A 44,845-nucleotide genomic window follows, 5' to 3' on the forward strand; every position below is an offset into this window, starting at 1 on the left:
ATTTACACAATGGGTATTGACGGCAACAATATGAGGCAGGTTACCACAAGCAACTTTAAAGAAAGCAGACCTGTTTTTTCACCTGACAGTAAATATCTGATGGTTGGAAGCAATTACCGCCAGAGTTCCATTATGGGGTATTCATGGGATATGAAAATTATCCCGAATGACGGTAAGGAATACAACGTGGGTCCTGTGGAAACAAATTCTCCGGGTGTTCTTCCGATATTGTGGAAGGGTGATGATAAGATTGTTACCGGCAGTGGTGACGTTGTTTGGAAATAATGTTCTTGGTGTGGTTTTATGATGAGTCTTTTGACTTTTAGAATGAGCCACGCCAGGATTTCAGATTATTGTTACTGATACCTGTTACTGTATTGTTTCCTTTTTTATTTTAAAATTCAAAGAACGTATTGTTAGTAATTTTTTTTATTCAATAATTAAATAATATTCCTTTTGGTCTTAATGATTAAACACTGTTTTTGATTTGTTGTTTTAAAATGTAAACAAGCCAACCTGTTAATCTGTCGTTTTTAAAATAGCCATAACATAAAGCCCACGCCAAGATTTGATTTTTAGTGTTCGTAATTGATAAATCTATTTCAGTCAAAAATCGAATAGTGAAGTCCCTTCTGTCATGCTGCACTTGATGCAGCATCGCATCCGAATGTACGTCCAGTTTGTCATCTTGTACGGCATGAAATGGAGTGAAAGATCTTTTTCGATAATCCTCATTCTAATTCCTTTTCTTTTGTCGCGCAAAAGAAACAAAACGCCTCGGCTCCACTGCTCGTGGTCAGTATACGTTTTGACAACTAAATCAAAAAAACTCGAACAAGTTCTCAAACAGCTTTTGATTTTACGTTGTCTGCAACTTACTGACGCTCACTCCGCCGTGAATGCCAGTTTTTAAATACTCCTGAGTAGTCTGTTGCGTTTTCAATCAAAATCCTATTGTTTAACAAATCCAGATTTAAAAGCGACATTATTTTTTCAGCGAGTGTCAAATAGGCGAAATTTCCGTGAAAAGAAATGCTGTTTATTCGAGCATATCTATTTTGCTCTTGTTCTCATGAATGCTGCACTTACGTTTGCATTTGAGACGCAGCGAGTTTATTTCTTTTAGGAAATAAGACTTAATTTGACCGTTGAAAAAATAGAGTCTTGATTTTTTGGTTCGTTTTTGCATCAAGGCAAAATGAACAAGATCATTAATCAAAAAACAAATTTTATCTATGGTATAAAAAGCATTTTTGCAAACGGCGTTTTTACCGTTTGTTTTTAATTTGCTATATTTAACTGTTTTTACATCTTAAAACACCAATTTTTCCTTTTTTGAATTTTCTGTTTTTTTGGACTAAATTGAAAAATTTAGAATAATCTTCTGTTTTCGAATATTTTTTCCGAAAATGTGTTTCATGCACTATCCATGCTTTATCCATACAGTATCTACCTAGTATCCTCCCACCTGCTATTTCCGAAAATTTTTCGGTTTGGCTTTTTGGCGAAATTGTTCATAATTGACCTCTTTTTTCTAGTACTTTTTAGACAAAAAGTACCAAAAGTCTTTTTTTGCGGTCAAGCTTTTAACGGTCAAAATTTGGTTTGTTGTCTAGCCCATCGGAACGTTCGCTTTGCGACCCGATATGCTTAACGACAACTTCACCCTTTTGACACTCGCCAAAACCTTAATACCGCTTGTTTATAGAGCATCTATGTTATTGAATCAAAATTTTTGATTTAACGACATTAATTGCATAGGCGCATTCGTTTTTTACACCAGACTTTATCTTACAGCTTGGAGGCTGTGAACTTTGCGGTTTGATGTACCAATACGCAAAACGAGGTTTGAAATTTTAGTTTAAAGGTTAAACGACCACAAAAAATAACATTGTTTAAATATTAGTGCGTGTACTTGGCACTATAACCATCGGCGGTTGAGTAAAAAGCATAAAAAAAGCCGTGGTACTCAACATTATCCGACTTGAGGTACTGGTATACCGTGCAACAGATAAGTGAGCCCACGACCTAGGACGTGTGAGCTTATCTACTTATCATCTCGTTGCTTTTAAATTACCAGTTTTCAAGTCGAGAATCAAAGCAATAGCTTTAATATCTTCTATTTAAAGTATTGCAAAATTACATTTTATCATGTAATTCAGAACAAACATACAAAATTATTTTCAATTGGAGTCTTTCGACTCCAAAAAAATATTAAAAAATATGCTATTTTGAGAAAACATAACTCATGAATAGCAAAAAATTAAATACTAAAGTTGAAAATAAAGACCTATTTCTCCATTCTAATAAACTAATTTGTAATTTTATTTCTCAAAAATTTATATACAAATACACTACTGAAGAAGAAAATAAAAAAGTTTCTCTCAGAAAGTATGAAGACAAAACAGGAATAACACACACAACTTTACAAAAATTAGTAAGTGAAAATGGATACAATATACCAACTGCTGTAATTTTTGTTATCTTACATTACGAAAACGTTGCTTTATCAACTTTTTTCAAGGAGTTTGAACAATTCTGTAAAACACAATATCCTTTAGACGAATTATTATCAAAATAAATTGAACAACTAAAATATTTCACAGTATATTAAAAATTAAAAAACACTTATAAAAGTTCACTTAAAATTAGTTAATTGAATTTATTTTAAATGCCTATAAAACGTAGTTGTTCTAATTATTAATTAACACTTTTTATTATATTTACATTTCATAATTATTTTGAAATTAATGGCAAAAACCGACAATTCCACTTTTGAACAAAAACTCTTTAAATCAGCCGATAAACTAAGAAAAAATATTGATGCAGCCGAGTACAAGCACGTTGTATTAGGCTTAATATTCTTAAAATACATTTCAGAATCCTTCGCAGAAAAATACGACGAACTAAAAGCAGACGAATATTCAGACCCGGAAGACCACGACGAATACTTAGCAGCTAATATTTTCTTCGTTCCCAAAGAAGCACGCTGGAGTCATATTCACGCCAACGCCAAACTTTCATCAATAGGTCAGACTATAGACCAGGCAATGGAAGCAATTGAAAGTGAAAACAAAGAACTAAAAAATGTATTGCCGCAGGTTTACGGTAAAGCCAATTTGGATAAAACCGCTTTAGGCGAATTAATTGATTTAATTTCCAATACCGACCTTCAAGCAGAACATCACAATTCCAAAGACCTTTTCGGTCGTGTGTACGAATACTTTTTAGGAGAATTCGCCAATGCCGAAGGTAAAAAGGGAGGACAGTTCTACACCCCAAAAGCCATTGTAAAACTAATGGTGGAAATGATAGAACCCTACAAAGGCCGTGTCTATGACCCTGCTTGTGGTTCGGGCGGTATGTTTGTGATGAGCGAAAAATTCGTAGTAGAACACCAGGGACGTATTAACGACATTACAGTGTACGGACAAGAAAGCAACCAAACCACTTGGAAATTATCCAAAATGAACTTGGCTATTCGCAATATCAACTCCAAGTTTGTAGCTTGGAACAGCGAAGGTTCTTTCTTAAAAGATGCACATCCCGATTTAAAAGCAGACTATATCCTAGCAAATCCACCATTCAACCAGTCCGAATGGGGAATTGATATACTACAAGAAGACGCCCGTTGGAAACACGGAGTTCCGCCCAACGGTAACGCCAACTACGGTTGGTTACAACATATGTTATACCATTTATCGCCTCGTGGGGTAATGGCTACCGTTTTGAGTAATGGTTCGTTGAGCTCCAATACTTCTGGCGAAGGCGACATCCGTAAAAACATGGTCTTGGCCGATTTAGTCGAATGCATCGTAGCTTTGCCGAAACAGTTATTCTACAATACCGGTATTCCTGCTTGTATCTGGATTATGCGCCGTGACAAAAACCACCATAACAAAGAAGTATTATTTATTGATGCCTCTGAAATGGGCTACATGAAAGACCGTGTACACCGTGAGCTGTCTGATTCAGATTTAGAAAACAAAGTTGGTAATTTTCACGAAAATGGTTTAGGTGATGTTCAAAAAATAGCTAAAACTTATCACGATTGGCGTGCCGTCACATCGAGTGATAATGCGTTAGCAGCATCGTATCAAGATGTAAAAGGCTACTGTAAAAGTGCCACCCTTACAGAAATCGAAAAACACGATTTTGTATTGACTCCTGGTCGTTACGTAGGCATTGCAGATGTGGAAGACGACGGCATCCCTTTTGAAGAAAAAATGCAGTCTTTAACCACGACCTTAAAACAGCAAATGGATAAGGAAGTTGCATTAAATGATGAAATCGCTACACAATTGGTTAAAATTGGTTTTACGTTATGAGTGAAGGAGTAAATATTCCAAATGGCTGGGTAGAAACTACATTAGGTAAATCAATTAATCTAATTGGAGGTGGCACTCCCAATACTAAAATTGAAGAATATTGGAATGGTGAAATTCCTTGGCTATCGGTAGTTGATTTTAATAATGATAATCGTTGGGTAAGTTCTGCAGAAAAATCAATCACAGAATTAGGTTTAAAAAATAGTTCAACAAAGTTATTAGATGTTGGAGATATTATTATTTCAGCACGTGGTACTGTTGGTGCATTAGCTCAATTAAAAAAGTCAATGGCTTTTAACCAATCTTGTTATGGAATTAAAGAAAAATTAGATGTTACAGATAAGAATTATCTCTTTTATTTACTTAAATATTCAATTATTCAAATAAACCGAAATACATATGGAGCTGTTTTTGATACAATTACAACTAAAACATTTGATTTTATAAATGTAATAATCCCAAAAAACATTGAAGAACAAAAATCCATAGCAGCAATCCTAACCGCTTTTGATGACAAAATAGAACTTCTACAAGCCCAAAATAAAACCCTCGAAGAACTCGCACAAACTATTTTCAAAGAATGGTTTGGAAAATATTCCGTAGAGGATGAATTGCCAGAGGGTTGGAGAATTGGAAAGTTATCTGAAATTGCAAATTTAAAATCTGGTTTTGCATTTAAAGCAGAAGATTTTATTGAAGAATCAAATTTTAAAGCAATAAAAATAAAAGATTTAAAAGGAAATGGAAATATTAGTTTAAGTGATATTTCAGCAATTACAGAAGATATTACAAAATTGGGCAGAGTTCAATATTTTAAGTTAGATGAAGGAGATATTTTGTTAGCAATGTCTGGAAACACCACAGGAAAAATTGGTGTTTTACCTTCATCAGAGAATGAAATTTATTTAAACCAACGTGTTGGTAAGTTCTTTTTAAAGAATAATATTTATAAAAGTTATTTATATAATTTTTTGATGTCAAATGATTATGAGAATAAAATTTTAGCAATGGGTTATGGTAGTGCTCAGCCAAATATAAATCCTACTCAAATTGAGAATATTGATATTTGTTATCCAGATGAAAGAAAATTAAATGCTTATTTAGGTATCTCAAATCCTATTTTCGAAAAAGTTTTAAAAAACAATACCCAAATCCATACCCTCACTCAAACCCGTGATGCCTTATTACCAAAATTAATGAGTGGAGAAATACGTGTAAAAATGTAAAATTATGATGCGAAAAATTGGTTTATTTATCTTATCACTTTGGTTATTTTTTATTCTAACAATAATTATAACGATTCAGATTCCTGTCTATTTCGCAGAAGATTATGTATTTATTGGTTGGTATGAATTTTTATCAACCAACATTATTCCTATATTTTGCTTATTAGGTATTATTGGTGGTTTTGCTTCCTTTTTCGATTTTAAATATGTTTTAAAAGATGCAACAAATATGCCTTTCAGTATCAATAAAATTGAAAATATAAATTATGAGCATTTAACATTTCTTACTACCTATATTGTGCCTTTAGTCTGTTTCAATTTTGTTGAGATACGATATCAAATTGTATTAATGATAGTAATAATTGTTATTTGTGCTATATATGTTAAAACTGATTTATTTTATGCAAATCCAACATTAGCACTACTTGGATTTAAAATCTATAAAATTGATGGCAATTTTGAAGATGGTATTAGAGAAGGAATAATTCTTATTTCTAAGGATAATTTAATAAAAAATCAAAGGTGCGATTACTTAAAGTTAGACGATAGAATATATTACGCCAAAATAAAATAAAATGACAAGAAATGAATTAATTGAAGGTTTAAATAATGTTTTGAATCAGCAAGAGCAACTTTCTACTGTGGTTTTTGCAGTTATGAAGGAAACATTAATAATTAAAAAGCTTAATATTCATAATGATGAAATTAACCACATTCAAAATATGTTTATTGGTAGTATCAATGATAAAATTATTAATGTAGAAGAACAAACTATTATAAAAGTTTCTGAAGCTGATAATAGAGCAAATACAGTTTTTGAGTATGATTTAGATTTACCAGAAGGACTAAATTTTTATGATGCAGCATTGAATGACCAAGCTGAAATTTTTTCTTTTCAAAATGACGACTTGGGTGACATTGATTCGTTAATAATAAAAATAGGCACTGAAGAACACCAAATAAAATTATTTAAAAAATTATCAACGGTTGAAGTTTTTGGTCGCGGAGGTTTCTCACTTTGGCCATCAAATAATAGATTAGAGAGGTTTAATGATAAAGTTTTACGTTTAACTCCTAATTTTAATTCAGTATTAGTGGATGATACTTATGTTTTTTTAGATTTAAAATTACTAGAAAGAAGCCATGGTTTCCATGACGTAATTGTACGGGAAGCTAATAATAGTTTACTAATGGTTGAAGTTTTAGGCATTTTAGATTCTACTCAAGGAATTGTTGATTTACTTGGTAAAACAAGTTTCGCTCGAAAAGTTGTTAAAATCCGATATTCCCCAGTGTTGGTACGAAATATTCCAAATGCTCAAATTATTAATTTCACTAGGAATCATCCAGCATTAGCAAATAAAATGCGATACAGTGAAGACGGAGAACAAATTATTTTGCATACTAAAATTGCTAAAGAATTATTTATAAAAATGCTCGATGATGCTTACTTAACATCGGAGCTGACAACCCAATATTACGAAAGTACTGCCAAGGATGTTGTCGAAGCTCAAGAATTAGAAGAAGTTGTAAACGCTTAATGTATGAAAGAAAAAGTAATATTCGATACCAATACATTACGTAATACGGAGATTAATTTTTTTCTGGGTAATAGAAAAGAATTGGAGCGTTTTGCTCAAGATGCAGATATAGTAGTACCTCATGTTGTAATTGAAGAAATAAAACGTCAAAAACGAGCTGTATTAAAAGGCAAAAAAGATAGCTTTATTGGTAATCCATTTCATAATCTACTAGGCATAAATGAAGCCTATACTAAAGCTTTTGATATTGATAATTATATTGAAAATTTACAACTAGATGAAACTATTGAGTTTGACATTATTGATTTAAAAAGCAATGATGTTTTACCTATTATGAAAGAATTGGCTTTACTTAAAAAAGCACCTTTCGAAAATGCAGATAATACTGATAAAGGGTTTAAAGATGCCTTGATTTACTTCTCTGTATTAGAATACCTTCAGGAAGTTGAAAATAAATATGTCTTTGTATGTGCTAAAGATAATCTGTTAAAAGAAGCCTTTAAGAATGAGCCTAATGTAATAGTTGTTAAAGATTACGAAGAATTTAAGAAACAAAGCGTTACACAATTTATTGGAGATTATTTCATCGAAAAAGTGAATGCTGAATTAGATATAACCATCACAGCTACTGATATAAAAAATTATTGGAATAATATTTCTGATAACAAAGTCGTGTTAGTGGAAACCAATGGTGAACAATTTGTCATTGAATCTGATTCAGGTGAAATTATTAATCATTGCAATGTAGCAGAATATCAGCCTAATATTGAGAGATTAATATCTTCTCCAAATTTTGCTAAAACTCATGATTACATAGCAGATTTAAGTCCTTATATAACTTACTTTTCTGAAAATGAAATTTTAAATCTTTTAGAAAAAGCATTAGAAAACGAACAGGTAAAATGGATTCTAGGAGATTCTGATGTAAAAGAATTTTTCGGTCAATTATTTGAAGCAAAAAAAGAGCAAATTCAGGATACTGAAATAGTAACTTATTATAATAATTTTTTAAACGAAACAATTACATGGCAATAGAAGTTACAGGCAAACAAATAGCCAGCGATAAAATAACCATTAAGGATGTCTTCGGAGAAGACATGTGGTTTACCATTCCCGACTATCAAAGACCTTACGTTTGGGGTGAAGACCAAATCAGTACTTTACTAGACGATGTGTCTCACGCGGCTGTAAATACTCCCGAAAGTCAGTATTTTTTAGGTTCTTTGGTTTTACATTGTGAATCAAAAACACTAAAAGGAACTTCCTATACCGAGAATAGTGTTTTAGATGGCCAACAACGATTAACAACGCTTTATATTCTTCAAGCTGTATTACGTGACATTACTATTTCTGAGACACGAAAAGCTACTTGTGCCAAAGCTATCTTTCAACAAGGTAATCCTGATGATGGGATTCCTGAACGTTTACGAATTGAATTTGCCATTCGAGAAGAAGTAGAAGAATTCATCAATCGATTTATAAAGGAAAAAGGTGGTACCTTAAAAACAGAAGAAATACAACAAATTGCAAATAATTCGAAAGAGGTTTCCATTAGAAATATGGCAAATGCCATTTTAATAATCAATAAATGGTTTTCGAATGAGGATAACTTAGATATTGATACATTTTTTCCTTATCTAAGGCAGTATGTAATCCTAGTATATGTGGCTAGTAGTGAATTAGAAGATGCTTTCCGTTTGTTTACAGTACTAAATGATAGGGGGATTAAACTTCGTAATAGTGATATTCTTAAAGCACAGAATCTAAAAGAAGTAAGTACCCAGGAAAAGCAAACCAAATATGCCAAATTCTGGGAAGAACTTGAAGGTGAATTAGGTGAAGATTTTGACTTATTCCTCTCATACATCAGAACTATTTTGGTGAAAGAAAAAGCACGCCACAATTTACTTAAAGAATTTGAAGACAATATTTATAATCCTACCAAATTTAATTACAGTACTAAAAAACAGGAAATTGCGACGCCTCTTTTGAAAAAAGGTGATGAAACTTTTGATTTAATAAAAGCGTATAAAGTGCACTACGATGCCATTTTTAGTGGAAATAATCATCACATCACTAACAATTGGGCTTTTGATAATTTGATAAGCATTTTAAATGATACGGCTTTGTCTGATATTTGGATTCCACCTTTGTTAGTATACAGACACAAATTTGGCGAAGAAAAAATATTCGACTTCTTAAAAGCTTTAGATAATAAGTTTTCAGGCGATTGGATTGGTCGCGAAACACCAACAACCAGAATTGAAGCGATGAATGCTATAATCAAAAAAATTGAGGAAGTAGTAAATCAAAAAGAAATTTCAAAAGAAGAGCAAATCAACGATTTACTTTCAGATATCGTCTTAAAATTTGACACGAGTTATTTCTTGTTCGACCTGGAAAGCAGTCCTATTTACGGTAGAAGATACGCACGTTATAAATTAAGAAAAATTGATTTTTTATTAGATGCACCTAATTACTCTGAAAAGAGAAATTCGTATAAAGAAATGACTGTGGAACATATTTTACCGCAAACTCCTGCAGTAGATAGTCAATGGACTAAAGATTTTACACAATCGCAACGGGAAGAATGGACGCATAAATTGGGTAATTTGGTACTGATAAGTCGTCGTAAAAATGCAGGACAAGGTCGTTTAGACTTTGAAGATAAAAAGAAAAAGTATTTTACTTCAAGCATTGAAACTTTCCCTAATTCCATTCGTATTATGCAAAAACCACAATGGACTATCCAAGAATTGGAAAAAAATCATAAAGATTTAATGACAAAAATAAAATCACATTACAATATTTGATATGATTTCAGAAAACACCATTGAACTATGTCTAATAGAACAGCTAATCAATCAAGGCTATACCTATCACTATGGTCCAGACATAGCGCCTTATTCGGATAACCCACAACGAGAGAATTTTGCTTCGGTAATCCTGGAACAGCACTGTAAAGAAGCTTTAAAAAAGCTGAATCCTAACTTGCCGGAATCCGCTCGTGTGGAAGCCTTTCAAAAAATAATTAATTTAGGAACAGAGGATATTATGGAAAACAACGAACGTTTCCATAACTACCTCGCCAATGGTGTAGAAGTAGAATATACAAAAGACGGCAATACAATCGGTGTTCCGGTTACCCTCTTAGATGCAGTCAATCCCGAAAACAATAGCTTTTGGGTGGTGAATCAATTGGTGGTCAAAGAAAACAACAACGAAAAACGCTTTGATGTTGTTATTTTCATCAACGGTTTGCCTTTGGTGTTTATCGAACTCAAAAATGCAGCAGATGAAAAAGCGACCGTTCAAAAAGCCTTTCAGCAAATCCAAAACTATAAGGTGGCTACACCTAGCATCTTTTACTACAACGCTATTTGTGTAATTTCAGATGGTATCGATGCTACAGCTTCAAGTGTGTCAGCTCCGCTATCACGTTATTTGGCTTGGAAAGCTCCAGAGACTTTGGTGCAAACTACCATTCTAGACAAGCAATTAGAAATAGCTGCCGAACCTAGCGCTTCTTACGGCATGACTGATTTGCAAGTGCTAACCCAATACATGTTTAACAAAGAAACATTGGTAAAGCTCATTCGCTATTGTACCGTTTTCGAACAGGAAGAAGTTAAGAATAAAGAAACAGGTTTAATCTCTCAAGTCAAAATTAAAAAAGTAGCCGCCTACCACCAATACTATGCGGTGCAAAAAGCGGTTAATGAAACCATTCGGGCGACCCATTCCACAGACGGCGACCGTAAAATCGGTGTAGTTTGGCACACCCAAGGAAGCGGAAAATCACTATCAATGGTGTTCTATAGCGGGCAAATCATAACGCATCCACAAATGGAAAACCCAACCTTGGTGATCCTAACCGACCGTAACGACTTAGACGACCAATTATTCGGAACTTTCGGAAATTGCATCGGACTATTACGTCAAAAACCGGTACAGGCCGAAAGCCGTGAACACATTAAAGAACTTTTAAAAGTTTCGGGTGGTGGGGTAATTTTTACCACCATTCAAAAATTCGCACCTGAAAAGGGAAATATTTACGATACCCTTTCAGAACGTACCAATATTGTAGTCGTTGCCGATGAAGCCCACCGCAGTCAATACGGTTTTTCGGGTCGCGAAGTAGAAACCAAAGAAGGTTCCGAAATTCGTTACGGTAATGCAAAATACTTGCGTGATGCTTTGCCGAATGCTTCTTATATCGGTTTTACAGGTACACCAATTGAAAAAGAAGACAAATCAACACCTGCCGTTTTCGGCGATTACATTGATGTATACGACATCAAACAAGCCGTAGATGATGGTGCGACAGTACCAATCAGTTACGAGTCGCGTCTAATCAAAATTAAATTAGACGAAGCCACTGCAGCAGGTATTGACGAAGAAATAAATGAAATAGCAGATGCTACAGAAGAGCAAATAGAAAAAGCCAAGAAAAAAGTAGCCACTATTGATGCAGTTGTAGGTCATCCCGACCGTTTAAAAGACATCGCGAAAGACATTGTCAACCACTTTGAAGCACGGCAAAAAGTATTTGAAGGAAAAGCCATGATTGTATGTATGACACGCACTATTTGTGCCAAATTATACAACGAAATCATTGCACTTAGACCCGAATGGCATCATAACGATTTAGACAAAGGAATCTTAAAGGTAATCATGACCAGTTCCTCAGATGATGCAGCTATTTTACAAGCGCATCATACCACCAAAAACCAAAGAAAAGCATTGGCAAGTCGCATGAAAGACACCAACGATGAATTAAAATTAGTAATCGTTCGTGATATGTGGTTAACCGGTTTTGATGCACCTAGCATGCATACGATGTATGTCGATAAAAAAATGCAGGGAGCCAATTTAATGCAGGCCATTGCTCGTGTAAACCGAGTGTACAAAGACAAACCGGGCGGACTAATTGTCGATTATATCGGTATAGGACAAGACCTTCGTAATGCTATGGCAACCTATTTACAAAGTGGTGGTGAAGGAACACCAATTGTCGATATTAAAGAAGCCATTGCAGGTATGCAGGAAAAAAACGAAGTCATCGACCAAATGTTCAATGGCTACGATTACAAAGCCTATTTCCAAGCCGATACAGCGCAAAAACTTCAGATTATATTAGCAGCGCAAAATTTCATCTTGGCAAATGATAAACTAAAAGAACGTTTTTTAAAGGAAATTACAATACTCTCTAAATTGTTCGCCATGTCCATTCCGAGTAAGGAAGCCGACATCATAAAAGATGAGGTAGCCTTTTTTCAAGCCGTTAAAGCACGTATTAATAAGTTTTCAGCCAATGGTACAAAATCCGATTTTGAAGTAGAAACCGCCATCAAACAAATTGTCGATGAAGCTTTATCCAGTGATGGAGTTATCGATATTTTTCAAGCGGCGGGTATCAAAACACCTTCTGTCGGAATTCTATCAGACGAGTTTTTGTTAGAAGTCAAAAACATGCAACAAAAAAACGTAGCATTTGAATTATTGAAAAAGTTATTGAGTGATGAGGTAAAAGTGCGCAAAACCAAAAACATAGCACAAGGCAAGAAATTTTCCGAAATGTTAGAATCAGTCGTAAAACGCTACCACAACAACCAAATCGATTCGGCTCAGGTAATCAAAGAATTATCCGAGATAGCCAAAGAAATGCGCCTCGAAGACCTAAAATCTGACCAATTAGGACTTACATCCGAAGAATATGCGTTTTACAGCGTCCTTAAAGAAAACGATTCCACCTCTTTCTTAGCAGACGACAAAATGAAAGAGCTCATTCATACCATTGTGGATGTCATCCGTAAAAACGCCACTGTCGACTGGAGTAAAAGAGATGACGTCCGTGCGCAATTACGCCTAACAGTAAAGAAAATCCTAATGCGTTATGGTTACCCTCCAGACCTTGCCAAAATGGAAGCCGACCGTGTCATCGCCCAAAGCGAAAACCTAGCCGATGTGTTTTCAAAAGAAGAAATAAACTAATATCATACCAGCCAAAATGACTAATAAACCAATTGAAGAAATTAAACTTAAAACAAAGAAATATCTCGAACTAGAAAACGTAAGTTTTTTGTTTGGTGCAGGTTCTAGTTTTCACCTGGGGGCTCCCGTAATTCGTACAATACCTAAGGAATTAAAAGATAAATGTCTAACTGAAATAACAAATTATTTTGGGCAAAATGCCGATCCTTCTTTTGAAGATTTATTCAATTGTTTACAAGCAGATCGCTATTTGCAGGAAATGAAAGGTCAAGATGTTTCAGGTATTAACGATTCAATGGTGAAAATGCAAAAATGGTTATTTGAGCAATGTGATACCAACAAAACAACCATTCACAGTATTTATACATCTGATACCAAATTAGAAAAAAACAGATACCATTATCATGAAGTACTCGTTAAAAAATTATTGCAAAGACCCATACATCTAAAAAGAGCCAATCTTTTTACAACCAATTACGACATGGCGTTTGATTATGCATTGGATAATTTAGGCGTTCATTATGTAAATGGTTTTATGGGAGTGCATAACAGATGTTTCAGACCCGAGGTGTATGATTATGATTTATACTATCCAGGACAAAGTGTAGTAGGTAAAGTCCATAGAGCCGAGAAAGTCTTGAGATATTATAAAATGCACGGTTCCTTGTCATGGGTAGCAACTCCGCCGTCCGTATCGAACACCTATGGGATAAAAGAAATTCCTTTAAATGGTGACTTTACACCCGATGAAAATAACGAAATAATGATTTATCCTTGTGTAAGTAAAAAATCATTTACGCTAGATTTACCGTATTCTGAGTTATTTAGACAGTTTGCTCAGGCAATAAATCAGCCACAATCAGTTTTAATTTGTGTGGGCTATTCTTTTTATGACGAACACATCAATGATATTATTAAACAAGCGTTGTCTATCCCCTCGTTTACTTTAATCATCGCTAATTTTTCGCCTTCAATAGATCCGAATTCAGAAATTGAAAAACTACGTGCTTTAGAGGATAAGCGCATTATCATTCTAGACCAAACAGATGCTAGCCAATCAACCTTCGTCAGTTTCGTGGATAAGATAATGCCTGATTTATACGAACAGGAAGAATTGGCTTATGTTACGGAAACCTTAGAAAAGCTATATCCGTCTGATGAATCAACAAACTCAAATGCTGATACTGATGAGTAACGATAATAGACTGATAGGACGTGTATTATCGGTGGATAATTTCCGCGTTTTTATAAAAATTGAAGATGATTTAAGAGGAACCTATAAAAGCGGGGTCTTAGACATTTATGAAGTGGCACGAATTAATTCTTATTTGATAATTCCTGTAGGGGCCGACCGTGTGGTAGCTTTAATTACGCGTGTTACAATGAAAGAAGAAGTAGAATTTGGAAAATCTTCTACTTCAATTTCGTTACCTACCTCTTCAAGGTATATTTCTGCAACCATGTTAGGTACTATCGCTAGCAACAATGGTACAGAAAAATTTATTCAAGGAGTTTATAATTTTCCCACTTTAGACAATCCGGTTTGGTATGTAACCGAAAAAGATTTACGCCATATTTTTGACGATAAATTAGATGAATCTAAAATCCAATGGGACAAAGATTATTATTTACCTGTTGGTACATCTCCGGCATTTTCCAATTACAAAGTCAAAATCTCTCCCGACCAGTTTTTTGTAAAACATGCTGCAATTTTAGGTAATACAGGTTCTGGTAAATCATGTACACTAACGTCAATTCTAAGAAACCTTTTCAATTACGATTATAAGGGCAGCAAGCTTTCAAATGCCCATATCGTTATTTTTGATACTAATGGAGAATACAAAGATGCCTTCATCCCTGAAAAAGACGTATTTGATGCTTTAGATTCAGATACCCAATCTGATTTAGCATTAATCAATGCCAATTATTACGGAGGTGAAGATAAAGTTCAAGTTCCTTATTGGTTAATGAATTGGACAGATTTTCGTGCTTTATTAAATCCATCAGAAGCAACCCAAGCACCATTATTGAATTCAGCTATTGGCTTAGCAAAAAACAATGTTCAAAGTACTAGTGTTTCAGTGCTTCCAACTCATCTAAAAGCAGATATTGAAAGTATTTTAAATTGTTCTACAGACGACCTTAAAAAACGTACATGGGACGCTGGCGGTAATTGGAAATGGAAAAGTAATAATGAGATTACAAATATTGCAGAAGCCATACTTCCTTTTGATGGTACTCTAGCTGATTTGATTTCGGATTTAGGATCTGAAGCCAATTTCAATAATGCCGCACTTCAAACTCCAATAAGGGAAAATATTCAAAATAGACTAACTGAATTATTAACTCAAGTAAGTGAAATAAACATTACAAGTGCACAAAATATTGACCTTCCAATTTACTTTAATTATCAGGAGCTTTGCACCAAATTTTTAGACGCAGCCATAAAAAATGAAGGTTCTGGCAATGCACGATTAAATGAGTTTATTTCAACCTTACGTTTGCGTATGAATAGCTTCCTAAATGATAAAAGAATGGCGGTTCCACTAATGCTTAAAAATACGGAAGAAATTAATAAAGCGGTGCTACCGCAATTTTTAGCATTCCTTTTAGGAGATTATAACAAAGTTTTTTCTGCTGAAACGGATGAACATTTTATCAAACTATATAATGATTCAAATCCAGTAATAGATAAAAAAAGAAACCATCAAATAAATATTTTGGACGTTTCGCAATTGCCTTTTGAAGTATTAGAAACGGTTACCGCTTTATTAGGGCGAATCATTTTAGAATTTGTTTCTTATTTCGTTCCAACAGACAGAGGGAAATACCCAATTGTAATTGTTTTAGAAGAAGCTCAAAATTATATCGCTGAAAATAAATATTCGGTTGCTAAAACGGTATTTGAAAGAATTGCTCGTGAAGGCAGAAAATACGGTATTTCGCTAATAGTAAGTAGCCAAAGACCATCCGAATTATCTAAAACTGTTTTGTCGCAATGCAATTCATTTATTATTCATCGTTTACAAAACCCCGAAGACCAAAAATACATTCGTGGCTTAGTATCCAGTGCCAATGTTGATATTTTAGACCAATTACCCGTAATTCCGCAACAACACGCGATTATTACAGGCGACTGCGTTCGTGCTCCTATACAAGTACGCATTGATGATGTAAATCCTACTCCAAACAGCCATAACCCTAAATATATTGAAAATTGGTTACAGGATAGTACAATCCCATATAAAGATACAGTTGATAGGTGGTTAGGCCTGTAAATCATCAGCAAAAAGTAGGCTAATTTAGAACTAACTCTATAGATTTAGCCTTCCCTTCAATTGTTTTATTAAGTGACATATGGCATAAAAAAGAGCATGCGGTATTAAATATTATTCACTACGAATCAAAAAAAGTAAATTTTTGGAAAAAATTTCTTCATTTTATTTCAAATGATATAGTTAATGAGAAAATTGATTTTGGTTTTGACAATAGAAAAATTATATATCCATTACAAATTAACATATACTTGAATTTCTAATCTATTGGAAATGAACAATAATACAAAGGATTTTTCATCCGAGATATTTGAAATATTGAAGATTGAAAATTTAAGATCACAAAGTATATCTATAAAAGATATGCCCGGAAATGCAACAATCAATAAACTAAAAAAAGAATTTCAACTTTCTTTCAATGGAATTTTTAAATATCCAGCTAAGGGTAAATTGGAAATAGATATGAGTGGAGTAAAATATAAAATTGGTTCATCAGATTTTCGCTACCCTACTAGCTGGCATAGAAAATTCGATAATATTGAGTGGAATCATACATTCGATATCGATTCAATTGAACGAGGAAACCTTAAGAAATGTACAAGTTTTAGAATGTTTTTCTTTGATACTTCTAAGAGAAGCTATTTATTTCACTATAAATTAGAATCTCCTAAATACGATGGAGTGATTCCTTGGGCATTTAATTGTGTACGTATTATATTAAATGGTAATAGATACGACATTGTGCAATACAAAAAGGATGGCGCATCATACATTGTCATAGAAAACCATGATCCGGTAAGTTATAAAGATTTTAAAAAAGATTCATACGCTATTCAGAAAGGTATTGGTTATCTTATAGGATACATGCCTGGGGGTGAACATTATATTTTTTCGGGATCGGATTTTGAATATCAGAGATTAGCTAGAGGGGCCTTAAAATCGATCTATTATCCTGTTACAAAAGATCCGTACTCTTTTGTTGACTTACATGATGATAAAGAAACAATAAATATTTACAAAGATAAACTTAGCGTCATACCTCTTTCCGTTATCTCTAAATTTGTACAGGAAATCAAAGATAATGAAGACTTTTCTGTAACCATATTGTATTTGATGGAAGTATTACATTTAAAATCTTTAGTATCAATGCCAGGTGCATTTTCAGTAGTATTAGAATCGTTAGCCAACATAATTATTAATCCTTCAAGAATAAAAACAAAGCTGATTTCTGATAACGAACTTGCTGATGAAATTATCGAGGAACTTAATTTGGTTATTGATAAATATTCTTCTCAGTTGGATAATGAAAGTATAATAAAACTAAAGAGGAAACTCAACGCAGTAAACAGCCCTATTAACCCAAGAAGAATTACAAATGCGATGAAATTGCGTGAACCTTTTGACCAACTTGGGATAAAACTGTCTCTAAATGATGAACACGCAATTGAATACCGTAATTATTTACTTCACGGTAATATTTTAATGAACGATGGAAATGTAAGAAGCAGTAATGAGATAGATGACCATATGATGTATATTAGTGCTAAACTTTATACTTTAATAAGCAAGCTGCTTCTTAAATACTGTGGTTTTAGCGGATACGTTGTAAATCATGCAAAATTTCACGCTTCAGAGAAAAGTCCGAAGGAACTCAACCATTTTGAGAAAGTATAAATACAATTTTTATTTAGCCAAATATACATTGATATGACAGAAATTTATCAAAACTTATTTGTCGGAAGTTTAATTGATTATGAGCAAAATCAATTTAATGAAGATTTTTATTTTGTGCAAGCTTGTAAAGAACCTTGCCATAGAAAAGCCTTAGGTTACAGTGGGAGATCTGCTGATGAAAATCACCCCGAGTATTTAATTGCTTACAGGGAAAGACGAATTATTTTAAATATGATTGATCCACCAACTTCAAAATATTTTGAAAATGTACTTTTTGAGAAATCTTTAAATTTTATAGATGAACATCTTAAAAGCGGTAAAAAAGTATTGATACATTGTAATCAAGGATTTTCGAGATCCCCAAGTATTGTACTACTTTATTTAGCGACTATAAAAAAGATAGATAGCAGTTCTTTTGAAAATGCAGAAAGCGATTTTTTAAAACTATATCCAAACTATAAGCCTAGCGGAATAAAAGAGTTTTTAATTTTGAATTGGAAACATTATTGTGGTTGATTACGTTAATTTAAGAAGCATTAAACACGACATTTTACGACGTGTTGTAATATTATATTTGGAATAACTTAAAATATTTAACCACGATCATGTATATTTTTCAAACAGAATTTTACAAATACAGCCCCGCTTACTTTGATGAAATTTCTATTTTAGAAAATGAAGTATTAAACAATTCTTATTTAATTAAAACTAAAGAACTATTAAAGGATACAAACTACTACGGACAGCTTGTTTTAGGTTTTTACAGAAACAATTGGTATCCGTTAATTTTGCCTTTGAATGTAAAAGATGAAAAAGAATTGATAAAATTTGTAGAAATTGTAGGCAAGTATTACCAATCTAAAGCATTGGTGATTTCTGATATATTTAAACATCTATCAATTGAAGATGAATTGGAAAGATTAGATAATGAACAAACTATTCAACTCAATATTTTTTTAGAAACTTTTAAAAAGATCTCTTAGTTAACCATTTATTATTCATTTAAACCTCTTTTAAAATTGAGATATGCTTTAGACGATAACGGTGCTAAAATAGAACCTTCTCACTCAGGACAGAAGGCAAAGTGTATATTGTGTAAAGGAACTGTTATTGGGAAATGTGGTGAAATATATGTTTGGCATTGGCAACATCAAAATGACAGAGTATGTGATCCGTGGAAAGAACATGAAACAGAATGGCATCGCAATTGGAAGGCAAAATTTCCAATTGACTGGCAAGAAGTTATAATTGAAAATTATTATGAAAAACACATTGCTGATATCAAAACGGCTGATGGAACTGTAATTGAATTTCAGAACTCTTCCATTTCAAATGATACAATCAGAGTACGAGAAAATTTTTATAGGGATATGATCTGGGTTGTTAATGCAATAACATTTAAAGATAACTTTAAAAAATTAAGTTTGGTACAACTATCATTAAAAACTATTGAGCGTGAATATTATAAAGAGTTAAAATATTTAGAAGACTCTTATAAAGCAGATTTAAAGAGAATTACGGAAATAAATAAGAAAAGTGAACAAGAAATAAGTAGAAAAATTGGAATTATTAAAATTAAAACTAATTCTGTTGACAAGCTGCAAGAAATTTTAAAAGATCATGAGAATTTTACTAATGAAGTAATTAAAAAATGGAGTGAAGAAGGTGTTTATTGGGGAGATGAGACATATGATGTAGCAAACAAAATAAACCCAGAAAGCAAAAGACAACTTGTAAGTATTCCTGAGAAGAAAAAAGAATTACACGACGAAATCAAATCACTTGAAATTGGTTTGCAAAAGATCAATAACCTTGATGATTTTGAAATTGAAGGTCAATTATTTAAAATTCTTCCTTATTCTAATTTACCTGCTGAGAGTTTTCCTAGGGCTAGAGCAATTTTGAAGAAAAGCAGAACCTCATTATTTCAAGAAATAGTTAGTTTTAAAACAGAGTCTGAATTTAAAAGTTACAAATATCGTCAAGATCAATTTGATTTTGCAGTTGATCCTACTAATGGAATTAGCAACTATCATAAAAAGATAGAAGGTGTAAAAATATCAATACATAATTTAGATATGCAGTTACAAGGGTTAAAAAATTCCATTGCAGAAAATCTTGTGATACATTTAAAAAGTAAAATTCAAGACTTAGAATCTCAGATACACTCTCTTAATGTTGAATTGGATGATTTGATTGAAGAAAAAGTTGGAAAGCAGCAAACAAGACAATTTATTTTGACTTAGGACAGTCATATCTTTATGAGCTTATAAATGATGATTTATTAAAAAGGATTGATAAAAGGGCTTTTATTGAACGATATCTTTAATTCTATATTTTATTATTTGAATTGGAATTTTAAAAAGCAGAGCTATATTATGAAAACTCTTGATTGGAAAATATACGAAAGTGTTATCAAGTATATCTATGAAACTTTAGGTAAAGAATATGGAGTTACAATTGTTGGTTATGGCTCAAACTTCAAAGTAACTGGAAGTTCAGGTGTTAAACATCAGATAGACGTGTTAACTTCGCAAACAAATGGAATTCATATAACACGAACTGCTGTAGAATGTAAGTGTCTGAATAAAAAAATTACTAAAGATGTTGTGTTTAAATTATCAGGGATTATAAATGATGCTGAAATTGAAAAGGGAATAATAGTTTCAAGATGTGGCTTTACGCGAGATGCAGTAGCTCAAGCGAAAGCATGCAATATAGGACTGGTAGAATTACGAGAGATTGAAGATAAAGATTTTGCTGAGAATCCCAAACAAATTGAAATAGCAGATTTGGATATTCATGTAGGTATTTTAAGGAAGCGAGCGGAAATTATAAAGATTGATATTGGCGAGAACCGAACAATAGAAATTAAAGATGAAATCGATTATTTAGATTATTATGATTTCTATATAATAAATGAAGAAGGAAGTTCTTTACCATTTATAAAGTACCTAAATGATTTTCGAATAGAAGTAAGCCTGCAAAATAGAATGTATGAAATAATTACAAAGAAGCATGATACTTTTAACAGTACTTTATTAAACAGAAGAACAAAAGAATCTTTTAAGATTGATGAAATAATTTTTACAGGAAGATTAACTGAAAAAGATTTAAGTAAAAGTTTAAAGCTTACTCTAGTTGATGAAGTTTGGCTAATCATGAAATCAATCTTTGATGAGAGAACATTTAGTTTTTCTGAAAATGGAGTAATAAAAGAGAATATGAAATAAAAACGGAAGATGTAAAAATCATCCCGTACATACTAAAGCCATGTTCCTACTCGTTCAAATAGTTAATGGGTAAAAAGGGAATATAAAATTGATTAATGATATGAAATTAAAATTTTTGTACTGTATTTTAAGTTTAATATTTATAATAATTGGATGCAATAGAAAAGAACCCTATTCTACAATTGAGATAAAAAAAACAGCACAAAATAAACCAAATAAAACTAACACGGAACGAATCAAATTTATTTCTAAATACAATTTTGAGCAATTTCCCTCAAACACTATTGAAAATAAAAATTCTAAAATAAAACTGAATACGAACCAAAATGATTTTTCAATAAGATATAAAACAATGATAAATCAAACATATGAAAAAGAGCCAATTAATTTTGCAGGAAAATATGTTTTAAATTATTGGGGTTGTGGTTCACCTTGTCAAGTTGGAATAGCAATAAATGCAGAAAATGGAAGATTGATTGAAATTCCGTCTGCAAATGTGGGTTACAAATTTCAAAAAAATAGTCGTTTACTAGTTATAAATCCTCCAGATAGTTTAGATTATTATATTCAAGATTGTTCTTATTGTAAGCCTGAATTCTATTTATTGGATACTCTTAAATACAAATTTGTAAAATTAGAGGAATAAAAAACTTGCTTACGAAAAATATCGCTTGGGATAAAAACCAGCTTCATTTTAACTAGCTAAAATCAACCCGTGCAAACTACCATGCTTCGGCAAGCTCAGCAACCATGCTTCGACACTTCGGCGGGCTCAGTGACCACGGGCTCAGCAACCATGCTTCGATGAACTCAGCAACCGCCGCCCTACTATTTGTTTCAATGGGAAATGGGAACAGTTCGACAGGCTCACTGACCAGGGAAATGGGGAAAAGTTATTATATTCGTGAATTAAAAAGTTAGCAGTAATTCTATAAAACACTATTTGTAAAATGAAATATATTTTTCAAGTCATATTTATTTCATTGCTATATGGCTGTAAACAGTATCAACAATCAAAAGAAAATGAAGTTTTTTTTGCTGGACCAAATGAAAGTGGTTTCGGAGCAACTTTTTTCACTTTATATGATGACAATTCATATAAATTTTGTGACGGTGATTTTTTTAATCCAAATTGTTATTCCGGAATATACGAAATTAATGGAGACACATTAATTTTGGAAAATCTAAAAGTGAATGACCATGTAAAAAATAATAGATTTATTATTTATCGAATGAGTGAGCAAGATAGCAATTATTGGAAAAATAAATATCCAAAATCCAATGACTGGAAGTATTCAAGAGAAAGTGATTCATTGAGAGGATTTCAAGGTGATGTTTATGAACTTGACAAAAATAATGTTCCAATAACAAAGGTTAATTATTACTATGTAATTAGGCTTGATAAATTAACGAAATAAAAAAAATCAGCTAACGAGAGTTTGCATAAAGCGAGCTGAAGTTCTTGGATTGAGCATTTCTCCCAAAGACAGGACAAGTCATTTAAGTTCAAAAGCAGTAATTCTATTGAACTTTTGTGCTCCCCCTTTCGGCAAGCTATGAAACGTTATAAAGCATTATGAATAACGTGACACTAAAAGAATTAATCAAAAAATATCCATCTGAAATACTGTTTGATGAAATTGTTGATTTCGGGAGTTTCGACGAAAGATTACCAATTGTAGATTGTATTGTAGCAAATACTATTGGAGTTACTGAAAGATCTATTGAATTTATTCCTGATAATAATCCACCATCAAAAGATGAAATACTTTGTTGGATTTGGGCTTTTAGACCAGACTTGTCAATAGAAATTCTTGAAATAACTGAAAATGAAAATATGAAATTTGCATTAAGTTATTATTTAAATGATACAATGGATAAATTTTGGGATTATATTAGTTAAGCTATGAGTGAAAATTATATACAGTATCTTGGCGGATACAGTAAAGAGAATATTGATTTTTCTGATATTGAAAAAGCAATATTAGAAATTCAAGAAACTGATGATGAACACAGTGTATTTTGGGTTTCCGTTATTACAGATGATGAAAATGTAATTGAAACAGACAAATTTTTAAATTTAGCAATTGTGTTTGATGGAAATGAAATTAGCTACGAAGCGAAAGATTGGTCAGAAGTAAAAGAATTCTATAAATTACTTTTAGAAGAAAACTTTGAAGCTATAAAACAGAAAATTAAATAACGCCTGCTTAGATGAAGTCTTTAAAACACTATTTTACAATTATCTTGCTGAAAAATGATGCCTCTTATCTCTGTTAATCTATCAAATAAATATCATCAAACATTATCTATATTTGACCAATTAAAACTAACCCATGCAAACAACCGCCCTCCTACTCCTTTGCATCCTTCTAATTGCTATTGTTGTGATTCGACATCAATCCGCAAAGAAAAAATATGAGCATCCAGACTATCTTCAGCATCTTGAAACAATAAAAATATTTATTGAAGAAGTAAACAGTTTAAACGATTATGTTACCTGGGTAGCGCGAGACGGTATAAAAACCAGATATGCATTGGCAGGGCGCTACTTTAAAAACAAAACCGACTACTACAAAAAAGAGCCTATAGTAAAGGAGTTTAATGCTATTTACGGAGATTGGGATGAATACATAAAACACTACAACCAAGACTATGTATCAGCCCAAAAAGAAAAACTGGAAGGTTATTTTAACAATATTGAGGGCAAGATACTGGACGATCAGCAACGGACGGCGATTATTACAGACGAATATTCGAACCTGATCATAGCCGGAGCGGGATCAGGCAAAACACTCACCATTTTGGGTAAAGTGCAGTATTTGATCGAACAGAAAAAGATCGATCCGAACGAGATCCTATTACTGTCGTTCACCAAAAAAACCGTAGAGGAGCTGAACCACCGACTGCAAAAGATAAACCTTAATACCAAAGCCACCACCTTTCACAAGCTGGGATACGACCTTATTAAAGCGTATTATGAAGCCGTACCCGTTGTTACCAATGAAAATACGCTGAGCAGTGTGGTTACAACGTATTTACAGGAAGATTTGTTTAACGATACCGATGCCCTGCAAGCCTACATACAGTATGTTGCCTGCTATATGAACATTCCGGAAGATTACGACCACTACGGGTCATTGGGAGAAAAGACAGATACCGAAAAAGGCATTGACTTTGTGACCCTGAAGGAGAAATGCGAGCCTTTGAATATGGTAACGAACGCCATACACGACACGCTGAAGGGCGAACGGGTAAAGAGTGTGGAAGAACTGATGATTGCCAACTACCTGTATTTGAACGGGATTGACTATGAGTATGAAAAAGCGTATCCGTATGGAACGGAGGTGTACCGCCCCGATTTTTACCTGACGGAATACAACCTTTACTTAGAGCATTTACGCCCAGGCTTTATTTTACAGCTTGGAAGTCGTGACTCGAGCTAAGCGATTGAACGAAGTTAATCTTCGATTTCGGATGAAAAGAAGGATCAAAATGCGGCATACACTGTCTGTTACATCAGATTCAGCTGTATTTTAGGACTTAAAAAGTCAGCTCACCACTTACTACGTTGCTACTATTAATCGCGCCCTTATTATAATTATCTTGCGCCAAAAACCTTTTCACGGTGATTAATACCCCAGTCTTTCATAGCATAAATTATTGGTGTTAATGTATCTGCGTAAGGCTCTCTCGTATATAGGATCTTAACCGGATAATCATCAATAACTGTTCTTTTTATAAGTTGATGTTGTTCCAATTCTTTTAATTCTTTAGCCAAGACTTTAGGCGTGATACCCGGAATGCTATCCTGTATATCGGTGAATCTATCATTTCCTACCCCTATAGATACTAGTATAGGAAACTTCCACTTCCCGCTCATTACATCTAAAAAATCACGTACCGGTTTTATCGTGTCAATGCAATTGCTGTAACCTCTTTTAACTGCCATAATATTAATTAAATAAAAAATACACTTTCCTTGAGGAAAGAACTATACAAAGTAAAGCAATTTAATCGGAAATTTGTATCAAGATAAAAAATCGTTTTAATTATGGATAGAAATATGACGGAAGACATTATACATAGCAATTATACATTTAAAGAGGTGTTACGATTAAGAAAATCCTGCCGTGGATTTTTGGATACACCTGTAAAAGAAAATATCATTACTTCCGTATTGGATGATGCAAAGTATTCACCCTCCAACTGCAACACTCAGCCCTGGGAAACGCACATCATTTCAGGAAATAAGTTAAGAGAATTGTCAGAAGCTTTGGTAAGAGAAAACAAAGCAGGAAGATTTTCTCCTGATTTTACTTTTGACGTAGATGATTATCATGGCCAATACAAAGAGCGGCATTTTAACCTTGGTCAGACCATGTATGAAGCGTTTGATGTCAAACGTGAAGATAAAGAGGGACGAAAAGAAATTTCAGACATGAATTATACATTTTTCAATGCGCCACATATTGCAATACCATTTATGCCGTCGTTTGGTGATAATGTACGTGTAGGTGGTGATATTGGAATGTATGGACAGACCTTTTTGTTATCGCTTACCGCTCATGGTCTTGCAGGCATCCCGCAGACAGCACTCGGCTTTTTCGCAGGAACTATAAGGGAAATCTTAAATGTGCCTGAAGAGTTTAAAATGTTGTTTGGAATTTCATTTGGCTACGCCGATCCCAATTCACCAGGCAATTCATTTAAGTTAGGAAGAGATCCGATTTCCAGCAATGTCACTTTTCATAAATAATAGGCAAGTACTAATGGAAAATGTCAAAAATAGAAAAATGATCATCGGTCTGACTTCAGGCAATGGTTACGGCTTTCAACCGGGCGCATGGCGCACGCCGGGCGTTGATCCGACAAGCTACACAAGTTATGACGCCCGCGTTAGGCACGCACAAGCGGCAGAGCGTGGGAAGTTTCAATTCATATTCCTGCCGGATGGTCCTTTCACTGATGATTCCACTCTTCTCGAAACTGAAGCGCCGAACTTCAATCTCGATGTAATGATGACCTTGGCCGCCGTGGCAAGGGAAACGAAAAGGATTGGCTTGGTCGCTACAGGTTCAACCACGTTCAATGCGCCATATACATTGGCGAAACAGTTCAAGGCACTCGATATCATGAGCCACGGCAGAGCGGGCTGGAATGCCATTACTTCCACCAGTAATGATGTGGCTGCGATCTACGGACAAACCATTCCTTCAAGCAGAGACCGTTATGGTCGTGCTCATGAAGTGGTTCAATTGGTTCAGGCATTTTGGGGAAGCTGGGGAAAAGATGCATGGGTACACGATCAAGAAAGCGGTCAGTTTGCGAAGCACGATGAGATTTCGACCATCAGCCTAAAAGGGAAATATGTAAATGCCAGAGGTACGCTATACATTCCGCCATCTGAACAGGGACAGCCAATCATTTTTCATGCGGGCGCGAGTCCGAACGCTCATGAGTTGGCGGGAAGGTTTGCAAATGTGGTGATCGGAGCTGCGTTCACAATTGAAGACAGCATACAGCAGCGCAAGGCATTTCGTGAATCAGCGAAGAAGTATGGACGTGATCCTGATGAGATCAAGTTTATCGCAGGAATGATGACCACCATCGTTAAAGACCGTCGCACAGCGCTAGACCGAAGGTTGCAGCTCATGGGACACCTTCTCCCACAACGTGTAGCGTATCTTCAGCAGATGCTGGGTATCAGACTGGATGGTAACGATCTAAATGAACCGCTCTCCCAAGAACAATTGCAGGCGGCGCGTCCATCGCCTTATGATCCCCGGTCTGCCAACGCCCTTAAAATTGCGAAGGAAGGCTGGAGTCTGAAGGACATTATTGCACATGGAATTATTGATTATCACCCCTCGATCGTGGGACCGGGTGTTGAGGCTGCAGATCATATGCAGGCTTGGTTTGAGGCCGGAGCCTGCGATGGTTTTTGGATCTCGCCCGATATACTGGATGACGGAGTTGATGCTTTCGTGGATGAAGTAGTTCCGATTTTACAGGAACGTGGACTTTTCCACAAAGACTATGAAGGCACAACATTAAGAGAGCATATCGGTGCCCCTGAACAATATGGAATTGACCCACGGGTTTCAAATATAAAATTATTAATTATAAAATTTAAGAATATGAAAATAGGAATTGTTGGAACAGGAGCCATAGGAAGTCTTTTGGCTCAGAAACTATCTAAAGCAGGACACAGTGTGAAAGTGACCAATACACGGGCAATGCCTGAACTGGAAAAAATTGCAGCCGATCTGGGCGCAAAAGCCGCAACACTACAGGATGTGGTAAAAGATGTTGATGCCATCATCTTTTCTATGCCTTTCAATGCGTATAAAGATCTGCCAAAGGACTTACTAAAAGAGGTGCCTCAGGATGTGGTGGTGATGGATACCTCAAATTATTATCCGTTCAGAGATGGCGACATTGCAGAGTTGGAGGAGATCACGGAAAGCGAATATATTTCAGGCATATTAGACCGACCGCTTATTAAAGTGTTCAACAATATTCTGGAAGGAACCTTAAAACATAAGGGCACAGCAGCCGGGACAGAAGGGAGAATAGCCATTTCTACAGCAGGCGATAATGAGGAACATAAGAAGATTGTTGCTCAAATAGTTGATATCACAGGTTTTGACACCGTTGATGGTGGAAACTTGTCTGAATCCTGGAGACAACAGCCGGGAACTCCGGCCTATTGTACAGAACTGGATGAAGCAGAATTAAAAAAGGCATTGGACAGCGCTGAAAAAGGAAAAGCTCCTGCCATCAGAGATTCTATCATGAATAGTCTGATGAGTAAGGATACCTGGCCTTCATACGAAGAAATTTTAGCAGGAAACCGTGTACATCAAAAAGGAAAAGGTAAATAGTTTCTACGTATCACAAACACAAATTTTAAAATAACTTAAATGGAAAATAATTCAAATCCTACAGTTCTTGTTCTAGGAGCCAGCGGAACAATCGGTAAGCAGGTAGTAAAAGACCTGAAAGATAAAGATGTCAACGTACGGATAACTTCGCGAAAACAGGAAGAAGTGGACAAGCTTCGCAGCGAAGGTCAAGACTGCAGGTTTCTTGACCTTGATGATCCCACTACTTTTGCGTTAGCTCTTGCCGGTGTAGACCGCGTATTTTTGCTGACCGGCTACACCGTTGGTATGCTTACGCAGAGTAAAACGTTAGTTGATGCTGCTAAAAAAGCCGGTGTCAGACATATTGTTCACGTTGGTGTATTTGCTGAATGGGATACTACGGATGCTCACTTTGCGTGGCATCAGATGATTGAAAAATATATTGAAGCGAGCGGTATTGCGTGGACACACCTTCATCCTAATATGTTTATGGAAGCCTTAACTGGCGCTTATATTCCGAAAAACTTGACTTATACCACCTATTGGAAAGACCGCAGGGTTGGATATATTGCTGGAGGTGATATTGCTGCAGTGGCCGCACAGGTGCTTGTAGATGGTCCTGAACGCCATGCAGGGAAAGATTATTGGCTGAGTGTGGAAAGCCGTAATGGCCAGGAGATCGCCCAGCTGATGAGCAAAGTCACGGGACTTGAAATCAAATGTGAAGAAAAGGGACTTGAAGAATTTAAGGAACTGATCGGAAACTGGATAGCAGGCGGTGCCGACAAATGGTACGCGAGCGCTAATATCGAATTTGTCAAGCAAATGCTGGATGGCAGAATGTCTTATATGTCTATGGTTCAAAATGATATTCCATATATCCTCGGCAGGCCTGCAAAAACTTTGGAAGAGTTTTTAACTGAAAACAAAGATCTATTGGCAGCCTCTGCCAATGAAAAAAAATAGGAAAATTTTATTCACAGGCATAAAATCTGTCTGTGATTATTGTTGATTGCTCCGAGGAATCTCGGAGCTTTTGTATAGAAACATATCCTGTCCTTATAGATTAATATAGACGATTTGACTGTAAAATCCTGTATGTAAAATTCTCAAAATATTCTATTATTTTTACAAGAATGGATTATGATTTTAAAAAATCCAGGCTAAAGGGAATAAAATACCAAAGTAACATGAATTGCTTTGGTTTTTTTAATTATAAATTCGGACTTATACTGCTATATAAATGATTCTAAATCAAGCTAGGAATGTAAGATTCATCATACTGTTTTTATGATAAAAATAATTACTTAGTTTGTATATTTAAAAATGGTAAAATTTTATTACCTATTTCATCAACGTGAATTTCAAATGCAAGATCTGGGCAATGGAAACAATTTAGAAATAAATGTAAGAATTACAGCAGATAATAAAGCACTACTAAATTTAGGTTGGCACGATGAAACCAGTAATTATACTGCATACATAATTCTGTATTCCTTGAAGTCATTTAATTTCAACGTTAGATCATCAAAAATAAAAAATAACGGCAACGGTTATACAATTGATGAGGTTTTAATTGAAAATACATTGTCAACCAAACAAGATGGTTATTATAGAATTACGATTGAGTAGACAAACTATTTTATATTGTTCATCAAGCCGTGCAAACTACGATGCTTCGAGACTTCGACGGGCTCACTAACCGTAAACTCAGCAACCGCGGGCTCAGCAACCACCGCCCTCCTACTCGTTTCAATGGGAAATAGGGAATGGGGAAATAGGGAATGGGGAAATGGGGAAAAGTTATTATATTAGTTGATGACTAAATTGTGCGACATTATAGCCAATGCCGTTATTAACGGACATAGCGTAGCGGTACTATCTAGCAATAATTCTGCCGTTAAAAATGTTTACGAAAAACTATAGGAAGCAGAGAATTTTAAAAATCGCAAAGCTTTTAAGTAATATCAGAAACAATAAACTAATAACATCTGATCAAAAATATGGAATACTGTGGAATAAATAAAAGTCCGCATTTTATATATCAAAAGTTCACATAATAAATAACTTCTTCAAAAATAGACGATAAAAAACTACTAAATGAGAACATTAAAAAATGAACCACATAAATACAAGTTCGTATATTTGTGTGTAAGCTTTAAATGTCAAAAATAAACTGTATGAAAAGAATTTTATCATTATTATCACTTGTCATTTTTACTCAAATTTCTGCACAAAACACATCAATTCAAGTCCTTCCATCTGGACATATTATTGCCAAAGCAAAAATAGATGGTAAAGAAGGAAATTTTATTTTTGACACGGGTGGTGGAATTAATTTATTCTTTAACCATTTTGCTAAAGATTTAAAACAAAAGTCAACTTATAATTTTTTTACTGGTTATCGTGCAACAGGTGAAAGAATTGATATTCCATTATTTGAAAACGAGGAAGTTGAATTTGCAGGAAAAAAATTCATTAAAGTTCCTTATTCTACTTTTGACATGAAAATTGATGGAATTGATGGTTTAATTTCACTTCAGATGTTTCATGACACTGATTTCATAATAGATTACAGTAAAAAAGAAATTGTATTAACCGATTTTTCAAAAGAATACATAACAAAATCTTTTGATATTCAATTAACCACAAATGCAGACAAATCAACTGATATTATAACCTATATTTCATTAAACGATAAATATAGCGTGCAAGTTTTATTGGACTCTGGCGCTGGTAATGATTCTTTTTGGTTGAGTGATAAATTAATTTCCATACTTAAAATGGATAAGTCAAAACTAGAATTAAGTGAAAAGAAAAGTGAGTTTGATGAAAAATTTGTAACCAAATTTTACAAAGGTTCTATAAATAGTATTTCTAATAAATTTGTAACATTAAAAAATCCAAAAGTAATTTTTGTTGAAGGCTTAATATACGAAGGAAAAACAAGTATTAACTGGTTTGGAAATAAAATTGGTATAAGTTTGAAAAACAAAAAGATGTATATACTTGACTAATTACATTACAGCTGATATAAACTGTGTAAAAACGCTAATTTATTATGCCCTTTTAATAATAAAATTATCGTGACACATTGTTGTACTGTTTTATACAACCCAAAATACAATTTTAAGCAGCTTGTTGCATACCGCAATTACGGCTGCTTATTTGTTCTTTCCCCACTCTATTAATCTGTCACAAAGTATATTATGCCTGCTGATTAATAATCGATCACAATAATATTATCAAACATTCTCTATATTTGACCAAATAAAATCAACCATTGCAAACAACCACCGCCCTCCTACTCTTTCAATGGGAAATGGGAACAGTTCGACACTTCGGCAAGCTCAGCGACCGCAGGCTCACTGACCAAGGAAATGGGGAAAAGTTATTATATTTGATAATGATTAAATTGTGCGACATTATATTTAAGCAAAAACGCAAGAAAGTTGAATATACAAATTGACAAAAAAGAAATTATTCCTTTGAGTGATTTCACATTGGGATGGAGATTTGACAAAGTGAATAATTCTGATATTTCAGATTACGACAAAAATGAAATTTTTGCTTTATCAGAAAATGAATCTAAAAGACTGAACAAAATAATCGACTATTATGAAATTGAATCAAACAGAATTGGAAAATATTTAGAAACAGATTGGTTTTCTGCAAATTTGAGAATTGGAATTAATAATACATCCATACCTGTAATAAATGCCGAGTTTGAAACCGTAGTGTATTTAAGTCCTATTGATTGTAAAAAATTTCCAGCAAGTAGGGGAATTCCAATTAAAAATCCGATTTTCACAGTTTTCTTGGAGATATTCTTCAGGTGATTGAAGAATACAGTACTGAGTACTACAAATGCAATAAGAAATTTATAAAAGAGAAATATATGGGGAGCCAGAACCTATTCCAACTTTAACGAAAGTAAAAGAAATTCCCAAAAAAACCGATTCCAAGAATTAAAAGCAGTAAAAAAAGGTTTTTTTTTTGCATATCTAAATATTTTAAATGAGTTTACATTCAAATATTAGAGTATGCATTCTGATGCAAAAGAAACACTACTACTCCCAATCTCTTCTCTAATGATGGAATAACAGCTAAAGTTTAATTTCTTATCCGCTACAAAGATATGAAATAAAGTGGTAATTTAAATTTCTCTAATAATTTTAGCAGGGTTTCCACCTACAATAGTATTTGGAGGAACATCCTTAATCACCACTGAACCTGCAGCTACTATAGAATTGTCTCCAATTGTCACACCCCCAACTATAGCTACATGACCTCCAATCCACACATTATTTCCTATATATATTGGTGAAGCATGACCTGACTTATGCCTATCTATTGGATTTATATTATGGCCTGCCGTATAAAGTCCGACATTTGGAGCAATCAGGCAATTGTCTCCTATTCGAACTACAGCCATGTCTAAAACTGTGAAATTATATCCAGCATAAAAATTTTTACCCACATGAATATTATATCCTAAGTCACAATGGAAATTATGCTCAATATTAATTCCTTCATTCAATGAACCTAACAATTCAGTAAGTATTGAAATTTTTAAACCAGTATTATCATAATCAACTTGATTATATTGCTGAATTAACTTTCCTGCTTTCTTAAATTTGGTAGCCAGAGCTGAATCGTTTCTTTTATATTCTATTCTTTCGTCCATATAAATATATTTTTATCAATCATCGTTTTTTGAGACTTTAATAGCAATTATTATGCTTTAGGTCTTTACGATGGTAACTCAATTAAAGTACAAATCTTCAAAATTTCACTAAAGTTGAACAGCAGATCTATCTTTGAACTTTGCACTTTTGACCCGCTATTGCAAAATCCTTGTTAGGATGTAATAGTTTCATAGATATTTTTATTCGTCTCTTCAAATATAATTAAATAACTTCTACATCATATTCTTAATGTAACACAGAAGCTATTTTTTATTTAATGTAATTTAAGCTTCATTTTTTTATAAAGAATCCAACTAATTTTACCTGACTATAACCCGCCAAAAGTAGCGACTTATTTCTTTCCAAATAAATTTTCAGCGATTCTGTTTCAATTCCGAATTCTGCTACTTCTTGCGGGTCTACTTTATAACCTTCAACGTTTTGCCATACGTGGCTATGAGCAGCTGGTTCGTAAAAACCAAGTTGTACAGCTTCTTCCACTGTTACTGTTCTGGTTTCAATTCGTTTTCCTGTAACCGCTGTAAGCATTTCTGCAACTTCTAAATGTCCCTCGATTACCCTTGTTTTGGTTTAGGATAACCCTGATTCCGTTAATTTTATTTTCAAAGCTTGATGCAATTTTGCAAGTATAAAAATCAAGATATGAATATTGTAATAACTGGCTCTTTAGGGAACATCGGAAAACCATTAACAAAATTATTGATTGCCAATGGACATAAAGTAACAGTCATAAGTAGTAAACAAGAAAGAATTTCTGATATAGAAGCTCTAAATGCAATTCCAGCAATCGGAAGCATTCAAGACGCCGATTTTTTAACCCAAACATTTAGAGGCGCAGATATCGTTTATTTGATGGAAGCCTGGGAAGCGATAGGAAGCCTTTTCGATAAGAATATAGACTTCGTAGCAGAATTCAAAAACATTGCCCATAATTATGTTAAAGCGGTTCAAGATTCCGGTGTCAAAAAGATCGTCCATTTGAGCAGCGTGGGTGCGCACTCCGAAAAAGGAACCGGCAGCCTTCTGGTTCACCACACCGTTGAAAATATTTTAACAACACTTCCCGAAGAAGTATCCATCAAGTTTATGCGTCCTGTTGGATTTTTCACAAACATCTACCGATGGCTCCCCATGATAAAAGCACAAGGTGCAATAGTTCAAAGTTATGGTGGCGACCAGAAAGAACCTTGGGTTTCTCCTGATGATATAGCATCCACTGTTGCTAAAGAAATGGAAAAGCCATTCAATGGAAGAACTGTACATTATCTTGCCAGTGATGAAGTTTCACCCAATGAAATTGCAAGGGTTTTAGGAAAAGCTATCGGTAACTCAGACTTGGAATGGAAAGTGATTTCTTCTGAAGAACTATTAAAACAGATGCTGTCGGCAGGTATTAATGAATGGATAGCAACTGGTTTGGTTGCCATGCAGAAAGCTCAGGCAGATGGAAGTCTCTACGATGATTTTTACTTGAATAAACCTGAATTAGGAAAAGTAAAACTTAACGATTTTGCAACCGAATTTGCAGCTGAATATAACCAACAAAATAATTGATAAGATGAAAAAAGCATTAATTACAGGAGCAAACAAAGGAATTGGATTTGAGACGGCTAAACAGCTTTTAGAAAACGGTTATTTTGTTTTCATCGGAAGCAGAAATTATGAGAATGGCAAACTTGCTGTGCAAAAACTTAATGAAGTCGGATTTAAAAATGTTGAAGCTATCCAATTGGATGTCACGGATATGACATCGATATTATCTGCCAAGCAGGTAATCAAAAGCAAAACAGAAACTCTAGATGTACTCATCAACAATGCAGGAATTAATGGTGGATTTCCTCAGACAGCTCTGGAAGCATCGGCAGAAACTTTTCAAAAAGTAATGGATACCAATCTTTACGGAGTGATAAGGGTTACCCAGACTTTTATGGATCTACTAAAAAAATCAAACCAACCGAGAATTGTCAACGTATCATCCAGCGGATGTTCACTAACACTTCATTGCGATCCGAATTGGAAGTATTACAACCATAAGGCAGCATTATACCCGGCATCCAAAGCAGCAATGAATATGTACACGATCAATCTGGCATATGAGCTACGGGATACCGCTTTCAAGGTCAATGCGGTCTGCCCCGGTTTTGTCGCGACGGATTTCAATGGTCACAGAGGTACGGGCACCGCCGAAGAGGGAGGAAAAAGAATAGCCAAATACGCAATGATTGGAAATGACGATGTTACCGGTAAATTTATCAGTGAAGAATATAATCCTGAAACAGGGGAAACACCCTGGTAATTAATTCAGTATTTTTGTAAGATATAGCAGTATCATCCCTAATTCCAATTATTATCTGTAATCCTTTTTTAAAAGATGAAAGGCAAAGAAAATAAAATATACAAATTCAACTCATTATCAGAATTCCATCAGGTATTTGGTCTTTCCAAACCCGAAAACCCGCTGGTGAGTTTTATTCGTATTGAAGACATGGAAATGCCTAATAGACCCCTGCCCGATTTTCTGGTGCTCGATTTTTATAAAATCGCCTATAAAGATACTATCGGGCAGGCAAAATACGGACAGCATCACTATGATTTCGGTGAAGGAGGCCTGGTTTTTACAGCGCCGGGGCAGTTATTTGAAAAACCCTCGAATAAGAAAAGTAACGGGTACATTCTGTTGGTGCATCCTGATTTTTTCTTGTCTTACACTCTTTCAAAAAAAATCAGGCATTATGGCTTTTTCTCCTACAATACAGATGAAGCATTACGGGTTTCCGAAAAGGAAAAGGAGACCTTGTTTTCCGTTTTTAAAATTCTCGACGAAGAGCTCAAAAGCAGAATTGATGATTTCAGTCACGATGTTGTCATTTCGCAAATAGAGTTGCTCCTTAACTATAGCAGCCGGTTCTACAAGAGGCAGTTTGCAACCTACCAGGCTGTAAATCAGAATATAATTCAGCGGTTTGAAAATGCTTTGGATATTTATTTTAATAATGAAAATGAGGAACAAAACGGAATTCCAAGTGTTCAGTATTTTGCGGAACAGTTAAATGTCTCTGCAAATTATCTGAGCGATATGTTGCGTTCATTAACAGGACTTAACACACAACAACATATTCATCAGAGAATTATTGAGAATGCCAAAGAAATATTGTCTGCAACAGATCTTTCTGTTTCTGAAATTGCATATCAGCTGGGATTTGATTACCCGCAGTCGTTTACAAGACTCTTTAAAAGCAAGACAAACCAAACGCCGCTGGAATTCAGGCAATCTTTTAATTAATAGAAGAGAAACCTGTAACTTAAAGATAAAAGATGATGGACGACGACTACACTTCACTAAGAAAACACATCGAAAAAATTGTACAGCTCACGGATGAGGAATTTGCTTTTGTAAGCAAACATTTTAATTTCGAAAAATTTAAAAAGAAAGAAACTCTTTTTACTGGAGGCGATCCGGTGAAATATGTATACTTTGTGCTTTCTGGCCTTCTAAAACTTTTTTATACCGATAAAGAGGCTAAAGAGCACATTGTTTCATTCGCTATGGAGGACTGGTGGGAAACCGATTTTCAGGCTTATTATACTGAAAGCAATGCTTTGCTTACATTGGAATGTCTAGAAGACACCAGGGTTCTACGTTTATCGCTGGAGGATTTTGAAAAGCTTTGCAACGGTTTGCAGAAGATGGAACGTTTCTTTCTAAAAAAATCCATTGCAGGGCATATTGGTTCCGAGAGACGTATTTTATCCTTTCTGACGTTGGGAGCCAAAGACAGATATGAACAGCTGCTTGCGAAAAGTCCATCATTAATGCAGAGAATTCCAAAGTCACTTCTTGCCTCATACTTAGGAGTTTCAAGAGAAACCCTCAGCCGCTTAATTTCTTGATAGCTGCAAATTGTGAGGTTTGTCACACGCCCTGCAGCAAGAATATTCTGAGCTTTGCATTACAATAATTTTAAAACAATGCAAAAGAAAGTAATCAATCCTTGGAAATGGCAGGACGCCAGAAACTATGTGCAGGCAGTAGAAGTTAAAAATCCTGAAGGAACGCTTTATGTATCAGGACAGACCGCCATCAGTGATGACGGAATTTCGAGTGATGCAGATATGAGAACCCAAATTTTTCATACGATTGAAAATTTGGAAAAAGTAATTCTTGCAAGCAGTTATGAGATAAAAAACATTGTCCGTCTCAATATTTACCATACCAATTCTGCCGAGTTATTTGAAAACTTTGATGTGATTCAGGAATGGCTGACCAAAAATGAGATACAGCAAACTAGCACTGTTTTAGAAGTCAAGACCCTTTTTGAAACTTTGAAAGTGGAGTTAGAAGCAACTGTAGTGAAGTAATTACTATTTTGAGGCTGGCCTAAAAGGTCAGCTTCTTTTTTTTGAATGATTTGCTGACAATTTATGTATTTTCAGATATATCCCGTTTTATTTGGAGGAATTTTAGGACTACCCTTCTTCAATTTTTCTACTCTCCAAAAATTAAAATATGGTAACGTTGAAGTTACAAAGTATGGATTTTGTTACAGTAACTTTTAGTTACAAAGTTACTAAAGTAAATTTAATTGATTTACATTTGCCTCAGAATTTATAACAGTTAAACGGAGTTTCAACCGAATGACAATGCAGAATCTTAATTACTCATATTTTTAATAATGAAAAATCGGTATTGTTGAAATCAATTGTTCTGAAGAGAAATCTCCGTTTAGATTTAATTAAAATAAAATGAACAAATTAAAAGACAAAGTAGCCGTTATAACAGGCGGAACTACAGGAATTGGATTTGCCACTGCGCAAGCATTCATCAATGCTGAAGCGAAAGTTTGGATCACTGGAAGGACCGCAGAAAAACTGGAAAAAGCTGCCGCTGAAATTAACAGTCCAAATTTAAAAACCGTTACATCAGATACATCCAAGCTGGAAGAAATTTCCATTTTGGAAAAGGTTATTGCTGAAAGTGGCGATAAAATAGATGTATTATTTTTAAATGCTGGAATAGGAACATTTAAAGGAATTGAGCAAATGACAGAAGAAGATTTTGATGGCCAATTTAACACAAACGTTAAAGGGCATTTTTTCACCCTACAGAAATTAATCCCTCATTTGGCTGATGGTGCTTCGGTCATAATTACCTCTTCAACAGCGGCAACAGCGGCCAATGCAGGGACAAGTGTATACGCCGCTACCAAAGGAGCCTTAAATAAAATTGCTCAGGTTGCTGCTAATGAATTAGCAGAAAGAAATATCCGGGTAAATGTTGTAAGCCCTGGATCAACGGCTACTCCCGGACTGACCAGTGTGATCTCTGAAGAAATCAAACAGCACTTTGCTAGCGTGACAGCATTGAAAAGATTGGGAGAACCTTCGGAAATTGCTCAAACCGTTTTATTTCTTGCTTCTGATGCCGCAAGTTTCATCACCGGAACTGAAATTATCGCTGACGGGGGTTATTTAAATTATGCAACTAAATAATTCCTTATAATTAATTCAAGATGTGGAGCGCAATATTGCTCTTTTTCGGTTTGAAAAAATATTATAAAAAAACAGGAGCTTTTTAAAACAACTTGTTTAAGCGAAACTTGCAACATTAAAGTAGATCCCCAATAAGAAAATGTTGGGGATTTTTACTTTTTTTCGTCTGTTTTAATCTTTGGTAATTTCTTTTCGATGTTCTGTTCCCCAATCTGAAAGATTCCGAATCACCGATGTCAATTTTTTGCCGTGAGGCGTCAGTTCGTACAACACACTTACAGGATGGGTATTCAGAATATTTCTTTGGGCGAGTTTATTAATTTCTAATTCTTTCAATTCTTTACTCAGCATTTTATTGGATATTCCGCTTACATCATTTAGCAGATCGGTGAATCTCCTTTTTTCGTTAAAACAGAGTGACGCCAAGATTGAAATTTTCCACTTGCCACTCAGCACATACATTGCGTCATTTACGGCTCTCACGTGCGCGTCACACGAATTGCTTGTCGTTTTTATGTCTTTCATTTGTTACTTTGTTACCTAAACGTTACAGTTACTTTTTGATACTTCGTTACAAATTTAAACAAATAGTCGATATATTTGCATACGAAAATGAGACGAATTATAAAACGTTGATTAATATAATTAAGACCCTTATAAAAAATGGAAAAGTTTACATTAGCAATTAAATTTACAGCAAAACCTGATAACCACGAACAATTTAAACAAGCCCTTACTGACCTTTTTGAAACAGTAAGCCAGCAGGAAAATTTTGTACACGCAACCATTCATCAGAATATTCAGAAGGCAGAAGAATTTCTTGTTTATGAAGTTTGGAATGAGGACATCGACCACTTTATGAACGTAACCCTTAAACAACCTTACGTCTTGGAATGGGAACAACTATTGGTAGATATGGAAATCGTACGTGAGCCGTCGGTTTACCAGTCTTTTGCGAAATTTAACCGCGGGCTCAGCAACCATGCTTCGATGCTTCGATAAACTCAGAAACCGCGGGCTCAGTGACCGGAGATTGTTGAAACGTTGAATTGATTATTTGCAATAGGTATATTTGGCTTCGGGATCTCCATTGTTAGTGATAGATCTATTTCGGTTTAATATACTTTTACGCCCAGGCTTTATTTTACAGCTTGGAAGTCGTGAACCTTACGTTTTGAGAGATCAAAAGTATCAACTACGAGCCTAACTCAATAGTCTCTTTACCGCCATAGATAAAGGCGAAGTAATCAAGAAAACTAAAACAAAATAGTTACGCTTGAATAAAAATCTTTTTTTGCGGCGACCTTTTAAACGGTCGAATTGAACTTTTGAAGCTACCTGATCGTGGTTCGACACTTCGGCGAGCTCAGCGACCACAGGCTCACCGAACAACTGATTAGTTTACGCTTGCTTCAACAATTTAATTGTCGATTTGATACCAATGGCGCATTGAATCTGTGTGGATTGATTATTATGTTTTTTGATTTTAATAGGAATGAGAAAAGGGAATAAAAAAAGTGATTATATTCGTTGATCATTAAGTTGTCCGTAATATTAGAACCACAATCCATACAAATAAAATATGAAAAAATTAATACCTTTTATACTAATCATAATGACATTAAACTCTTGTGTTTTAGGGATTACGGGTGCTCCTCACAAACATACTTATAAAGAAATTTACGGGAATAATGAGTTAAATTTGAGTGTTCGTTGCATGTCTATGAATAAAACATTTGAAATAAGAAATGCTAATCCAGACGATTCACTTTATATTAAATCTGTAAGTTTCAAAAATCCGAGTGAAATGAAATCTTTAAATGGCAAAGTACGACCTGATTCAATAAGACATTACAATTGGCGAATTTTAGATGGGAAATATCATAAAAATTTAATGAAAGATACAATTGAGATTATGAAGATCACAAACCAAAATGATCAAGAAAAATATATATTCACTGCTGCTTCTAAGAAGAAGAATTAAAAATAAATAACTACAATTAACAAGGGTTTATCTCATCGTTTCGATCTTTTTATGGTTTTGATGAAAGCCTAAAATTCACGTTTTATGCTTTGGTAGAAATTTGTATTTTAGTTGAAAGTTTCGGATTATAGATGCCCGCCATCAGCAAGTGTAATAACGTTACCTGTTATTTAAAAGAAAAGAAATTGCAAAAAAACAATTTTGAAATAAAGCTTATTGATTTATTTTGGCTTAAAAGTGGCGATGAAGAAAATGACTTATATGCTCATGGTCATGTTTATGTAAAAATTGGAGGCGAGATTGTCTGCGATGAAAACACTTTAGATGTAACAGTTACTGCCGCCGGTTTGTATCTTTTACGGAGTTTGAGCGAGAATTATAAAAAAGGTAATTACGATAGCCAATTATTACCTTGTTGCGGATTTGTTACATACTTTGATAAAAATCTAAGACCAGCAATTTCAGGATGTCCCGTTGGAATAGATTGGACAATCACCCATTTAACTAAAGATTTAATTCAACATACATCAGACAATGGTAATTCTGCAATACTTAAAATAGAAGATTATAAAAAAATGGTTTATGATTTTGTTGACAAAGTAGAAGAATTTTATCAATCAAGTCTTCCTAAAATTTTACCTAGAGACGAGTTTGAACTTGGAGCATACGAAGAAATTTGGGAGGAGTGGCGTGAATTAAGAAATAAATAAAACACAACCGCTAACAACCTGTAACTGCAATAGCGGATTTTTTAGTAATACGAACTTTTGTTATCACGAAGAAAGTTCTATCTTGGGTGAGAATACTCAGTTCGCTTTGATCCGCGACTGTCAGTTACAGGCAAAACGTTAGGCGTTATTTAAACAAGCATCTGCCATCATGGGATATTATACAAGAGTATTTTGCTCAAGCAAAAGAAAACCAAAAATTATCGACTTAATAAATAATCTAAAATCTGTCGGGTTTGACATTAAATCAAACTTAGATGAAAAAGATCTAGAAAATCCGGATTGGACAGATTTTGAGTTAATCTATGATTCTGAAAGATTGCCATTACTGGTAGAATTAAATGAAATCGGAAAGTCACACGGACTCGCTGAAGAAGAAGTAAATGAGTTTTTAGAATTTATTGGAAAGCCTAACTTTCTACAACTTAATAAGAAAAAAGTAATAAGCCAATTAAATAAAACATATTACATTGTTTGTATACAACTACCTATAACTGATATTATTGACAAAGGTTACGATGTAAATGGAGAATTAATGTCCTATGTAGCTAATAATTTTTCAGGAATGATTCAGGCAGATAAAGAAGGTTTTTATTGTAATAATAAATTGATTGTCAAATTAGAATAAACAACACCTAAGCGCCGGTAATTGCCAGTGCGGTTTTTAGGTAAAAAATAAAGCTTTAATTTATTAATTTTGTTTTCGTTAGCAGAAAATATCCTGCTCGTTTTCCGCAACAGGCAAGTAGCCGAACTGAACGTTGGGCAACATGTTAAAAAAATTCGAATTAAAATTAGGTTGAAAATACAAAAATATTATGATCAATTTGAGTGAATTAAATGATTATTCAATTAGAGTCTATGAGTATCTGAAAATTTATAATAGTGAGTTACTCAAAAATATATCATTACAACCTTCCGATTTTGGAAAAAACTATATTTTTTTAGAATTTATTACCGAAAACGAAAATAGTCCTTCAAATTTATATTTAAGTAGCGAAGATAACAGACTAACTGTTGGATTTGGTACTTACCATTGTCATTTTGATCAATTTAGCGGACAAGATTTTGAAGAACAAATGAAAATTGCCGTAGAATATTTTTATAAAATTCTAGATGAAGAATTATTTGTAGTTTGTGCTGGTGGCGGAGCTTCTACTCTATTAACTTATGAAGAAATTAATTTTATTGCAAGTGGACAGAAACTTGAAAAATTTGATTATGATTGTATTAACTATTATGTAACTTCTTGGAGTGGAAATAAAGATAGAGTATTGAAAAATCCTAATTAAAAAAGTTAGTTAGATTATAAAAACCCTTTGCCTAGTAACAAAGCTTTAGCTTCGCTCTGTTCGGCCAGAGCCCTCGGGTCGTCTTACCCGGAGGTCACGAGATTAATACCAGTGAACGGAACAGCAGGAATCTTACTATATGCTTGTAAATCGGTAGCAAAAAATAAAGATTTTGTAAGAAAAATATTCAGATCGAATGTCTAAAATATTATGTAGTACTTTTATATCTTTTAAATCAGTAGCAATACAACCACTTTAGTAAATTTACTATATATTATAGGATTTAACAGCAATTATCAAACTTTATCTATATTTGACCAATATAAAATCAACCCGTGCAAACATGCTTCGATGCTTCGATGCTTCGATGCTTCGATAGTTCGGCGGGCTCACTAACCGTAAAATCAGCAACCATAGTTCGGCAGGCTCAGTGACCATGCTTCGATGCTTCGATAGTTCGACACTTCGGCGAGCTCAGCGACCACGGGCTCAGCAACCATGCTTCGACACTTCGATACTTCGGTCAACTCAGCAACCACGGGTATAATAGGTATATTTGGCTTCGGGATCTCCATTGCAGTAAGAGATCTATTTCGGTTTTTCTGTTCTTTTATGACTAAAAGAACCAAAAGTCTTTTTTTGCGGTCAAGCTTTCAAGCGGTCAAAATCTTGTTTGTTGTCTAACCCATCGGAACGATCGCTTACGCGACCCTATGTGTTTTAACGACAACTGCACCGTTTTGACACTCGCTTAAAGCTTAAATACCGCTTTTAATCCGTTTGGATTGAAATATTTTGTTTTTGATTTCAAAAGGTAACTAGGGAAGTGTTCAGTTCAATACTTCGATGCTTCGATAAACTCAGCAACTGCGGGCTCAGCAACGGACGGCGATTGTTACAGACGAATATTCGAACCTGATCATAGCCGGAGCGGGATCGGGCAAAACACTTACCATACTGGGTAAAGTGCAAGTATTTGAATGATTTTATTTTACTCTTTCAAACACACCATAGCTAACATTATTAAATTCGTTATCCTTGATTATAAATTTATCCCTTTCAAAAGAATAAAACTCCACATCGAATGTATAGGTCTCTCCTTCAGATTCTCTTGTCTGTGTCATGATTTTTTGATCTTTCGAAAGTACCCATGTAAAAGGCTCTACAGAAGAATCGTACAAATATGTAGAGGTACCGGTTCTATCTTTTTTGTACTCGTCTATAAATGAATAATTTGGATCTGAGGGCACCAGACTATCCGGGCTTGATCCGCCATAAATAGTTATCCATTTCCCTACTAGCAGTTCGGATCTATTTAGATTTTCTGTCTGAGGTTCGTTATCTTCTTTAGAACATGAACTTATTAAAACTAAACCCAGAAAAATTGCAATAAAATTTCTAAAATACATAATTGTCCTATTTTTAATTTAATCAACGAATTAACCACTTAAATTATTGTATTACAGTTCGCAACTGTGTTTATATAGTTATATAAACAATACTTAAAACGACAAAATGAAAATTTATGTATAATAACTGGCAATAAACTAATTTAGAAAAAGTTGTGGTGTTGGATATTGAAATGGATAGTTTTAGGGTTCATAGGGAGTGCAGCGTTCAAAGCAAATACGATAAGATAAAGATTATATTTGAGGAAAGATAATAGGAAGCGAAGTTGGTAGATAGATTAAACAGAAAGGGGAAGCTATTAAAATACAACTCCCAAATTAATAATTATAATGTATACATTTCAACTGTGTTTAGTTACAGGTTTCAGTCTCAAAATGTAGCCACATTGTATTATTTTTTTTAAATTAGCAAATAGAACTGGCTTTTGCCACGGAAGTAGTAATTACATATAACAAGCTAGAAAACATGACAAATAAATTAATTGTGAGAATGAGTAAAAACATCTTTTTAAAAGATAAAAATTATACTATAACAGTTAATGAAGATGAACAAACGCATATATTAAATATTACAAGAAATAAAATTGAAATAGATTTAAATAATGAATTCAATAAGATAGAAATATCAAGTAAAAATAATTCTAAAAGCTTTCTTATTAAAAATGGGAATAATAGTGTTAAATTTCTAAATGTATATTCTAATTTAACTTATGAGTTCGCTTTAGGCGCTTTTATAGGTTTTGCATTTATAGCGTCTATTATTATATTATTACTATCACTAAATAGTGGTGTAAATTTACTTTTGATTTTTATTATATTTTTACCATTATTCTTTTTAAAAAAAGAGAACTTCGAAGATGGTTTTGTAATAGAAGAGCTTACTAAGTAAACTCTGCTTACACAAAACCTTATATAAAAAAAGACATTAAAAGCACTTTTTTCCAATAATTAAAACAGCTAATTAATAATAGAACTATCACTAATCAAACTTTATCTATATTTGACCAGTTAATATGAACATCTGTAAATAACAACTGCCCTCCTATTTGTTTCAATGGGAAATAGAAATAAGAGAATGGGGAAATGTTTTACA

45 protein-coding genes (1 of these 45 cut by a window edge) are annotated in these 44,845 nt (G+C 34.1%); 40 read left to right on the forward strand and 5 right to left on the reverse strand.

Features of this window, described 5'->3' with window-relative positions:
• The 21 genes from F0460_RS04255 to F0460_RS04355 form a co-directional block, all read left to right on the forward strand.
• Nucleotides 1-285 carry the 3' end of a hypothetical protein gene (locus F0460_RS04255; RefSeq protein WP_150010579.1) on the forward strand. 678 nt of this gene lie to the left of the window's left edge, so the window shows 285 of its 963 coding nt (coding positions 679-963); its start codon lies off the left edge, out of view; it ends in the stop codon at nt 283-285.
• Nucleotides 286-2,248: 1,963 nt separating this feature from the next.
• A complete protein-coding gene (locus F0460_RS04260) occupies nt 2,249-2,581 on the forward strand; it encodes a hypothetical protein (RefSeq protein WP_150010581.1) in 333 nt (110 codons plus the stop codon).
• Nucleotides 2,582-2,750: 169 nt separating this feature from the next.
• Nucleotides 2,751-4,328 (forward strand): type I restriction-modification system subunit M, encoded by a 1,578-nt coding sequence (locus tag F0460_RS04265; RefSeq protein ID WP_150010583.1) that lies wholly within the window; start codon nt 2,751-2,753, stop codon nt 4,326-4,328.
• Nucleotides 4,325-5,554, forward strand: coding sequence for a restriction endonuclease subunit S (locus tag F0460_RS04270; protein ID WP_150010585.1), 1,230 nt, complete (start codon nt 4,325-4,327; stop codon nt 5,552-5,554). Before F0460_RS04265 ends, F0460_RS04270 begins: the two co-directional genes overlap by 4 nt.
• Before the next feature lie 4 nt (nt 5,555-5,558).
• The gene (gene kwaA, locus F0460_RS04275) at nt 5,559-6,128 is read left to right on the forward strand and encodes an anti-phage protein KwaA (protein WP_150010587.1); all 570 of its coding nucleotides are present in this window, start codon (nt 5,559-5,561) and stop codon (nt 6,126-6,128) included.
• A gap of 1 nt (nt 6,129) precedes the next feature.
• On the forward strand, nt 6,130-7,095 hold the full coding sequence (gene kwaB / locus F0460_RS04280; protein WP_150010589.1) for an anti-phage protein KwaB: 966 nt from the start codon (nt 6,130-6,132) through the stop codon (nt 7,093-7,095).
• A 3-nt stretch (nt 7,096-7,098) separates the two neighbouring features.
• On the forward strand, nt 7,099-8,130 hold the full coding sequence (locus tag F0460_RS04285) for a PIN domain-containing protein (RefSeq protein ID WP_150010591.1): 1,032 nt from the start codon (nt 7,099-7,101) through the stop codon (nt 8,128-8,130).
• On the forward strand, nt 8,121-9,908 hold the full coding sequence (locus tag F0460_RS04290; RefSeq protein WP_150010593.1) for a DUF262 domain-containing protein: 1,788 nt from the start codon (nt 8,121-8,123) through the stop codon (nt 9,906-9,908). Before F0460_RS04285 ends, F0460_RS04290 begins: the two co-directional genes overlap by 10 nt.
• 1 nt (nt 9,909) lies before the next feature.
• Entirely contained in the window at nt 9,910-13,089 is a 3,180-nt protein-coding gene (locus F0460_RS04295) for a type I restriction endonuclease subunit R (protein ID WP_150010595.1), read from the forward strand.
• A 16-nt stretch (nt 13,090-13,105) separates the two neighbouring features.
• A complete protein-coding gene (locus tag F0460_RS04300; protein ID WP_150010597.1) occupies nt 13,106-14,284 on the forward strand; it encodes an SIR2 family protein in 1,179 nt (392 codons plus the stop codon).
• A complete protein-coding gene (locus tag F0460_RS04305; RefSeq protein WP_223810758.1) occupies nt 14,265-16,367 on the forward strand; it encodes an ATP-binding protein in 2,103 nt (700 codons plus the stop codon). Before F0460_RS04300 ends, F0460_RS04305 begins: the two co-directional genes overlap by 20 nt.
• A 270-nt stretch (nt 16,368-16,637) precedes the next feature.
• Nucleotides 16,638-18,038: a hypothetical protein gene (locus F0460_RS04310; protein WP_150010599.1), complete on the forward strand. Its 1,401-nt coding sequence runs from the start codon at nt 16,638-16,640 to the stop codon at nt 18,036-18,038.
• A 33-nt stretch (nt 18,039-18,071) separates the two neighbouring features.
• On the forward strand, nt 18,072-18,554 hold the full coding sequence (locus F0460_RS04315) for a dual specificity protein phosphatase family protein (protein ID WP_150010601.1): 483 nt from the start codon (nt 18,072-18,074) through the stop codon (nt 18,552-18,554).
• Between the two features lie 89 nt (nt 18,555-18,643).
• The gene (locus tag F0460_RS04320; protein ID WP_150010603.1) at nt 18,644-19,021 is read left to right on the forward strand and encodes a hypothetical protein; all 378 of its coding nucleotides are present in this window, start codon (nt 18,644-18,646) and stop codon (nt 19,019-19,021) included.
• A 36-nt stretch (nt 19,022-19,057) separates the two neighbouring features.
• On the forward strand, nt 19,058-20,284 hold the full coding sequence (locus F0460_RS04325) for a competence protein CoiA (protein WP_190304089.1): 1,227 nt from the start codon (nt 19,058-19,060) through the stop codon (nt 20,282-20,284).
• Between the two features lie 132 nt (nt 20,285-20,416).
• The gene (locus F0460_RS04330) at nt 20,417-21,271 is read left to right on the forward strand and encodes a restriction endonuclease (RefSeq protein ID WP_150010607.1); all 855 of its coding nucleotides are present in this window, start codon (nt 20,417-20,419) and stop codon (nt 21,269-21,271) included.
• 100 nt (nt 21,272-21,371) lie between these two features.
• Nucleotides 21,372-21,917, forward strand: coding sequence for a hypothetical protein (locus F0460_RS04335; RefSeq protein WP_150010609.1), 546 nt, complete (start codon nt 21,372-21,374; stop codon nt 21,915-21,917).
• Nucleotides 21,918-22,221: 304 nt separating this feature from the next.
• On the forward strand, nt 22,222-22,689 hold the full coding sequence (locus F0460_RS04340) for a hypothetical protein (protein WP_150010611.1): 468 nt from the start codon (nt 22,222-22,224) through the stop codon (nt 22,687-22,689).
• Nucleotides 22,690-22,847: 158 nt separating this feature from the next.
• Nucleotides 22,848-23,174, forward strand: coding sequence for a hypothetical protein (locus F0460_RS04345; protein ID WP_150010613.1), 327 nt, complete (start codon nt 22,848-22,850; stop codon nt 23,172-23,174).
• A 3-nt stretch (nt 23,175-23,177) separates the two neighbouring features.
• Nucleotides 23,178-23,474: a hypothetical protein gene (locus tag F0460_RS04350; protein WP_150010615.1), complete on the forward strand. Its 297-nt coding sequence runs from the start codon at nt 23,178-23,180 to the stop codon at nt 23,472-23,474.
• A gap of 133 nt (nt 23,475-23,607) precedes the next feature.
• A complete protein-coding gene (locus F0460_RS04355; protein ID WP_150010617.1) occupies nt 23,608-24,717 on the forward strand; it encodes a UvrD-helicase domain-containing protein in 1,110 nt (369 codons plus the stop codon).
• Nucleotides 24,718-24,872: 155 nt separating this feature from the next.
• On the opposite strand, the gene F0460_RS04360 is transcribed toward F0460_RS04355, so the two are convergent.
• On the reverse strand, nt 24,873-25,223 hold the full coding sequence (locus tag F0460_RS04360; RefSeq protein ID WP_150010619.1) for a winged helix-turn-helix transcriptional regulator: 351 nt from the start codon (nt 25,221-25,223) through the stop codon (nt 24,873-24,875).
• 102 nt (nt 25,224-25,325) lie between these two features.
• Here F0460_RS04360 and F0460_RS04365 point away from each other — a divergent pair, with 102 nt between their 5' ends.
• From F0460_RS04365 to F0460_RS16490, 6 genes are all read left to right on the forward strand, one after another.
• Entirely contained in the window at nt 25,326-26,030 is a 705-nt protein-coding gene (locus F0460_RS04365; RefSeq protein WP_190304090.1) for a nitroreductase, read from the forward strand.
• 13 nt (nt 26,031-26,043) lie between these two features.
• A complete protein-coding gene (locus tag F0460_RS16285) occupies nt 26,044-28,158 on the forward strand; it encodes an NtaA/DmoA family FMN-dependent monooxygenase (protein WP_150010621.1) in 2,115 nt (704 codons plus the stop codon).
• Between the two features lie 39 nt (nt 28,159-28,197).
• Nucleotides 28,198-29,106: an NmrA family NAD(P)-binding protein gene (locus tag F0460_RS04375; RefSeq protein WP_150010623.1), complete on the forward strand. Its 909-nt coding sequence runs from the start codon at nt 28,198-28,200 to the stop codon at nt 29,104-29,106.
• Between the two features lie 360 nt (nt 29,107-29,466).
• Nucleotides 29,467-29,772 (forward strand): hypothetical protein, encoded by a 306-nt coding sequence (locus F0460_RS04380; protein WP_150010625.1) that lies wholly within the window; start codon nt 29,467-29,469, stop codon nt 29,770-29,772.
• 548 nt (nt 29,773-30,320) lie between these two features.
• Entirely contained in the window at nt 30,321-31,157 is an 837-nt protein-coding gene (locus F0460_RS04385; protein WP_190304091.1) for a retropepsin-like aspartic protease, read from the forward strand.
• 435 nt (nt 31,158-31,592) lie between these two features.
• The gene (locus F0460_RS16490; protein ID WP_262714202.1) at nt 31,593-31,979 is read left to right on the forward strand and encodes a hypothetical protein; all 387 of its coding nucleotides are present in this window, start codon (nt 31,593-31,595) and stop codon (nt 31,977-31,979) included.
• Nucleotides 31,980-32,296: 317 nt separating this feature from the next.
• On the opposite strand, the gene F0460_RS04395 is transcribed toward F0460_RS16490, so the two are convergent.
• Nucleotides 32,297-32,827: a sugar O-acetyltransferase gene (locus F0460_RS04395; protein ID WP_150010629.1), complete on the reverse strand. Its 531-nt coding sequence runs from the start codon at nt 32,825-32,827 to the stop codon at nt 32,297-32,299.
• A 292-nt stretch (nt 32,828-33,119) separates the two neighbouring features.
• Nucleotides 33,120-33,377, reverse strand: coding sequence for a hypothetical protein (locus tag F0460_RS04400; protein WP_150010631.1), 258 nt, complete (start codon nt 33,375-33,377; stop codon nt 33,120-33,122).
• A 114-nt stretch (nt 33,378-33,491) separates the two neighbouring features.
• On the opposite strand from F0460_RS04400, the gene F0460_RS04405 reads away from it, so the two are divergent.
• The 6 genes from F0460_RS04405 to F0460_RS04430 all read left to right on the forward strand — a co-directional run bounded on the left by F0460_RS04405 (nt 33,492) and on the right by F0460_RS04430 (nt 38,339).
• Nucleotides 33,492-34,403, forward strand: coding sequence for an NmrA family NAD(P)-binding protein (locus F0460_RS04405; RefSeq protein ID WP_150010633.1), 912 nt, complete (start codon nt 33,492-33,494; stop codon nt 34,401-34,403).
• Between the two features lie 4 nt (nt 34,404-34,407).
• Nucleotides 34,408-35,145: an SDR family oxidoreductase gene (locus F0460_RS04410; protein WP_150010635.1), complete on the forward strand. Its 738-nt coding sequence runs from the start codon at nt 34,408-34,410 to the stop codon at nt 35,143-35,145.
• 75 nt (nt 35,146-35,220) lie between these two features.
• Nucleotides 35,221-36,132: a helix-turn-helix domain-containing protein gene (locus tag F0460_RS04415; protein WP_150010637.1), complete on the forward strand. Its 912-nt coding sequence runs from the start codon at nt 35,221-35,223 to the stop codon at nt 36,130-36,132.
• A 35-nt stretch (nt 36,133-36,167) separates the two neighbouring features.
• Nucleotides 36,168-36,740: a Crp/Fnr family transcriptional regulator gene (locus F0460_RS04420; RefSeq protein WP_150010694.1), complete on the forward strand. Its 573-nt coding sequence runs from the start codon at nt 36,168-36,170 to the stop codon at nt 36,738-36,740.
• Nucleotides 36,741-36,818: 78 nt separating this feature from the next.
• On the forward strand, nt 36,819-37,208 hold the full coding sequence (locus tag F0460_RS04425) for a RidA family protein (RefSeq protein WP_150010639.1): 390 nt from the start codon (nt 36,819-36,821) through the stop codon (nt 37,206-37,208).
• A 384-nt stretch (nt 37,209-37,592) separates the two neighbouring features.
• A complete protein-coding gene (locus F0460_RS04430) occupies nt 37,593-38,339 on the forward strand; it encodes an SDR family oxidoreductase (protein WP_150010641.1) in 747 nt (248 codons plus the stop codon).
• Between the two features lie 171 nt (nt 38,340-38,510).
• On the opposite strand, the gene F0460_RS04435 is transcribed toward F0460_RS04430, so the two are convergent.
• A complete protein-coding gene (locus F0460_RS04435; protein WP_150010643.1) occupies nt 38,511-38,864 on the reverse strand; it encodes a winged helix-turn-helix transcriptional regulator in 354 nt (117 codons plus the stop codon).
• A 138-nt stretch (nt 38,865-39,002) separates the two neighbouring features.
• Between F0460_RS04435 and F0460_RS04440 the strand changes: the two genes are divergently transcribed.
• From F0460_RS04440 to F0460_RS16425, 6 genes are all read left to right on the forward strand, one after another.
• Nucleotides 39,003-39,341 carry an antibiotic biosynthesis monooxygenase family protein gene (locus tag F0460_RS04440; protein ID WP_150010645.1) on the forward strand — a complete coding sequence of 113 codons (339 nt, stop codon included), beginning with the start codon at nt 39,003-39,005 and terminating at the stop codon, nt 39,339-39,341.
• A gap of 580 nt (nt 39,342-39,921) precedes the next feature.
• Nucleotides 39,922-40,323: a DUF3124 domain-containing protein gene (locus F0460_RS04445; RefSeq protein WP_150010647.1), complete on the forward strand. Its 402-nt coding sequence runs from the start codon at nt 39,922-39,924 to the stop codon at nt 40,321-40,323.
• A 131-nt stretch (nt 40,324-40,454) separates the two neighbouring features.
• Entirely contained in the window at nt 40,455-41,033 is a 579-nt protein-coding gene (locus F0460_RS04450; RefSeq protein WP_223810759.1) for a hypothetical protein, read from the forward strand.
• A 169-nt stretch (nt 41,034-41,202) separates the two neighbouring features.
• Entirely contained in the window at nt 41,203-41,679 is a 477-nt protein-coding gene (locus tag F0460_RS04455) for a hypothetical protein (RefSeq protein ID WP_150010651.1), read from the forward strand.
• A 199-nt stretch (nt 41,680-41,878) separates the two neighbouring features.
• The gene (locus F0460_RS04460) at nt 41,879-42,343 is read left to right on the forward strand and encodes a hypothetical protein (protein WP_150010653.1); all 465 of its coding nucleotides are present in this window, start codon (nt 41,879-41,881) and stop codon (nt 42,341-42,343) included.
• Nucleotides 42,344-43,210: 867 nt separating this feature from the next.
• Nucleotides 43,211-43,327 carry a UvrD-helicase domain-containing protein gene (locus tag F0460_RS16425; RefSeq protein ID WP_150010696.1) on the forward strand — a complete coding sequence of 39 codons (117 nt, stop codon included), beginning with the start codon at nt 43,211-43,213 and terminating at the stop codon, nt 43,325-43,327.
• 2 nt (nt 43,328-43,329) lie between these two features.
• Here the strand turns inward: F0460_RS16425 and F0460_RS04470 are convergent, their stop codons facing one another.
• Entirely contained in the window at nt 43,330-43,752 is a 423-nt protein-coding gene (locus tag F0460_RS04470) for a hypothetical protein (protein WP_150010655.1), read from the reverse strand.
• Between the two features lie 466 nt (nt 43,753-44,218).
• On the opposite strand from F0460_RS04470, the gene F0460_RS04475 reads away from it, so the two are divergent.
• The gene (locus tag F0460_RS04475; RefSeq protein ID WP_150010657.1) at nt 44,219-44,641 is read left to right on the forward strand and encodes a hypothetical protein; all 423 of its coding nucleotides are present in this window, start codon (nt 44,219-44,221) and stop codon (nt 44,639-44,641) included.
• Nucleotides 44,642-44,845: the final 204 nt, after the last annotated feature.

Source organism: Paenimyroides baculatum, from assembly GCF_008629655.1.
Taxonomy (GTDB): domain Bacteria; phylum Bacteroidota; class Bacteroidia; order Flavobacteriales; family Flavobacteriaceae; genus Flavobacterium; species Flavobacterium baculatum.

Bases quoted from the DNA above. Each gene is read 5' to 3' on its own strand.
- F0460_RS04365 (WP_190304090.1), top strand. From the start codon at position 25,326: ATGGATAGAAATATGACGGAAGACATTATACATAGCAATTATACATTT.
- F0460_RS04265 (WP_150010583.1), top strand. From the start codon at position 2,751: ATGGCAAAAACCGACAATTCCACTTTTGAACAAAAACTCTTTAAATCA.
- F0460_RS04285 (WP_150010591.1), top strand. From the start codon at position 7,099: ATGAAAGAAAAAGTAATATTCGATACCAATACATTACGTAATACGGAG.
- F0460_RS04345 (WP_150010613.1), top strand. From the start codon at position 22,848: ATGAATAACGTGACACTAAAAGAATTAATCAAAAAATATCCATCTGAA.
- F0460_RS04405 (WP_150010633.1), top strand. From the start codon at position 33,492: ATGAATATTGTAATAACTGGCTCTTTAGGGAACATCGGAAAACCATTA.
- F0460_RS04450 (WP_223810759.1), top strand. From the start codon at position 40,455: ATGCCCGCCATCAGCAAGTGTAATAACGTTACCTGTTATTTAAAAGAA.
- F0460_RS04385 (WP_190304091.1), top strand. From the start codon at position 30,321: ATGAAAAGAATTTTATCATTATTATCACTTGTCATTTTTACTCAAATT.
- F0460_RS04470 (WP_150010655.1), bottom strand. From the start codon at position 43,752: ATGTATTTTAGAAATTTTATTGCAATTTTTCTGGGTTTAGTTTTAATA.
- F0460_RS04360 (WP_150010619.1), bottom strand. From the start codon at position 25,223: ATGGCAGTTAAAAGAGGTTACAGCAATTGCATTGACACGATAAAACCG.
- kwaA (WP_150010587.1), top strand. From the start codon at position 5,559: ATGATGCGAAAAATTGGTTTATTTATCTTATCACTTTGGTTATTTTTT.
- F0460_RS04395 (WP_150010629.1), bottom strand. From the start codon at position 32,827: ATGGACGAAAGAATAGAATATAAAAGAAACGATTCAGCTCTGGCTACC.
- F0460_RS04425 (WP_150010639.1), top strand. From the start codon at position 36,819: ATGCAAAAGAAAGTAATCAATCCTTGGAAATGGCAGGACGCCAGAAAC.
- F0460_RS04455 (WP_150010651.1), top strand. From the start codon at position 41,203: ATGGGATATTATACAAGAGTATTTTGCTCAAGCAAAAGAAAACCAAAA.
- F0460_RS04350 (WP_150010615.1), top strand. From the start codon at position 23,178: ATGAGTGAAAATTATATACAGTATCTTGGCGGATACAGTAAAGAGAAT.
- F0460_RS04310 (WP_150010599.1), top strand. From the start codon at position 16,638: ATGAACAATAATACAAAGGATTTTTCATCCGAGATATTTGAAATATTG.
- F0460_RS04320 (WP_150010603.1), top strand. From the start codon at position 18,644: ATGTATATTTTTCAAACAGAATTTTACAAATACAGCCCCGCTTACTTT.
- F0460_RS04330 (WP_150010607.1), top strand. From the start codon at position 20,417: ATGAAAACTCTTGATTGGAAAATATACGAAAGTGTTATCAAGTATATC.
- F0460_RS04375 (WP_150010623.1), top strand. From the start codon at position 28,198: ATGGAAAATAATTCAAATCCTACAGTTCTTGTTCTAGGAGCCAGCGGA.
- F0460_RS04295 (WP_150010595.1), top strand. From the start codon at position 9,910: ATGATTTCAGAAAACACCATTGAACTATGTCTAATAGAACAGCTAATC.
- F0460_RS04355 (WP_150010617.1), top strand. From the start codon at position 23,608: ATGCAAACAACCGCCCTCCTACTCCTTTGCATCCTTCTAATTGCTATT.
- F0460_RS04400 (WP_150010631.1), bottom strand. From the start codon at position 33,377: ATGCTTACAGCGGTTACAGGAAAACGAATTGAAACCAGAACAGTAACA.
- F0460_RS04440 (WP_150010645.1), top strand. From the start codon at position 39,003: ATGGAAAAGTTTACATTAGCAATTAAATTTACAGCAAAACCTGATAAC.
- kwaB (WP_150010589.1), top strand. From the start codon at position 6,130: ATGACAAGAAATGAATTAATTGAAGGTTTAAATAATGTTTTGAATCAG.
- F0460_RS04270 (WP_150010585.1), top strand. From the start codon at position 4,325: ATGAGTGAAGGAGTAAATATTCCAAATGGCTGGGTAGAAACTACATTA.
- F0460_RS04300 (WP_150010597.1), top strand. From the start codon at position 13,106: ATGACTAATAAACCAATTGAAGAAATTAAACTTAAAACAAAGAAATAT.
- F0460_RS04290 (WP_150010593.1), top strand. From the start codon at position 8,121: ATGGCAATAGAAGTTACAGGCAAACAAATAGCCAGCGATAAAATAACC.
- F0460_RS16285 (WP_150010621.1), top strand. From the start codon at position 26,044: ATGGAAAATGTCAAAAATAGAAAAATGATCATCGGTCTGACTTCAGGC.
- F0460_RS04420 (WP_150010694.1), top strand. From the start codon at position 36,168: ATGGACGACGACTACACTTCACTAAGAAAACACATCGAAAAAATTGTA.
- F0460_RS04305 (WP_223810758.1), top strand. From the start codon at position 14,265: ATGCTGATACTGATGAGTAACGATAATAGACTGATAGGACGTGTATTA.
- F0460_RS04260 (WP_150010581.1), top strand. From the start codon at position 2,249: ATGAATAGCAAAAAATTAAATACTAAAGTTGAAAATAAAGACCTATTT.
- F0460_RS04410 (WP_150010635.1), top strand. From the start codon at position 34,408: ATGAAAAAAGCATTAATTACAGGAGCAAACAAAGGAATTGGATTTGAG.
- F0460_RS04340 (WP_150010611.1), top strand. From the start codon at position 22,222: ATGAAATATATTTTTCAAGTCATATTTATTTCATTGCTATATGGCTGT.
- F0460_RS04445 (WP_150010647.1), top strand. From the start codon at position 39,922: ATGAAAAAATTAATACCTTTTATACTAATCATAATGACATTAAACTCT.
- F0460_RS04335 (WP_150010609.1), top strand. From the start codon at position 21,372: ATGAAATTAAAATTTTTGTACTGTATTTTAAGTTTAATATTTATAATA.
- F0460_RS04435 (WP_150010643.1), bottom strand. From the start codon at position 38,864: ATGAAAGACATAAAAACGACAAGCAATTCGTGTGACGCGCACGTGAGA.
- F0460_RS04380 (WP_150010625.1), top strand. From the start codon at position 29,467: ATGGTAAAATTTTATTACCTATTTCATCAACGTGAATTTCAAATGCAA.
- F0460_RS04430 (WP_150010641.1), top strand. From the start codon at position 37,593: ATGAACAAATTAAAAGACAAAGTAGCCGTTATAACAGGCGGAACTACA.
- F0460_RS04315 (WP_150010601.1), top strand. From the start codon at position 18,072: ATGACAGAAATTTATCAAAACTTATTTGTCGGAAGTTTAATTGATTAT.
- F0460_RS04475 (WP_150010657.1), top strand. From the start codon at position 44,219: ATGACAAATAAATTAATTGTGAGAATGAGTAAAAACATCTTTTTAAAA.
- F0460_RS04415 (WP_150010637.1), top strand. From the start codon at position 35,221: ATGAAAGGCAAAGAAAATAAAATATACAAATTCAACTCATTATCAGAA.